47 protein-coding genes (1 of these 47 only partly in view) are annotated in these 57671 nt (G+C 64.3%); 24 read left to right on the plus strand and 23 right to left on the minus strand.

All coding sequences use genetic code 11. The features are described 5' to 3' along the window. Positions 1-153 carry the final stretch of an alpha/beta hydrolase gene (locus U5A58_RS06555; protein WP_321960795.1) on the plus strand. It extends 702 nt beyond the left edge of the window, so only the last 153 of its 855 coding nucleotides appear in the window; the start codon falls outside the window, past its left edge; the stop codon is at positions 151-153. A gap of 24 nt (positions 154-177) precedes the next feature. On the opposite strand, the gene U5A58_RS06560 is transcribed toward U5A58_RS06555, so the two are convergent. The 5 genes from U5A58_RS06560 to U5A58_RS06580 all read right to left on the minus strand — a co-directional run bounded on the left by U5A58_RS06560 (position 178) and on the right by U5A58_RS06580 (position 6399). Continuing rightward, positions 178-1494 carry a four-carbon acid sugar kinase family protein gene (locus tag U5A58_RS06560; RefSeq protein ID WP_321960796.1) on the minus strand — a complete coding sequence of 439 codons (1317 nt, stop codon included), beginning with the start codon at positions 1492-1494 and terminating at the stop codon, positions 178-180. Then, a complete protein-coding gene (locus U5A58_RS06565) occupies positions 1491-2783 on the minus strand; it encodes a ribulose-bisphosphate carboxylase large subunit family protein (protein WP_321960797.1) in 1293 nt (430 codons plus the stop codon). Before U5A58_RS06565 ends, U5A58_RS06560 begins: the two co-directional genes overlap by 4 nt. Continuing rightward, a complete protein-coding gene (locus U5A58_RS06570) occupies positions 2780-3319 on the minus strand; it encodes a VOC family protein (protein WP_321910106.1) in 540 nt (179 codons plus the stop codon). The genes U5A58_RS06565 and U5A58_RS06570 overlap by 4 nt, the downstream gene beginning before the upstream one ends. Positions 3320-3419: 100 nt before the next feature. After that, a complete protein-coding gene (locus tag U5A58_RS06575) occupies positions 3420-5321 on the minus strand; it encodes a TRAP transporter large permease subunit (RefSeq protein ID WP_321960798.1) in 1902 nt (633 codons plus the stop codon). Positions 5322-5373: 52 nt separating this feature from the next. Continuing rightward, positions 5374-6399: a TRAP transporter substrate-binding protein gene (locus U5A58_RS06580; RefSeq protein WP_321960799.1), complete on the minus strand. Its 1026-nt coding sequence runs from the start codon at positions 6397-6399 to the stop codon at positions 5374-5376. Between the two features lie 198 nt (positions 6400-6597). On the opposite strand from U5A58_RS06580, the gene U5A58_RS06585 reads away from it, so the two are divergent. Continuing rightward, a complete protein-coding gene (locus U5A58_RS06585; RefSeq protein ID WP_321960800.1) occupies positions 6598-7650 on the plus strand; it encodes a LacI family DNA-binding transcriptional regulator in 1053 nt (350 codons plus the stop codon). On the opposite strand, the gene U5A58_RS06590 is transcribed toward U5A58_RS06585, so the two are convergent. The 6 genes from U5A58_RS06590 to U5A58_RS06615 all read right to left on the minus strand — a co-directional run bounded on the left by U5A58_RS06590 (position 7619) and on the right by U5A58_RS06615 (position 16077). Beyond that, positions 7619-9100, minus strand: coding sequence for a cytochrome P450 (locus U5A58_RS06590; protein ID WP_321960801.1), 1482 nt, complete (start codon positions 9098-9100; stop codon positions 7619-7621). The genes U5A58_RS06585 and U5A58_RS06590 overlap by 32 nt on opposite strands. Before the next feature lie 29 nt (positions 9101-9129). After that, on the minus strand, positions 9130-9840 hold the full coding sequence (locus U5A58_RS06595; RefSeq protein ID WP_321960955.1) for a YceH family protein: 711 nt from the start codon (positions 9838-9840) through the stop codon (positions 9130-9132). 96 nt (positions 9841-9936) lie between these two features. Then, positions 9937-12735, minus strand: a complete 2799-nt coding sequence (locus U5A58_RS06600) for an Hsp70 family protein (protein ID WP_321960802.1) — start codon at positions 12733-12735, stop codon at positions 9937-9939. Between the two features lie 5 nt (positions 12736-12740). After that, the gene (locus U5A58_RS06605) at positions 12741-14585 is read right to left on the minus strand and encodes an Hsp70 family protein (protein ID WP_321960803.1); all 1845 of its coding nucleotides are present in this window, start codon (positions 14583-14585) and stop codon (positions 12741-12743) included. Then, positions 14582-15178, minus strand: coding sequence for a DUF2760 domain-containing protein (locus tag U5A58_RS06610; protein WP_321960804.1), 597 nt, complete (start codon positions 15176-15178; stop codon positions 14582-14584). Before U5A58_RS06610 ends, U5A58_RS06605 begins: the two co-directional genes overlap by 4 nt. Positions 15179-15567: 389 nt before the next feature. Continuing rightward, complete coding sequence (locus U5A58_RS06615) at positions 15568-16077, minus strand: DUF1269 domain-containing protein (protein WP_321936552.1); 510 nt, start codon at positions 16075-16077, stop codon at positions 15568-15570. A 426-nt stretch (positions 16078-16503) separates the two neighbouring features. Here U5A58_RS06615 and U5A58_RS06620 point away from each other — a divergent pair, with 426 nt between their 5' ends. The 3 genes from U5A58_RS06620 to U5A58_RS06630 are packed head-to-tail and all read left to right on the plus strand — an operon-like array spanning position 16504 to position 20364. Beyond that, positions 16504-17226: a gluconate 2-dehydrogenase subunit 3 family protein gene (locus U5A58_RS06620; protein ID WP_321960805.1), complete on the plus strand. Its 723-nt coding sequence runs from the start codon at positions 16504-16506 to the stop codon at positions 17224-17226. A 3-nt stretch (positions 17227-17229) separates the two neighbouring features. After that, positions 17230-19005 (plus strand): GMC family oxidoreductase, encoded by a 1776-nt coding sequence (locus U5A58_RS06625; protein WP_321960806.1) that lies wholly within the window; start codon positions 17230-17232, stop codon positions 19003-19005. A gap of 21 nt (positions 19006-19026) precedes the next feature. Continuing rightward, complete coding sequence (locus U5A58_RS06630) at positions 19027-20364, plus strand: cytochrome c (RefSeq protein WP_321960956.1); 1338 nt, start codon at positions 19027-19029, stop codon at positions 20362-20364. Positions 20365-20430: 66 nt separating this feature from the next. On the opposite strand, the gene U5A58_RS06635 is transcribed toward U5A58_RS06630, so the two are convergent. Continuing rightward, positions 20431-22356, minus strand: coding sequence for a potassium transporter Kup (locus U5A58_RS06635; RefSeq protein ID WP_321960807.1), 1926 nt, complete (start codon positions 22354-22356; stop codon positions 20431-20433). A 283-nt stretch (positions 22357-22639) separates the two neighbouring features. Between U5A58_RS06635 and U5A58_RS06640 the strand changes: the two genes are divergently transcribed. Both U5A58_RS06640 and U5A58_RS06645 read left to right on the plus strand, forming a co-directional pair. Then, positions 22640-23749: a purine nucleoside permease gene (locus U5A58_RS06640; RefSeq protein ID WP_321960808.1), complete on the plus strand. Its 1110-nt coding sequence runs from the start codon at positions 22640-22642 to the stop codon at positions 23747-23749. Positions 23750-24116: 367 nt separating this feature from the next. After that, positions 24117-25421 (plus strand): NAD(P)/FAD-dependent oxidoreductase, encoded by a 1305-nt coding sequence (locus U5A58_RS06645; protein WP_321960809.1) that lies wholly within the window; start codon positions 24117-24119, stop codon positions 25419-25421. Positions 25422-26059: 638 nt separating this feature from the next. Here the strand turns inward: U5A58_RS06645 and U5A58_RS06650 are convergent. Further along, positions 26060-26947, minus strand: a complete 888-nt coding sequence (locus U5A58_RS06650; protein WP_321960810.1) for a LysR family transcriptional regulator — start codon at positions 26945-26947, stop codon at positions 26060-26062. 123 nt (positions 26948-27070) lie between these two features. On the opposite strand from U5A58_RS06650, the gene U5A58_RS06655 reads away from it, so the two are divergent. From U5A58_RS06655 to U5A58_RS06675, 5 genes are all read left to right on the plus strand, one after another. After that, positions 27071-28588, plus strand: a complete 1518-nt coding sequence (locus U5A58_RS06655) for a UbiD family decarboxylase (protein WP_321936557.1) — start codon at positions 27071-27073, stop codon at positions 28586-28588. Continuing rightward, on the plus strand, positions 28581-29165 hold the full coding sequence (locus U5A58_RS06660) for a UbiX family flavin prenyltransferase (protein WP_321910138.1): 585 nt from the start codon (positions 28581-28583) through the stop codon (positions 29163-29165). The genes U5A58_RS06655 and U5A58_RS06660 overlap by 8 nt, the downstream gene beginning before the upstream one ends. A gap of 123 nt (positions 29166-29288) precedes the next feature. Then, positions 29289-30458: a GGDEF domain-containing protein gene (locus U5A58_RS06665; RefSeq protein WP_321960811.1), complete on the plus strand. Its 1170-nt coding sequence runs from the start codon at positions 29289-29291 to the stop codon at positions 30456-30458. Between the two features lie 140 nt (positions 30459-30598). Then, on the plus strand, positions 30599-31615 hold the full coding sequence (locus U5A58_RS06670; RefSeq protein WP_415774181.1) for an SGNH/GDSL hydrolase family protein: 1017 nt from the start codon (positions 30599-30601) through the stop codon (positions 31613-31615). A 277-nt stretch (positions 31616-31892) separates the two neighbouring features. Continuing rightward, on the plus strand, positions 31893-32231 hold the full coding sequence (locus U5A58_RS06675; protein ID WP_321960813.1) for a CBS domain-containing protein: 339 nt from the start codon (positions 31893-31895) through the stop codon (positions 32229-32231). Between the two features lie 65 nt (positions 32232-32296). Here U5A58_RS06675 and U5A58_RS06680 read toward each other — a convergent pair whose 3' ends face one another. Beyond that, positions 32297-33481: a citrate synthase family protein gene (locus U5A58_RS06680; RefSeq protein WP_321960814.1), complete on the minus strand. Its 1185-nt coding sequence runs from the start codon at positions 33479-33481 to the stop codon at positions 32297-32299. 162 nt (positions 33482-33643) lie between these two features. Between U5A58_RS06680 and U5A58_RS06685 the strand changes: the two genes are divergently transcribed. Beyond that, positions 33644-35008, plus strand: a complete 1365-nt coding sequence (locus U5A58_RS06685; protein WP_321960815.1) for an MFS transporter — start codon at positions 33644-33646, stop codon at positions 35006-35008. A 45-nt stretch (positions 35009-35053) separates the two neighbouring features. Next, complete coding sequence (locus U5A58_RS06690) at positions 35054-36031, plus strand: 2-hydroxyacid dehydrogenase (protein WP_321960816.1); 978 nt, start codon at positions 35054-35056, stop codon at positions 36029-36031. Between the two features lie 17 nt (positions 36032-36048). On the opposite strand, the gene U5A58_RS06695 is transcribed toward U5A58_RS06690, so the two are convergent. From U5A58_RS06695 to araD, 4 genes are all read right to left on the minus strand, one after another. After that, positions 36049-37119: a LacI family DNA-binding transcriptional regulator gene (locus U5A58_RS06695; RefSeq protein ID WP_321960817.1), complete on the minus strand. Its 1071-nt coding sequence runs from the start codon at positions 37117-37119 to the stop codon at positions 36049-36051. 55 nt (positions 37120-37174) lie between these two features. Further along, the gene (locus tag U5A58_RS06700) at positions 37175-38458 is read right to left on the minus strand and encodes an MFS transporter (RefSeq protein ID WP_321960957.1); all 1284 of its coding nucleotides are present in this window, start codon (positions 38456-38458) and stop codon (positions 37175-37177) included. A 117-nt stretch (positions 38459-38575) separates the two neighbouring features. Continuing rightward, complete coding sequence (locus tag U5A58_RS06705; protein ID WP_321960818.1) at positions 38576-39325, minus strand: ribonuclease activity regulator RraA; 750 nt, start codon at positions 39323-39325, stop codon at positions 38576-38578. A gap of 27 nt (positions 39326-39352) precedes the next feature. Next, the gene (gene araD, locus U5A58_RS06710) at positions 39353-41101 is read right to left on the minus strand and encodes an L-arabinonate dehydratase (RefSeq protein WP_415774182.1); all 1749 of its coding nucleotides are present in this window, start codon (positions 41099-41101) and stop codon (positions 39353-39355) included. Between the two features lie 478 nt (positions 41102-41579). Here araD and U5A58_RS06715 point away from each other — a divergent pair, with 478 nt between their 5' ends. Both U5A58_RS06715 and U5A58_RS06720 read left to right on the plus strand, forming a co-directional pair. Beyond that, positions 41580-42362 carry a hypothetical protein gene (locus U5A58_RS06715; RefSeq protein WP_321960820.1) on the plus strand — a complete coding sequence of 261 codons (783 nt, stop codon included), beginning with the start codon at positions 41580-41582 and terminating at the stop codon, positions 42360-42362. A gap of 143 nt (positions 42363-42505) precedes the next feature. Beyond that, positions 42506-43168, plus strand: a complete 663-nt coding sequence (locus U5A58_RS06720; RefSeq protein ID WP_321960821.1) for a gamma-glutamylcyclotransferase — start codon at positions 42506-42508, stop codon at positions 43166-43168. A gap of 5 nt (positions 43169-43173) precedes the next feature. Here the strand turns inward: U5A58_RS06720 and U5A58_RS06725 are convergent, their stop codons facing one another. Further along, a complete protein-coding gene (locus U5A58_RS06725; protein WP_321910162.1) occupies positions 43174-43815 on the minus strand; it encodes a LysE family translocator in 642 nt (213 codons plus the stop codon). A 114-nt stretch (positions 43816-43929) separates the two neighbouring features. On the opposite strand from U5A58_RS06725, the gene U5A58_RS06730 reads away from it, so the two are divergent. Continuing rightward, on the plus strand, positions 43930-44388 hold the full coding sequence (locus U5A58_RS06730) for an Lrp/AsnC family transcriptional regulator (RefSeq protein ID WP_321936565.1): 459 nt from the start codon (positions 43930-43932) through the stop codon (positions 44386-44388). An 18-nt stretch (positions 44389-44406) separates the two neighbouring features. Here the strand turns inward: U5A58_RS06730 and U5A58_RS06735 are convergent, their stop codons facing one another. Beyond that, on the minus strand, positions 44407-45708 hold the full coding sequence (locus U5A58_RS06735) for an aspartate aminotransferase family protein (protein WP_321960822.1): 1302 nt from the start codon (positions 45706-45708) through the stop codon (positions 44407-44409). A 77-nt stretch (positions 45709-45785) separates the two neighbouring features. On the opposite strand from U5A58_RS06735, the gene U5A58_RS06740 reads away from it, so the two are divergent. Both U5A58_RS06740 and U5A58_RS06745 read left to right on the plus strand, forming a co-directional pair. After that, positions 45786-46676 carry a LysR family transcriptional regulator gene (locus tag U5A58_RS06740; RefSeq protein WP_321960823.1) on the plus strand — a complete coding sequence of 297 codons (891 nt, stop codon included), beginning with the start codon at positions 45786-45788 and terminating at the stop codon, positions 46674-46676. A 159-nt stretch (positions 46677-46835) separates the two neighbouring features. After that, complete coding sequence (locus U5A58_RS06745) at positions 46836-47390, plus strand: phosphoglycerate mutase family protein (protein ID WP_321960824.1); 555 nt, start codon at positions 46836-46838, stop codon at positions 47388-47390. A gap of 36 nt (positions 47391-47426) precedes the next feature. Here the strand turns inward: U5A58_RS06745 and U5A58_RS06750 are convergent, their stop codons facing one another. From U5A58_RS06750 to U5A58_RS06760, 3 genes are all read right to left on the minus strand, one after another. After that, positions 47427-47786: a TraR/DksA family transcriptional regulator gene (locus tag U5A58_RS06750; protein ID WP_321960825.1), complete on the minus strand. Its 360-nt coding sequence runs from the start codon at positions 47784-47786 to the stop codon at positions 47427-47429. A 52-nt stretch (positions 47787-47838) separates the two neighbouring features. After that, a complete protein-coding gene (locus U5A58_RS06755) occupies positions 47839-48480 on the minus strand; it encodes a MarC family protein (RefSeq protein ID WP_321910173.1) in 642 nt (213 codons plus the stop codon). Positions 48481-48930: 450 nt separating this feature from the next. Continuing rightward, a complete protein-coding gene (locus U5A58_RS06760) occupies positions 48931-50355 on the minus strand; it encodes a PLP-dependent aminotransferase family protein (RefSeq protein WP_321960826.1) in 1425 nt (474 codons plus the stop codon). A 198-nt stretch (positions 50356-50553) separates the two neighbouring features. Between U5A58_RS06760 and U5A58_RS06765 the strand changes: the two genes are divergently transcribed. From U5A58_RS06765 to U5A58_RS06785, 5 genes are all read left to right on the plus strand, one after another. Then, on the plus strand, positions 50554-51360 hold the full coding sequence (locus tag U5A58_RS06765) for a hypothetical protein (RefSeq protein ID WP_321960827.1): 807 nt from the start codon (positions 50554-50556) through the stop codon (positions 51358-51360). Between the two features lie 312 nt (positions 51361-51672). After that, positions 51673-53949 carry an FdhF/YdeP family oxidoreductase gene (locus U5A58_RS06770; protein WP_321960828.1) on the plus strand — a complete coding sequence of 759 codons (2277 nt, stop codon included), beginning with the start codon at positions 51673-51675 and terminating at the stop codon, positions 53947-53949. Between the two features lie 98 nt (positions 53950-54047). Then, on the plus strand, positions 54048-55436 hold the full coding sequence (locus tag U5A58_RS06775; protein WP_321910179.1) for a cytochrome ubiquinol oxidase subunit I: 1389 nt from the start codon (positions 54048-54050) through the stop codon (positions 55434-55436). Positions 55437-55440: 4 nt separating this feature from the next. After that, a complete protein-coding gene (gene cydB, locus U5A58_RS06780; protein ID WP_321910180.1) occupies positions 55441-56448 on the plus strand; it encodes a cytochrome d ubiquinol oxidase subunit II in 1008 nt (335 codons plus the stop codon). 132 nt (positions 56449-56580) lie between these two features. Beyond that, a complete protein-coding gene (locus tag U5A58_RS06785) occupies positions 56581-57492 on the plus strand; it encodes a bestrophin family protein (RefSeq protein WP_321960829.1) in 912 nt (303 codons plus the stop codon). The last annotated feature ends 179 nt before the right edge of the window (positions 57493-57671 follow it).

Raw genomic sequence — 57671 nt, forward strand, 5'->3', positions numbered from 1 at the left:
AGCCCGCTCATGTTCCGCAACAACGTCGAAGCGCTCGACGAGTGGATCGCGTTCGCGCGGCGCGTGACGATCAAGGGCGCCACGCACGGCATGAACGGCACGCACCCCGACCTCTTCAACACTCACGTGCATACCTTCATCACGCAGGGTTGAGATCCGTCTCGCGCGCCGATCGACTCACCCGGCAATCAGTCGCTCGAACAGATCGGCGTCACCCATCTGTCCACCCTTGAGCATGAGTTCCAGGCCGTCAAGGCGGGCCTCATCGGCGTGAAGGCGGCATAGCGCAACGCCCGGCGCGAGCGACGCGCAATACGAAAGCGCCCGCGCCCCGAGCGCACGCACGGCGAAACTCGACGTATCGCCGCCCGCCACACCCACCCGGCGCACCGGCGCACGCCGCAGCACGCCGTCCAGCAATGCGCCGCATGCAAGCGCCAGCGCGTTTCGCCGGCCTTCGGCAGCTTCTTCGACGCGTGTGCGGTCGGTATAGGCCAGGACGTTGCGTCCCTGAGCAAGCGCAGCCCCAATCACATTGATCTGTTCGCGCAAATACGCCTCGCCTTCTCGTTCGCCGATCATGCGTAAGGGCTCGAGGGGCACGCGCAGGTACGAAATCGCCGCTTCGATCTGGGCTTGCGTGCGCGGTGAAAGGCTGCCCGCCAGCACGAAAACGGGTCCTTGCGCGGGCGCCACCCGCTCGCCGTTGCACGGCGCAGCGCCTGGGCGCGCGTCGTCCGCCAGCACCCACGCCTGCGCAACACTGCTGGCCCCGACGGCCAGCAAGGGCCGTTGCGCGGCGCAATCTCGCATCAGCCGCCCTATCGCGCGCAAATGCGCTTCATCTTGCACGTCGAACAGCAACGCATCGGGCCTGGGCCCCAACGCTTCTTCAACACGCGCCATCAGCACACGCTCGCCTGACGCATAGGCGCGCCAGTCGATCGATACGACATCTTCCAGGCCTTGAGCACGCAAATGCCGGCACAGATCCGCTTCGTGCATCGGCGTGACCGGGTGCCGGCTCATGGTGGGATGCCGGTCGATGCGATATACCGGCAGGCGGCCGTCCGCCCCCGTCGCCGCAAACAGCTGACCGAACACGCAGTAACGCTGTAAATCGGGCTGCCCGCCCACCACCATCCGCAACGGGTGCGCGAAATGCGCCCCCAGCGAGCGCACCGCGACGCCAATACTGCCCACTCCCGCCGCGCTGTCGAACGTGGAGCACACCTTGTAGTGCATCACGCGCACGCCTAGCGCGGCAAAGCGCGCGCCCACCGCATCGAGTTCCTGGCGCATGGCCGCCGGCGCCATCGAGCGCGCAGCCCCCGCCACGCCGATCGCATCAAGCGTTCCAGCACGGGCGACACTCGAATCATCAGGTATGCGAAGAAATAGCCTCGTGCGCAGGCCCGCCCGTGCGAGATGCGCGAGCGTGTCCGTCGCGCCGGTAAAATCGTCGCCATAAAACGCGTAGGCAGGCGCGCTCATCGTCTTGCACCGAAGAACTGCAGCGCGCGCTGCAATGCGGGCCGCTCACGTGCGTAACTGTCGACATCGACGCCCGCCTCGATCGCCGCCCAAGCCTCGCGCACGCTCGTCACGCCTGCCGCCGCGCCGTCCGGATGTGCGAGAATGCCGCCGCCGCACATGAACAGCAGGTCGGCGTTCGGCACCGCCTCGCCCGTCGCGCGCGCGGTGCCCGCCCATTGCCCCGACGAAAACGCGGGCATTACCGCGTCTTCGAACGCGCGCGTGAGCGGCGTCGCGCAGTCGCGGGCCGACTCGATCACCTCCGCATCGCACTGCGCGAATTTTCCGCCGAGTCCGTGCACATGCATGTGATCGACGCCCGCGAGCCGCCAAAGCGTTTGATAAGCCTGAAACGACATGCCGAGCGCGGGATCGCGCGACATCATGCCGTAGCCGTTGCGGTGCGCGTGCAGCACGAGCGGCGTGGCCCGGCGCAGCGCCTGGATGGCGGAGAAGCCGCACCAGTTGATGCTCGCCATCACACACGCGCCCCCTTCGTGCTCCACGAGGTCGGCGTGGCGGCGCATGGCGTCGAGTTCGTCGGTGATATTGAAGGCGATCATCACGTTGCGGCCGGTGCGCTCGCGGTAGCGCCTCACTTCATTCATCACGGCGCGTATGCGCGCTTCGATTGGGGCGTGTGCCGGGTTCGCACATACTTCGTCGTCCTTGATGAAATCGACGCCCGCCTCGCACAGGCCGCGCACGAGCGTGGCCGTCTCCATTGCATCCATGCCGACGTTGGGCTTGATGATGGTGCCGATTACCGGTCCGCGCGTCACGCCGGTCAACTCGCGCGTGCCGCGCACGCCGTGGCGCGGCAGTTCGAACCGCGCGCGATAGTTGGCCGGGAGCCTTAGCGAGAGCAGGCGCATGCCGGTCGTTTCGCCGAGATCGTACAAATTGCCCGCTACAGTCGCCGCCAGCGTTGGCAGGTTCGCGCCGATATTCGCAATGGGAAACGAGAGCGTCACGCGCGCGCGCCGGTACGGTCCGTCCACGCCCTCACGCGCGAGCCATGCGCTCGCGAGGCTCGGTTGCCGCACCGCTTCGATCTCGTCGACTCGGACCACCGTCGCGCGGCTGCGCTCGCGCAGCGCATCGGTTTCGTTGTGCACGCGCACGAACGTGCCGCTCGACTGCTCCCCGGCCATCACGTCGGCCACGCGCGCAAGATCGAGTGGTGTTTCGATCAGGTAGTCGGCTTCGAGACGATCTGAGCCGACGGCTTCGATACCGGCGCTCATAGCGCCGCCAGATCGGGGAACGCGCGCACCGGCTCGCTGCCGTCCCAGCCCGCGGACTGCGCGCGGATGAGATCGAAGAGCTTGCCCTTCGGCCCCGCCACCTCGGAAAGCTCGATCACGGTGCCCGGATGCGTTTGCGTGTCGAAGTAGACGAAGCGCCCGTTGCGCCCCACCTCGCCGCTCATCGCCACCTTGAAGCCCAGACCCTGCAGGCGCTCGAGATCGGCGTCGAAGTTCGTGGTCCAGTAGGCGTTGTGCTGCAGGCCCGTGTGGCCCGCCGCGAGAAAATCGCGGTACATGGAGGGCGCGTCATTGCGCGTCTGGATCAGTTCGACCTGCAATGGCCCTGAGTTCGCGAGCGCCACCGAGTTGTGCACCTCGTAGGCCTCGCCGCGATAGCGGTAATTCTCGATCGGCACGCGTTCGTTGTAGAACCAGGGGCCCACGCCGAGCACGCGGCTCCAGTAGTCCATGGCGGCTTCGATGTCGCGCACGACATAACCGGCCTGCCGAATCTCGCCGAAGAAGCGGCTCATAACACTCTCCACACTGCTGCAAGGATTGAAGAACGAGCGTCACCGAGGCGTTGCGCACTTGCATGCACGACACCTTCGACGACTGCCCGCAACGGTTGGGTTAGAGAAAGCCGGTGGAAATCCAGGGAATGGCGGCGATCAGCACGAGACCCACGAATAGCGCGCACATATAGCCCACAATCGGTTTGATGCCGGCATCGGGATTGACCTTGCTGATGGCGCACGCCGAGTAGTAGCCCACGCCGAACGGCGGCGAAAAGAGCCCGAGCCCCATCGAGAGAATCACGACGATGGCGTAGTGGATCTCGTTCACGCCCGCCGTGCGCGCAATCGGAAACAGCAGCGGCCCGAACAGCACGATGGCCGGAATGCCTTCAAGCACGCTGCCGAGCAGTGCGAACACAAGAATCGAAACCGCAAGGAATCCATACGATCCGCCCGGCATCGCCCCCATCAGTTGCGCGAGATCCTGTGAGAAGCCCGATTGCGTGAGCGCCCAGGCCATCGCTGTCGCACAGCCGATGATGAAGAGGATTGCGCCCGAAAGCGTGGCGGCGTCCACCAGCATGCGGCCGAGCCGCCGCCATTCGAAGCGCCGGTAGACCAAGAGGCCGATCACCATCGTGTACGCGATGCCGATGGTCGACACTTCGGTCGCGGTCGCCACGCCTTCGACCACGGCGGCGCGAATCACGAACGGCAGCGCGAGCGCGGGCGCGGCGATCACGAGCATGCGGCCAATCTCGCGGCGCGAGAAACGCTGCGCGCCGCTCAGGTCCTCCTTGCGATAGCGCCACCACACCACGGTGCACAGGATCACGGCGAGCAACGCCGCGGGCAGCATGCCCGCCGTGAAAAGCGCCGAGATCGACAACCCCGTGACCGAGCCGATCGTGATGAGCACGATGCTCGGCGGAATCGTCTCGCTCTGTGCGCCCGTGGTGGCGAGCAGTGCAACGAGATCGCCCTCGTTTGCGCCGCGCTTTTTCATCTCGGGAAAGAGCACCGGGGCGATGGCGGCCATGTCCGCGACCTTCGATCCGGAGATGCCCGACACCAGATACATCGCGCCGATCAGCACGTACGAGAGGCCGCCATGCAAATGCCCGACCAGCCCCGCGAGAAATTCAATCATCGCTCGCGCCATGCCCGTCATTTCGATCAACAGCCCCAGAAACACGAAGAGCGGCACGGCGAGCAGCACGAGATGCGACATGCCTTCGTCCATGCGGCCGACCATCACTTCCATCGGCGTGAACGTCGTGAGGCTCAGGTAGCCAAAGGTCGCGAGCGCGAACGAAAAGCCGATCGGCACGCCGGAAAAGATGCCGATCGCCACCACGCCCACGAAAAAGATGACGAGGTTGAGCTTGCCGAGCGACTGCAGCCAGGGACCGGCCTGCACCGCCAGCACGCCAATCGCGACGGCGAGCGCCAGCATCGCCAGCACGTCGCGCGCTCGGCCCACCTGCGCAAGCCGAAGCAACCCGACGATCAGCATGAGCGCAGTGCCGATGGGCAGCGCGGCAGCGCGCCAGGCGTCGCTGATCTGCAGTGCCGGGGTCAGGATGGGCACCTCACCCGAGGCAAAATCGTATGCCGGTTGCAGCAGCAGCGCGAGAAACGCGATCGAGGCGCAAATCGCGAAGGTATCGACGAACGCGCGAGCACGCGGCGATAAACGTCCGACGAACGCCGTCATGCGCATATGCTCGCCGCGTCGCAGCGCGAGCACCGCGCCCAGCATGGCGAGCCACATGAACAGAATGCCGGTGAGTTCGTCGGACCAGACAAAGGGCGCGTGAAAGGCGTAGCGCGAGATCACGCCGGCAAGCAGCACCACGATCTCCACCGCGAGAAGCGCCGCCGCGCACGCCTCCACGAGCGTGACGAGCGCGCGGTCGAACACGCGCAGCGCGCGACGCCATGCGCTCTTCGAAGCGCGCGCACTGGTGGCGTCCATCGCGTCGGCTTCGGCCGGGTGCAATGCCTGATCGGTCATGATGCTGGGTCCTCGCGCCGTTTCGCGGCTCAATCGTTTCACCACCGCACTCTCAGGCGAGCTTGCCCACGGTCTGCTCGAGCAGGTCCCACGCCTGATTGCCGAAGCGGCCCTGCCACTGCGCGTAGAAGCCCGCCTGGCGCAACGCCGTGCGGAACGTCTCGGGCGCAGGCTGGTTGATCGCGAGCCCCTTGCTCTTGAGGTCGGCCACTGCGGCGCCATTGAGCTTCGCCACATCCTGGCGCTGCCTGATCGCCGCCTGGTTGAAAGCGTCGCTCACCACGCCTTGCAGGTCCTTCGGCAAGCGCTGCCAGGCGCGCGGGTTGAGCACGAACCAGTAGCCGTCCCAGATGTGGTTGGTCAGCGAGCAATACTTCTGGACTTCGTATAGTTTGGCGACCTGCACGATGGGCAGCGGGTTTTCCTGTGCATCGACGATATGCGTCTGCAGCGACGAATACACTTCGCTGAACTGAAGACTCGTAGGCGCGGCGCCGAGTCCCTTGAACATGTCGATGGAAAGCGGGCTCACTGGCACGCGGATCTTGAGCCCCTTCATGCTCTGCGCGCTCGTGATCGGGCCGCTGCTCGTGGTGGTCTGACGAAAGCCGTTGTCCCACATTTTCTCGAACGATTCGAGGCCGGCGCGGCGCATCGCGTCGCGAGCGAACGCGCCAAGCGAGCCGTCCATCGCCTTCCATACCTGGTCGTAGTCGCTGAACGCGAAGCCGACGGCATTGATCGCCACCGCCGGCGCGAGCGTCGAAACCACCAGCGACGACGGCGTGAACATTTCGATGCCGCCGCTGCGCACCTGCGCGAGCATGTCGGTGTCGCCGCCAAGCTGGTTGTTCGGGAAGATGCGGATCTCCATGCGCCCCTTCGACGCGTCCTTCACCTGATTCGCCGCTTCCTGCGCGCGAATATTGAGCGGATGTGTGAGCGGCAGGTTATTGCCGTACTTGAAGACGAATTCGGGCGCCGAAGCGGCGCAGACGATGGCGGGAAAGCCGAGTGCGCCGGCCACCGGCGCCGCGGCGGCGGCACGCAGCAACGTGCGCCTCACCTGGTTGGTCATGACGTGTCTCCAAACACTATTGTCGTGTAGATGATGGCCTTGCAAAGTCCATCAAAAACCATCATTCCATCCGCGCTTCGCTTTGCCCTATCATCGTCGTGTGCAGCGGCGCGATAGCTGCAAGACTATGTGGCGCAGGAAACGCTGTCAAACCGCGCAACTGATGGTTTTTGATTGATTTCCGATCGGAACGACGTCATGTCAGAAACGATTTCGCCGCTCGCGGCACGTGCGCGCATACCCGACGTGGCGCGGGCGGCGGGCGTCTCGACCGCCACGGTCGACCGCGTGCTCAACGGCCGCGAGGGCGTGCGCGCCGCAACCGCGCAGCGCGTGCTGCAGGCCGCCGCGCAACTCGGCTACGTGCTCGCGCAGGACGCGCCCGAAGCGCCGTCCGCCCGGCCGCTGCGCATCGCCTTCCTGCTGCCCGCGGGCACGAACCGCTACCTGCGCATGCTCGGCGACTATATCGAATTCGCTCACGAGCAATGGAGCGCGCTCGGCATGAAGTGCCGCGTGCAGTATGTCGAGAGCTTCAACCCGAACGAGCTTGCGCTGCGATTGCTGCAAGCCGGGCAGCGCTCGGACGGCGTGGTATTCATGGCGCTGGAGCATCCCGTGGTGCGCGACGCCGTGAACACGCTTGCCGACCAGGGCGTGCCCGCCATCACCCTCATTTCCGATCTTTCCAACGCACGCCGCCTGGCCTACGTGGGGATCGACAATCGTTCGGCGGGACGCACGGCGGGTTTGCTGCTCGGCCGCTTCATGGGCCCGCGCCCGAGCGGCAAGATCGCGATGATCGCGGGCAGCCTCAACTATCGCGGCCATGAGGAACGGGAGATCGGTTTTCTGCATCTCGTCGAATCGATGTTTCCCCAGGTGAGCGTGATCGGCCTGCGCGAAGGCCAGGACGACAGCGAGCGCAACTACGAGCAAACGCGGCGGCTGCTCGAACAGCACCCCGATCTCGCGGGCATCTACAACAGCGGCGGCGGCTCGGACGGCGTGGGCCGCGCGATCGTCGAGGCGAAGTCCGAGCAAAAGATCCTGTTCATCGGGCACGGCCTCACGCCCGACACGCGCGCACTGCTGATCGACGGCACCATGGACGCGCTCATCACGCAAACGCCGCAGTCGATGGTGGGCAACTGTCTGAAGATCTTTCGCAATGTCGCCGCCAAACGCGACGCGCTCGACGCGGTGAAGCCGATTCAGTTCAGCATCGTGCTGCGCGAGAACCTGCCTTAGCGTCCGTACGCCATTCCAGCCGCACCGGCATGCGGTTCGGCACCATCGCGAACGCCGTGATTTCCTCGATCGTCGCGGGATCGACGGCGAGCCTCACCTTGAAGTGGTTGGTCAGCATGGAGAGCACGAGCCGCATTTCCATGGCGGCGAGATGCCGCCCCGGACACACACGCGGCCCCGCGCCGAACTGCACCCATGCGCGCGGATCGTGCACGCGGGCATCGGCACCCGCATGGCCGCGCAGCCATCGGTCGGGTTCGAAGCGCCCGGGCTGTGCGTAGTGGCGCGCGTCGAGCATGGGCGGCCGGGTGAGGAAGAACATCTTCGAACCGGCGGGCAGCGCGACGCCGCCCACCTCCACGTTCTCGACGGGCTCGAACGCCATGATCGCGGCCACGGGGCGAAAGCGCAGCGTTTCGCTGCACACGGCTTCGAACAGGTCGAGGTCCTTCACGAGGCCATAGTCCGGACACACATCGTGTGCGCCCAGCACCGCGCGCGCCTCGCCGGCGAGGCGCTGCTGCAGCGGTTCGTCGGCGCCTAGATAGTAGAGCGACCATGCCAGCGCGTTGGCCGTGGTGTCCTCGCCCGCCAGCAAGAGCGTGAGCACGTTGGCGGCAATGATGTCGTCGGTCACGTCGGAGCCTGGCTCCGAATCTGGCTGATCGCGCAGTGCAAGCATCGCTTCGAGCAGATGGCGCGGCGCACGGTCGATTGAGGACGGCTCGTCACGCATGCGCTCGCGCGAGCGCGCCATCATGCCGCGTATCGTGCGATGCACTTCGGCCAGCGCCCGGTCCGTGCGGCGGTCGCGCGGCAAGCGCACGTAGCGCCAGTACGGAAACGGCGCGTTCACGCGATGCATGAGCGTCGGGAAGATCTGCGCGAGATGCTCCTGGATCACGCCGCGCTCCTGTTCGAGCGTGCGCGGGTCCTCGCCGAACGCGAGCGCGCTCGTCACGTCCACCGTGTAGCGCTTGAGGTCGTCGGTCATCTCGACCACGTCGCCTCGTTCGGCCGCGCGCCGCCAACGGTCGTGCAACCGCGCCGTGATGGCTTGCAGCGTGGGATAGAAGGCGCGAATGTGCGGAACGGAAAGCGCCTGCATCACGAGCCGCCGCTGTGGCTGCCACGCCGCGCCCTCGGCCGAGAACACGCCGTTGCAGCCGATTTCGGCAAGCACGGGTTCGAGCGACGCGTAACGCCGGTAGCGGTGTGGACGCTCGCGCATCACGCTCTGGCTCAGCTCCGCGTCGCTCCATACCGTGACGGGCATGCCGCAGATCTGGAAGCGATACGGCGTGCCGAGTTCCTGCGCCCAGTGTTCGAGCACGCGATGGAGCCTCGGCGCATTCAGCTGATGGAGGTTGCCGATGAGCGGCAAGCCGCGCGGGCACGGCAGCTCGCGCACCTGGCGCAGGCGCTGGGCGGAGGATGCGGCGGCGTCCATGTAGCGGCGGTGAGGCGGTGAGACGGCGCTCAGTCGAGCGACATCCCCAGTTCGGCGGCCATGCGTGCCACGAGCGCTTGCAGGCGCGCGACTTCGTCGGCGAGACGCTGCTGCTCGGCGCGCACCGCCTCGAAGTCCGCGAGCGAGACGCTCTCGCCGCCTTCCTCGCGAGCCCCGGACGCGCTGGCCCCCGCAACGGCAAAACTTGCCGTATTCACTTCGCCGCACAGCAAATGCATCCAGCGGCTTTCGCGCTCGCCCGGCGCGCGCGGCAGCTTCACCACGAGCGGCGGCTCGCGCTCGGCCAGCTCTTCCAGGAAGCCTTCGACCGAGGACACATCGGCGAACCCGTGCAGGCGCGACGAGTTCAGGCGCAATTCCGCCGCCGTCTGCGCGCCGCGCAGCAGCAGGACCGTGAGGAGCGCCACGGCCTGACTCGGCACGCCGAGCACGCGGTTCAGGTTGTGCTCGAAGCGCGGCACGCGGCTGCTGCTGCCTTCGAACACGAGGCTCAGCAGCTTGAGGTCTTCGATGGCGGCCAGCACGTCGGCTTCGCTCACGTTCATGACCGGCGTGCGCGCGGTCTTCTGGTTGCAGCCGAGCGTGAGCGCGTTGAGCGAAAGCGGATAGGTGTCGGGCACCGTGTGCTGCTTTTCGACCAGCACGCCGACGATACGCGCCTCGATTGACGAGAGCGCGCGCAAGGTGCGCGGCGAGGAAGCATCGGCAGGAGAATTCATGGGCAGATCAACCACGCTGTGGTTCATGTTGGAATCAGGCGTTCGATCATACGCGCGCGGCGCTTCTTGCAGAAGCCAGGTGTCGCGCGTGTGGAATCAGCCCGCGATCAGCTTCAGCCCCGCCGGCAGCGCCTCGCCGAACACCCGGCCCGTGTCCGCCGTATCGAGCGCGACGACTTCGCGCACCATCGTCACCCACGTGGGCGGGGCATTCGCCGACTCCATGCGGCGCACCACCGTCTCGCGCAGTTCGGGCGGCAGATCGCGCGAGCGGTCGCCCGTCATGCGCGCGATCTGCGCAGCGGCAAACATCGCCGGTTCGATTTTTTTCCAGTCGAGCGCCAGGATCGCATCGAGCCAAAGCGCGGCGGTTTCCGGCGGCACCACGCCGTGCGCGCTGCCGTAGAACGGCTGGCGCGCGCCGATCCGGCCCACGGCCCACCACGTCTGGTGATTCTCCGAGGGCTTCTGCAGCCGCTGCAACAGCCGCTCGCCGATCTCGACCTTGCGCTCGGCCGCAATCTGCTCGAGCGATGCATAGAGCCGGATCATGTCCGCATGGGCCAGCTTCGCGGGGTCGAAGGGCAGCTTGTGGCGCTTCGAGCCGGCCGCCTCTTCGAGGTACGTCATCGCCTCCAGCACCTCGTGCTGCTGCGCCTCGTTCAGGCCGCCCGCCGCGCGCCGCCAGAGCGTCCACCACTCCGACCACACCTGGCCTTCGTTGACAAACTGGATGCCGTCGTCGAAGAGCGTCCAGAGCTGTTCGACGCGCCATTCGTCGAGCGGATAGCCGAAGCCCGGCCGCAGGCTGAAGCCGGCGAGGTTCAGCCACAGGCGTTCGTGATCGGCGGAGCGCCGGCGCTTGCCCGCACGTTCCCAGAGCGCGCCGAACAGCTCGCGCAGTAGCGGGCCGTCCCAGTTCTGGCGCGGGCCGAGCCGCTCTTCGAGATGCGCGCGCAGGCGCTTCACTTCCTTCGCGTCGACCTTGACGGAGCGCGCGCCGAACACGCGTTCGATTGCTTCGATGGCGTCGTCGAGGCCCGCGTGGCGTGACTCGCCGTTCGCCGTGCCCGCACCACTCTCGTGCTCCGCGCGGCGCAGCGCGAATTCGAGCAGCCAGCGCTGCGAGGCGTCGTCGGTGGCGATGCAGTGCATCTCCAGCGTGCCGACTTCGGTCAGCGAGGTCGTGAGCTTGACGGGACGCTCGCGCGCCGCCTTCGCATCGCCGCCTGCGGGCACCACCGTTGCGAGCGGCGGCAGGCGCACGAAGTCGCCCGCAGCCAGATCGGCCAACTCGCCGGGCTGCCACGCGGTGTCGGCCACGGTCGACGCGAGGTGGAACTGCACCGGCTGGCCGAGCTGCAATGCGAACGTGCGGTCGTCCAGATGCAGTTCGTGGCCTTCTTCCGTGCCGCGCGGGAGCACGCACACGCCGCGCGGTGCGGCATCGGCGCCCGCGCCTTGGTCGAGCACGAGGAAGTAACTGCGCGGCGAGCCGCCGCCAATGCGCGGCGCGTGACCCGCGCGCGCGAGCGCATAAGCGACCGCGCCGCGCGCGACGGCCACGTCGGGCTGGTTGTTCTGCAGTACGTTCAGCGGCTCGCCGCGCCAGGCGCCGAGCGTGTCGGCCAGACGTTGCGCGAGCGCGCGAGCGCGGAACACGCCGCCGTTGAGCAGCAGCGCGTCGGGCATGGGCAGCGCAGTGTTTTCTGCGCTGGCTGCGCCTGACGCGGCCCCCAGCGCCTCGCGCGACTGCGCGGCGAAGCGCTGCAAAAATGCCGCGATATGGCGCGTGATGGCCGGATCGGCGGCATAGGGCAAGCCGAACTCGACGATCGCCGCGCGCGAGCGGCGCGGCAGGTCGCCGGCAGCGCCCATCGGGAAAAAGCCGTCCACCACGATCTGCGCGACTTCCTCGCGGCCAAGCTGCGTGGTGCGCGCGCCGCCCACGAGACGCGCGCCCGCGCCGAGCAGCGTAATCGGCACCGATTCGGGCGCGCTCGCGTCGAGCAGCTGCTCTTTCGCGACACGGCAGCGCTCCACGAGCTGCGAGAGGCTCGCCGCGCTCAACCGCGTTTGCGCGTTGGCGAGGCGGCTCTCGGCCAGATGCGCGAGCGCGAGGTCCATGTTGTCGCCGCCCAGCATCAGATGATTGCCCACGCCAATGCGCGTGAGCTGCGGCTCGCCGTTCTCGAACTGCACCTTGATGAGCGTGAGGTCGGTCGTGCCGCCGCCCACGTCGCACACCAGCACGAGGCGCGACGCGCCCAACTGCGCGTCGAGCGTCGCGCGATGGTGATACAGCCAGTCGTAAAACGCGGCTTGCGGCTCTTCTAGCAGACGCAGCGCAGGCAGCCTGGCGAGCCGCGCCGCTTCGAGCGTGAGCGCGCGCGCGCCGTCGTCGAACGAGGCCGGCACGGTCAGCACGACGTCCTGATCTTCGAGCGGCGCATGCGGGAAACGATGGTTCCACGCGGCGCGCACGTGCGCGAGATAACTCGCGCTCGCGGCAACCGGCGAAACCTTGGTGACGTCGTCGGGTGCGCCCCAAGGCAGGATCGGTGCGAGACGGTCCACCGCCGCGTGCGAGAGCCAGCTCTTGGCGCTCGCCACGAGCCGCCCCGGCACCTGCGCGCCGAGCGTGCGCGCGAGGCGGCCGATGACCGCGTCATCGCTTTGCGAAGGCGCGCTCCACGGCAAACGCAAGTCGCCAGCCGCAAGTTCGCCCGCCGCCGGGTGATAACGCGCGGAAGGCAACATCTTTTCCGCGCCCACTTCTCCGAGGCCGGTGAGCTGCTCGACGTCGAACACGCGGATCGCGTCGCCGCCGGCCTCCACGTACGCCACGACGGTATTGCTCGTCCCCAGGTCGATGCCGACGACGTATGGCTTCATCGGGCTCAGCTGCCTGCTCCGCCACGCACGTCGAACTCGACCTTCCAGCGCTCGTTCGTGCCGCTCGGCATCGCTTCGAGCTCCAGCGTGCCCGCTTCCGTCACGCGCGCGTGCAGCTTCACGGGCACGACTTCGCCCGGCGTGCGGCCTTCGGTCGGCAGCGTGGCCTGGATTTCCTCCAGTTCCTGCAATTCTTCAGGCGACCAGTAGTCGAGCATCGTGCCGACCTGATCATGACGCCGCACCGAAGAGCCGAAGAAACGGAAGTGCACCGGCTCGCCCACCACGAGGCCGAACTCCTGCGGCGGCAGCGCCGCCTCGGTGCCCTCTTCCATGCCGAAGGGCGCGACGCAGAGCGCCGAAACCGGCGGCTCGAGCCCCGGCACGGCCGGCATGGCCGATTCGACCGCCACGTAGTACGCGCGCGCCGTGCCGCCGCGAATGCGCACGCCTTTGCCGCGCTTCACATAGCCGTAATAGGCTGCGCCGCGCGCCACCGCGAGGTCGAGATCCGCACCGCCCAGCAGACGTGCGGGCTCCGCGCCCTCGGCCGCGAGCCAGCCGCCCAGGATATCGAGCACGCGTTGCGAGAGCAGCGGCGACTTGAATACGCCGCCGTTGAAGAGCACCGCCGTGGGATGCAGGAAGGTGGCGCCTGCGGGCGGCGCACCGAAGCCTTCGAGTTCCGCGAGCGCTTGCACCTGGCGGCCGAGGAAGGCCGCGAGATGGCGCGTGACGCCCGCGTCCTGCGCATACGGCAGGCCAAGCTGCGTGAGACCCACGCGCGTACGCACTGCCGGGCGCGCGGCGGCGTCCACTTGCGGGAAAAAGCCTTCGAGGATGATCTGCGTGAGTTCGCCACGCGTGAGTTCCGTGCGGATCGACCCGCCGATCAACTTCGAGCCGCGGCTCGGCACGACGATCGGCACCGTATCGACGGAGGCGTCGGAGAGCAGCGTTTCCTTCGCCGAGCGGCACGCATAGGTCAGCGCGCGCAGCTGCCACGGGTCCGCTTGCGTGCCCTGGGTCGCGAGCTTGCGCGCGACCACATGCGCGAGCGCGAGGTCCATGTTGTCGCCGCCGAGCAGAATGTGCTCGCCCACGGCTACGCGGTGCAGTTCGAGATTGCCTTCGCGCTCGACCACGGCGATCAGCGAAAGGTCGGTCGTACCGCCGCCCACGTCCACCACGAGGATGATGTCGCCGACCTTCACTTCCTTGCGCCACGCGCCGCCGCTCTTCTGGATCCAGCTATAGAGCGCGGCTTGCGGCTCCTCCAGCAGCGTCATGTTCGCGTAGCCCGCCGCCTGCGCGGCTTCCGCCGTCAGTTCGCGCGCGGCGGGGTCGAACGAGGCCGGAATCGTGACGGTGATCTCCTGCTCGCCGAACGGCGCCTCGGGATGCGCGTGGTCCCATGCCTCGCGCAGGTGCGTGAGATAGCGCACCGAGCTTTCGAGCGGCGACACACGCGCGACTTCAGGCGGCGCGTCGTTGGGCAGAATGGCCGCGCGGCGATCCACGCCGGGGTGGCACAACCAGCTCTTCGCGCTCGAGACGAGGCGAATCGGCGTGCCCGCGCCACGGCTGCGCGCAAGCTCACCCACGGCGTACTCGCGTGTGGTGGTCCACGGCAGCGTGAGGTCGCCCGGCGTCAGCTCGCCCGCATGCGGCAAGTAGAGAAACGAAGGCAGCAGGTCGGGCGATTCCAGCGTGCCCGGCGCCGTGAGTTGCATCACGTTGAGCACGCCCTGCTGGGTCTTTTCGCCATCGCTGGCGGCGAGGTCGACGTAGGACAACGCGCAATGCGTCGTGCCCAGGTCGACGCCAATTGAATAGCGCGGATCGCTCACAGCTCCACCTCCGCCGGCGCGATGATGCGCGCGTCGTGCGTCTTGACGAGTTGCGGCAGCTTGACTTCCTCGACGCGCCAGCCGCGATGCGTGAGGCTGCCGCTGAACGGGGCCTCGCCGACCACGTTGCCGGTGAGGCGCACGGCGGCGGCGTCGAAGCCGGCCGGCAGCGTCACGCGCGAGCCTTCGGACTCGCTGCGCACCGGGCGGATCGCAAAGTGGTCGCGCAGCGTGGCGCGGCAGCCTTCGTGGACGATGCGGGCGGCGGCGCCGATATCCGCATCGGCATAACCGGCAATGTCTTCCTCGACGAAATCGACGAAGCGCGCGTTGCGCTGGAGCAGGCCGAGCAGTTGCAACGCGGCGTCGGGCGTCGCTTCCTTGATGACCGTGGGTGCTGGTGCGGGTGCGGGCGCGGACGCCGGCTTCGCGACCGGAGCCGCGGCAGGCACAGGGGCAGCCGCGGCGGGTGCGAGCCCGCCTTCACGCAGACGGCGCACATTGGCGGCAAGCTCGCCGTCGCCGAGGATCGCGAAGAACGATCCCAGCGCGACCGAAAGGCGGCCGAAGAAAGACAGATTCGATTCGGGCATGTAGACGACTCCAATATCGCTTGAGGGCTCGCGGGCAACGCGAGCCGACCTGCCGGGCTCGCAACGAGGCCCGATCGATGCCTGGAAGGAGGCGGCCGGCAGGGGAAACTCGAGCCCGGCGCGGGCTCAAAACCCGTATTTTGCCTTGTCGCGGGCGCAAGCCGGTCAAAATGCGGGATTTGGCGGGGGAATGGCGTGCCCGGCGCGGCGCGCCGGGCTTTGATGGCGGGCGACGCGCGCGGGCAGTGCCGCGCAATCCCGGCTGTCAAAGGTTGAGCGTTACGGCCCTCAAATGGGGCGTCGGCGCTGATAAGTGGGGCGCGATTAATGGCGCGCGCACGCGGTCAGGCCCGCGCCGCAGCCGCATCACGCCTTACGGTCCGGCGCATTCAGGGAAAGATCGGCGTCGTTGCTTCCGCGCCTTCCACGTCGGCGCGCGGCACATGCTGGGCGATGCTCGCCTCGATCTCCGCTTCGCGCGAGCCGGGCACGTCGGCCATGACCAGCAACTGACCGTCCTCGATCGGACGGTTAAAGCGCGTCAGCGTCGTGTTCGGCTCGTCCACGCCAATCATGCCGGCCGCCCACGCGCCGAATATCGCGCCGGCAATCGTCAACGCAACGACCACGCCGCCCGTGATATCGAAGTTCTCGAACGGAAACATCAGCGCCACGAGGCCAACGACGGCGCCGGTCGCAGCGCCGAACATCACGCCGCGCTCCAGTGCGTGCACGATGTCGCTGCGCTGCAGCAGCGAAGCCTCGGGCAAGCGCTCGAGGCCCACGCTGTGATTGGCGAGCACATGAATATGACGCCACGTGATGCGCGCGCGCAGCAGATCGTCGACGATCTGCTGCGCCGTGGTCGTGTCGGGAGCGAGGAAATAGAGGCGTCTCATGATGCCCTCCTTCGGTCATGCAGCGACACGCTAGCGACCCGCTCGCTGCCACATGACTACGATGCGATTCCGATCATCCTACGCCTGAGTTTCTGTCAGCGCGACAGTCTGACGCCGATTTGCATTCGGTTTGCCGCCGCTCTCTGCGTTTTGATTCTTTTGCATTTCGCTGAAGGTCTGCACGTGGAGATCCGCTTCCCGACAAGCGCGGAGCCACGGGAACTTGTCACGCATCAATCGAATCGCTTGCATCCACAGCGCAAGTCTGAACCGCCCGCGTTGGCAACCGACCTTGCGTACGCAAAAAGTCCCGCAAAAACAGCGCATTTTCTCAACGAAAGGGCCTTATCTCGATAACGCGATCCTGAAAACAAGACGTATCTGTTCCTCCTACCATCGCTCACCTCAAATCGAGGGGAACAGCCTATGTCCACCGAACAGGATCCGCGCCGCCAATTCCTGCGGCGCATGCTCGCCGTCGTGCCGACCGCATCCCTTGCAACGGGAGCCGCGCTCTCGCAGTCCGCCTGCAAGCCGGCGTCCGCGCCGTCGGCCGCCGCGCCGCCGCCCTACCAGCCCGACTATTTCACGGCAGACGAATGGCGCTTTCTGCAAGCCGCCGTCGAGCGCCTGATTCCTTCCGACCACCTGGGGCCAGGCGCGCTCGAAGCGGGCGTGCCGGAATTCATCGACCGCCAGATGGAAACGCCATGGGGCCACGGCAAGCTCTGGTACATGCAGGGACCATTTCACGTGAGCGAAGCGCCGGAACTCGGCTACCAGTTGAATCTCGCGCCGCGCGACGTGTACCGGCATGGCATCAAGGCGTGCGACGCGTGGTGCCGCCAGCATTACAGCGGCAAATCATTCGTATCCCTGAGCAACGCCGAACAGGAGGCCGTGCTCCAGACCATGGAGCACGGCAAAGCCCACTTCGACTCCGTTCCAGCCAGCACGTTCTTGGGCTTTCTCCTCGCGAACACGAAAGAGGGCTTTTTCGCCGACCCCATTTATGGCGGAAACAAAAAAATGGCGGGCTGGAAAACGATCGGCTTTCCCGGCGCCCGCGCCGATTTTGCCGACTGGATCGACCAACCGGGCGTGAAGTACCCGTATGGCCCGGTATCTATCGACGGAAGCAGAGGCTGATCGATGACCATCAAAATGAACAAGGTTGATTGCGTGATCGTCGGGTTCGGCTGGACCGGTGCGATTCTCGCCCAGGAACTCACGCAAGCCGGCCTGAAGGTCGTGGCGCTCGAACGCGGCGCGATGCGCGACACGCCCACCGACGCGAAATATCCGCAAGTCGCCGACGAACTCAAATACGCCGTGCGCGGCAAGCTGTTTCAGGACCTTTCGCGCGAAACGGTCACGATTCGCCACGGCGTGAACGATCTCGCGGTGCCCTACCGCCAGCATGGTTCCTTTCTGCTCGGCAACGGCGTGGGCGGCGCGGGCTTCCACTGGAACGGCATGCACTACCGCGTCCTGCCCGAAGAGCTGCAGCTGCGCTCGACCTACGAAGCGCGCTACGGCAAACGCTTCATCCCGGAAGGCATGCAGGTGCAGGACTTCGGCGTGACCTACGACGAACTCGAACCGCATTTCGATTTCGCGGAGAAAGTGTTCGGCACCTCGGGCAAAGCCGGCAATCTCCAGGGGCAGATCCGGTTCGGCGGCAATCCGCTCGAAGGCCCGCGCAGCAGCGAGTACCCAACGCCGCCGCTCAAGAACACGCTCGGCGCGCAACTGTTCGAACTGGCGGCGCGCGAGGCGGGCTTCAATCCGTACCCGGCGCCTGCCGCAAACGCTTCGCAGGCCTATACGAATCCCTACGGCGTGCGGCTCGGCCCGTGCAACTTCTGCGGCTACTGCGAGGACTTCGGCTGCTTCATGTACTCGAAGGCCTCGCCGCAGACCACCATTCTTCCGGCTTTGCTCAAGAAGCCGAACTTCGAGTTGCGCACGAATTCATATGTCACGAAGGTGCTGCTCGACAGCAGCCGCGAGCGCGCCGTGGGCGTGAGTTACGTCGACGCACAGGGCCGCGAGGTCGAACAACCGGCCGACCTCGTGATCGTCGCAGCGTTCCAGATGCACAACGTGCGCCTGCTGCTGCTCTCGGGCATAGGCAAGCCGTACGACCCGACGACGGGTCAAGGCGTGGTGGGCCGCAACTACGCGTACCAGATGAACGGCGCCGTCAACGTGCTGCTGCCCAAAGAAACCCTGCTCAATCCGTTCATCGGCTCGGGCGCGGGCGCGGTGGCGCTCGACGACCTCAACGGCGACCAGTTCGACCACGGTCATCTGGGCTTTCTCGGCGGCGCGAGCGTGCGCCACGCGCGCACGGGCGGCCGGCCGATTGGCCAGGCCTCCATCGTGCCCGGCACCCCCGCCTGGGGCGGCCAATGGAAGGCCGGCGTGGTCGATGCGTATCAGCGCTTCCTGAGCATCGGCATTTCCGGCTCGGTCATGCCGTACCGCGACGCGTACCTCGACCTCGACCCGACCTACCGCGACGCCCACGGACTGCCGCTCCTGCGCATGACGTTCGACTGGCACGACAACGAATACCGCATGCTCGACTACGTGGGCACGCGCGTGGAGGAAGTGGCGAAGGCCATGAAGCACGACGCGTATTACCGCGCGATCCGCAAGCCCGGCGACCACTACGACACGCGCCTCTATCAGTCGACACACACGACCGGCGGCGCCGTCATGGGCGAATCGCCGCAAACGAGCGTGGTCAACAAGTATCTGCAGAGCTGGGACGTGCACAACGTGTTCGTGATGGGCGCTTCGGCGTTTCCCCAGAACATGGGCTATAACCCGACCGGGCTCGTGGCGGCGCTCGCGTATCACGCGGCGAAAGCGATCCGCGAGCAGTACCTGAAGCAGCCCGCGCCGCTCGTTCAGGCGTAAGGAGGAATTCCCCTGATGAGGATGACGAAATACTCGCGTGCCGTGCTGGCATGGGCCGCACTGGCGCTGTCCGGCTGGTTCTCGCACGCGCTGGCGGACGATCGCACCGCCACGCAGCAAGCCAGCGCCAACGCGGCGCTCCCGGCGCTGATCGAAAAGGGCCGCTACCTCGCCACCGTGGCCGACTGCACGGCCTGCCACACGGCAAAGGGCGGCAAGCCGTTCGCGGGCGGCGTCGGCATTGCCTCGCCCATCGGCACGATCTACTCGACCAACATCACGCCCGACAAGCGCACCGGCATCGGCGAGTACACGCTGCGCGACTTCGATCGCGCGGTGCGCCGCGGCATTGCCAGGAACGGCACGACGCTCTACCCCGCCATGCCTTATGTGTCGTACGCCAAAACGACGCCCGAAGACATCGAGGCGCTTTACGCGTACTTCACGCATGCGGTCGCGCCCGTCGAGCAGGCCAATCGCGCAGAGGGCATTCCCTGGCCTCTCTCGATGCGCTGGCCGTTGCGCTTCTGGCGCATGATGTTCGCCCCCACGCCGGTGACCGCCAACGCGCCGGCCAGCGCAGACCCCGTGCCGCGCGGAAGCTATCTGGTCGAGGGACTCGCACACTGCGGTGCGTGCCACACACCGCGCGGTTTTGGCCTCCAGGAGCAGGCGCTGAGCGACAACAAGAACGTCTATCTCTCAGGCGGCGTGGTGGACGGCTATCTCGCGAAAAACCTGCGCGGTGACGCGAGGAACGGCCTCGGCACGTGGAGCGAAAGCGACATCGTGGCGTTTCTGAAGCAAGGGCGATCCGACGATGCGGCAGCGTTCGGCGGCATGGTCGATGTCGTCCAGCACAGCACGCAGTACATGAGCGACGCCGACCTCGGCGCGATCGCGGCCTACCTCAAGACGCTCTCTCCCGTCGATCCGAACGGCGACGCGCTCAGACCCGACCCGAGCGCCGCGGCCGCCTTGCGCGCCGGCACGGACCGCAGCAACGGCGCGCTCACGTTCGTCGACAACTGCGCGGCCTGCCATCGCACGACCGGCGCCGGCTACGACGCAACGTTCCCGAGGCTCGCCAGAAGCTCGGTGGTCAACAGCGACAATCCGGCCTCGCTGATCCGCATCGTGCTCAAGGGCGGCCAGATGCCGTGGACGAACGCCGCGCCCACGCACTACGCCATGCCCGGCTTCGCGCAGCGCCTCACCGACCGCGATATCGCCGACGTGCTGAGCTTCGTGCGTTCGAGCTGGGGCAATCACGCGCCGGCCGTGTCGGCCGCCGACGTGGCGAAGGCTCGCAAGGCCGCGCAGGCAGGACCGCAACCGTCGCGCGCCGAAAATCCGTAAGCGCCGCGCACGCGCCGGGACGCCGCCAGGGCCCGTTCACCTGCCTAACGAGCTTGCGAACGTGCCCTAGATCTCGACGCGCGCGCCGACCTCGATCACGCGATTGGCCGGCAGCTTGAAGAACGCCGCGATATTCCCGACGTTGTGCAGCATCACCGCGAAAAGACGCTCACGCCAGATCGACATGCCATGGCCGCGCTTGGGCACCACCACCGCGCGGCTCAGGAACCACGACGTTTCGTCGAGATCGAAGGTCAACTCCGCGGACTTGAACGCGGCAAGCGTGCATGGCAGGTCCACTTCGTCCTTGAACCCATAGTTGACGACGACGTGATAGCAGCCCGGGCAAAGCAGTTCGACCTTCACGCGTTCGCTTTCTGCCACCCATGGCACGTCTTTTGTCACGACGCTCAGGAATACTACGCGTTCGTGCAGTACCCGGTTGTGCCGCAAATTGTTGACGAGCGCATGCGGTACGGCATTGGCATTCGGCGTGAGAAAGATCGCCGTGCCGCCCACGCGCACGGGGTTGCTCTCCAGCAGCGTCGTAAGATAGGGCTTGAGGGGCTTCTTGCCGGCGCGTACGCGCGCCTCGGCCATCATCATTTCCCAGCCCTTTCCCCAGGTCGCCATGATCGTGAACATCAGGGCGCCGATGACGAGCGGGAACCAGCCGCCGTCCACGATCTTGAGCAGGTTGGCCGAGAAGAACATGGCGTCGATCACGAAGAAGAACGCCGTGGCGAACAGGCACAGCGCCCAGTTGTAATGCCACGCGTAACGCACGACGAAGAAAGTGAGGAACGTCGTGATGAGCATCGTGCCGGTCACGGCAATGCCGTAAGCGGAGCCGAGCGCCGTGGACGAACGGAACCCCACCACCGCCGCCACTACGGCCACGAGCAGAATCCAGTTGATACCGGGCACGTAGATCTGTCCGATCTCGCGCTCGGACGTGTGCACGATGTTCATGCGCGGCAGGAAGGAGAGTTGCATGGCCTGCATCGCCATGGAATAGGTACCCGAAATAACGGCCTGCGAGGCAATGACGGTGGCAACCGTGGCGAGCACGATCATCGGCACGATGGACCATTGCGGAAAGAGCCGGTAGAACGGGCTTTGCACCGCGCCGGGGTTCGCCAGCAGCAGCGCGCCCTGCCCGAGATAATTGAGCGCGAGCGCAGGAAACACGATGCCGAACCACGTGAGGCGAATAGGCTGCTTGCCGAAGTGGCCCATGTCGGCGTAGAGCGCCTCGGCGCCCGTGAGTGAGAGCACGACCGCGCCCAGCGCGACAAAGGCGAGCCAGCGGTGATGCAGACAGAACGCGAGGCCCTCGCGCGGATCGAGCGCGAACAGCACGGCCGGCGCTGAGGTGATGTTGGCCACGCCCGCCACGGCGATCACGGCGAACCAGAGCACCATGACCGGGCCGAACACGGCGCCGATGCCGCCCGTGCCGTGCTTTTGCGTGAGGAACAGCACGACGATCGCCACAAGCGTCACCGGAATCACATAGGTCTTGAGCGCGGGCTCGGCCACTTCGAGGCCTTCCACGGCGCTCAGCACCGAGATGGCCGGCGTGATCACGCTGTCGCCGAAGAAGAGCGCCGCGCCCATCACGCCGATCACGAGCAGCGTGTTACGCAGATGCGGCCGCGAGGCGACCGAGGAAGCCGCGAGCGCGAGCAGCGCCATGATGCCGCCCTCGCCGTGATTGTTCGCGCGCAGGATGAGCGCGACGTACTTGAGCGACACGACGATCATGAGCGACCAGAAGATCAGCGACACGATGCCTACGATATTGAAAGCATTGACCGCGAGGCCGTTGGCGGGATCGAACACGGTAGCGAGCGTGTAGAGCGGGCTCGTGCCGATGTCGCCATAGACCACGCCGAGCGCGGCGAGAGCGAGCGCGGGGAGCGCCGGGCGATGCGGGCCGGAGTCGCCAAGGCGCTCGTGCGCGTGCGCCGCGGATGCGGAATGTCCCATGTCTCCCTCCTCGTGGCGGCCGCATGCGGGCCGGGGGGCCGCGCGGCCTTGTCGCCTCGCTTATCGCTTGGTTTGTGGCTTAGTTTGTCGCTTCGTTTGTCGCTTCGTATTGGCGCGACTGCCCCTGCTGGGCGCGCTAGTCGAAGTATAGGAATTTCGGGCAAAAATGCGCCACGCGTGGCGCCGTGCGTTCGCAGAACTGTCATAGTCGAGCCTATTTTCCTGACCATTCGCCCGGTCGGGCGTGCCACCCGATACGCACACAACCCAAAGGACTTGCACAATGCGAACCCGCCTCACGTTGCTCTGCGCCGCGCCGTTGCTCGCGGCCTGCGCGTTGCAGCCTCCTTCCACGCAACAGGACGCACGAACGCTTTCTGTGCCAACCGCGGCTTTCGCGCAGGGCGGCGCCACCGCGCACGGCCGTGCCGTGAAAGTCATGATCGTGACGATGTTCGCGCCCGAAGCGAAGACATGGCTGGAGCGCCTCGGTCCCTGGGAGTCCGTGACGATCGCGGGCCTCTCGCCCGACTATCCCAAGGTGCAATGCAATACCGACGACGTATGCGTGATGACAACCGGCATGGGCCACGCGAACGCCGCCGCCTCGACCATGGCCCTCGCCTTTGCGCCTCAGTTCGACCTGCGCAAGACTTACTTTCTCATCGCGGGCATTGCGGGCGTGAACCCCGAGCACGGCACGATCGGCTCGGCGGCCTGGTCGGACTGGCTCGTCGATTTCGGCCTGCAGTGGGAAATAGACGGCGACGGCCGCCCGCGCAACTGGCGCACCGGGTATCTCGGCATCAATACGAAAAGTCCCGACGAAAAGCCCGCGCTCGATTACCGCACCGAGGTGTTCCGCCTGAACCCGCGGCTGACTGAGGCCGCCTGGGCCATCTCGCACGACGTGACGCTCGCCGATAGCGCGCAGGCTCAGGCCGCGCGCGCGAAATATGCTTATGCACCCGCGAACCGGCCGCCCACTGTGATCCGCTGCGATTCGGTCGCCGACGACACCTGGTGGTCGGGCAAGGCGCTCGGCGCGAGGGCAAGCGAGTTCACGCATCAATTGACCGGCGGACAAGGCGTGTATTGCATGACGCAGCAGGAGGACAACGCCACGTTCGAAGCACTCAGGCGCGCAGCGCGTGCGCAACGCGTGGACCTCGATCGCGTGGCCGTGCTGCGCGCAGGCTCGGATTTCGATCGCCCGTATGCGGGTGAATCGAATGCGGCAAATCTACTGAACTATGCAAGCCAGGGTGGCTTCGCACCCGCGTTGGAAAACCTCTATCGCGCGGGCCATCCGCTCGTGCAGACCATCGTCGCGCATTGGAGCGAATGGCGCAATGGCGTTCCTCCAAGCCCTTCTCAAGCCGCGCCTCGTTAACGGCGCCACGCCCTGTCCCCGCTTTGCCGCGTAGCATCCTTGTGAGGAATACAGATGATCGATGCATGGCGTTATCCGGCACGCATCGCCTATTCGCAAAGCAATTACAGCGCACGATCGTTCATACGCATGGCGCATGCGAATGCGGGATTTCCGCTACTGAAATCCTCCTTTGACCGGATAGCTTTATCGCGGCATCTATGCCAGATTAGGTCTCACTCATTTTGAGCGCAGCGCAGGGGTCGCGAAGCGATGCGCCATGATTCACGGGGGACAGCATGCACGGTTACTTCCCTCCCCTTCATGCCGCCACGCCCATCCTGTTCGCGAGTGTGTCCACGTGTGGCTATTCGCGAGCCAGTGCGTCATGAATGCCGCCAGCATCGTCGTGCTCGGCGCGGGGCCAGCAGGGTCAGCCGTTGCGCGCGCGCTTGTGGGGCTCGGCTATCGCGTGCAGGTGGTGAGCGACTGGCGTCGCTTCGAAGCTGCCGAAGCCCTATCGGCACGCGCGATCGAAGCGCTGCGCCGTGCTGGCCTGCATCGCGCAGCCAGTTGCGGCGAGGGACCCTGCGTGCGCACCACACTCTGGAACGGCGTGCTGCAAACGCTCGACGCGGAATTCCTCGTCGACCGGCGTGTGTTCGATGCGGCCTTGCGCGAGGACGTGCGCGGCGCGGGCGTGGACGTGATCGAGGCGAATGTGCGCTCGCTGCAGTCCACTTCCGCGGGGCACGACCTCATGATCGAAACCGCCGACGGACCGCTCACGTTGCGCGCGGACTTTCTTGTCGAAGCGCGTGGCCGCCTCGCACCGCTCTTGCGCGACGCCACGCGCGGCCCGCAAACCGTGAGCCTGCTGAACGTATGGAAGGGCAGCGCGGGCGCGGCGGCCACTGCGGTGGAAAGCTTGCCGGCCGGGTGGGCGTGGATGGCGCGCCTCGGCAACGGCCGCTGCTACTGGCAATTGACGCTGGATGTCACGAACCCCGAGTTGCCGCAGCGCGATGAACTGCTCGCGTTCTGCGAGCGCATGCGGCACTCGCCGCTTGCCAGCGACTTCTTCGCAGGCGACGCAGCGAACGACGTGCGCCTCTATGCGCGCAGCAGCACCGCCACGCTGTGCGGCCGTACCGGCGGCCACAACTGGCTGCGCGTGGGCGACGCCGCCATGGCCGTCGATCCGCTCGCGGGCAATGGCGTGTTCCAGTCGCTCACCTCAGCGTTGCAGGCGCCCGCCGTGATTCACACGCTGCTCGCGCGGCCCGAGCGCGCGCCGCTCGCGCTGCGCTTTCACCAGCAGCGCATCGAGCAGTTATTCATGCGCTTCGCGCGCACCGGGCGCGATGTGTATGCGCTCGAACAGCGCTGGACCACGCAGCCCTTCTGGCAAACGCGTGGCGCGTGGCCCGACGACCGGCCTGCTCGTGTGAGCGCCGATTTCAACGAGTTGAACGTGGGACGCGCGCCTGTGATCGATGGCGGCATGATTGCCGAAGCGGATGTGGTCGCGAGCCCGGACCAGCCGCTTGGCATCTGGCATCTGTGCGACGCTGCGCTTGCGCCTGTTGTTGAGGCGTTGCGGCGGGAGCCCGCCGAGCAGGTGCTCAAGTCGCTCGATGCGGATCAGGCGCGGATGATTCGGCATTGGCTTGCCATGCAGGATTATCCTTAGTTTTAGGTCGCCGTGTGGCCAGGCGGTTTGGTGTTTCTCTTTGGGCTTTACTTGTTTTCGTGTCGGTATGCCAGCGTTGCCCCTGTGCGGGGCGGCACCTACTTTCTTTGCAGCGGCAAAGAAAGTAGGCAAAGAAAGCCGCTCAAACCGCCAGCGCCTGCCACAGTTCACCTCGCGCCACCCCAGGTGAATGGCTCCGGAGCGTCTGTCGCCCCGCACCATTCCCGTTAGTGACAAAGCGCTCATCCGTTCCCGCTGCTCGCTACGCGCGCAGCGGCCGGGCCTGCAAGGGAAACCAAGGGCATTGTCATGCGGTAACGCAATGCAAGCGCACCACTGGTTTTAGGTTATGCCCTTCGGGGCGCGCAGCGCCGCCGGAAGGATGAGCGCCTTGTCACTCAGTTCGGTGGTGCGAGGTGACAGACGCTCCGGAGCCATTCAACTGAGGCGGCGCGATGTGAACTGTGGCTGGCGCTGGCGGTTTGAGCGGCTTTCTTTGCCTACTTTCTTTGCCGCTGCAAAGAAAAGTAGGTGCCGCCCCGCACAGGGGCAACGCTAGCATACCGACACGAACACAAGAAAAGGCCAAAGCCCCAGGAACACAAAAACCATCGCACTGCAAATCACCAGCCCCCACCTCACCGCTCCTGAGCGGCCATCTCCAGCAACGCCCGCGTCCCCGACGATCGGTCATACGCCCGCGTAGCGATCACCACTTCGCTATACCCATTCGCCATCGCAAGCGGCTTGAACACCGCCCCTTCCAGCCCAAAGCGAGCGAGCGTGCGCGGCACGATGCCAACCCCAAGCCCCGCTGCCGCGAAGCTCATCACGCCCACGGAATCGGTCGTGCGCAATACGCTGGCAGGCTCGACCCCGGCCTCGAGACACAGCTCCGTCACGCGATGCCCGAGCCCGACACCGGGCGGATCGTCCACGACGATCAAGCGCTCATCGGCCACGTCGCGCAGCGTAGTCCGACGACGGCCGGCGCAACGATGTTCGCCAGAGAGCACGACATCGAGCGGCGTGCGCGAAAACGGCGTGATGCGAATCGAGGCCGGCTGGGGCCCCGGCGGCGAGCGCAAAAACGCCACGTCGATGCGCTCATCGGCGAGCGCGTTCATCTGCGCCTGCACGGAGATCGCGCGCAGTTCCAGTTCGACCTCGGGCCGCGCCTGCGCAAAACGCTTGAGCAGCGCAGGCAGTTCCGGCTCGAGCGCTACGGAACTCGCATAGGCAATACACAGCTTGCCCAGTTCGCCACGGCTCGCACGGCGCCCGGCCAGCACCGCCGTTTCGGCCTGCGTAAGCGCGGCGCGCGCGTGCTCCAGAAACACCGCCCCCGCGCCAGTCAGCTCGATGCCCCGCCTCACGCGCTGGAACACCTTGAAGCCGAGCTGCGTTTCGAGCGCTTTCATCTGCTGCGTAACAGCCGGCTGGGCAATGCCCAAGCGCTCGGCGGTGCGGCCGAAATGCAGTTCCTCGGCCGCGATCACGAACGTTCGGAAGTAACGAAAGTCCATAGCTGCACATTTAACAAATAAGATTATCTTATCAAAATCGCCGGTTTCGATTTATTGATTCGATCGATACAAAGCGGTCCAATAGGGCTATCCAGCCTTTGGCTTCACCCACACCGCACGACCATGAATCAACGAATCGAACCCGCTCAACTCCAGACCGAACCTATCAACGACCTGCGCTCGGCCCTCAAACGGCTCGAGCAGTCGCCCGGGCAACTGCTCGAAACCGACCACGAGGTCGACCCGCATGCGCAACTTGCCGGCGTCTACCGGCACATCGGCGCGGGCGGCACGGTCGAGCGGCCCACCCGCCTCGGCCCCGCGATGATCTTCAATCACGTGAAGGGCTACCCGCAAAGCCGCGTGCTGGTCGGCCTCATGGCGAGCCGCAAGCGCGTAGGCCTGCTGCTCGACGCCGAACCGCGCCGCCTCACCCAGCACATGGCGCAAGCCGTGCGCAACGCCATCGACCCCGTGAGCGTGCCGCGCGAAGCCGCGCCGTGCCAGGAAACCGTGTATCTCGCGAGCGACCCCGGCTTCGATCTGCGCAAGCTCATCCCCGCGCCGACCAACACCGAGAGCGACGCCGGCCCGTTCCTGTGCCTCGGCCTCGTGCTGGGCAGCGACCCTGACACCGGCCACGCCGACGTCACCATCCACCGCCTGTGCGTGCAAGGCCGCGACGAGCTTTCCATCTTCTTCGCGCCGGGCCGCCATATCGACGCTTTCCGCCAGAAAGCCGAAGCGCGCGGCGAGGCGCTGCCCGTCTCGGTGAACATGGGGCTCGACCCGGCCATCCATATCGGCGCCTGCTTCGAAGCGCCCACCACGCCGTTCGGCTTCGACGAACTTTCCATTGCGGGCGGGCTGCGCGGCAAGCCGGTCGAACTCGTGGACTGCGTGAGCGTGAAGCAGAAGTCGATTGCGCGCGCCGAGATCGTGATCGAAGGCGAGATCCTGCCGAACGTGCGCGTGGCCGAAGACCAGCACACGCACACCGGCCACGCCATGCCTGAATTTCCGGGCTACAACGGCCCGGCCAATCCCGCGCTGCCCGTCATCAAGGTCAAGGCCATCACGATGCGCCACGGCGCGATCATGCAAACGCTCGTGGGCCCGGGCGAGGAGCACACGAATCTCGCGGGCATTCCCACCGAGGCGAGCATCTACAACGCCGTGGAAGCCGCCATGCCCGGCTTCGTGAGTCAGGTGTACGCACACACGGCCGGCGGCGGCAAGCTGCTCGCGGTGCTGCAGGTCAACAAGCAGTCGGCCTTCGACGACGGCCGCGCGCGGCAGGCGGCGATCATCGCGCTCGGCGTGTACTCGGAACTCAAGCACGTGATCCTCGTGGACGCCGACGTCGATCCCTTCGACACCGACGACGTCATGTGGGCCATGACCACGCGCTACCAGGGCGACGTCTCGACGGTATTCGTGCCCAAGGTGAACGGGCATGTGCTCGACCCCTCGCAAACGCCCGAATTCAATCCCGCGCTGCCCGCGCGCGGCGTGACCTGCAAGACCATCTTCGACTGCACGGCGCCGTACCATCTGCGCGACGAATTCGTGCGGGCGAAGTTCAAGGAGGTGGACCCGCGCCCGTTTGCCCCCACGCTTTTCGGGGGCGATCATGAGTAAGCGCGCGTTGAATGGCCGCAAGCGGCTGATCGTGGGCGTGACGGGCGCCACGGGCTTTATCTATGCGGAACGCACACTGCGCCTGCTGCGCGAAATGGAGGTCGAGACACATCTCGTGATCTCCCGCGCGGCCGAACTGACGCGCGAGTACGAGTCGAACCTCTCGCGCGAAGCCGTGCATGCGCTCGCCGACCATGTCCACCCGATCGCCGATGTGGGCGCTTCCATTGCGTCGGGGTCGTTCCGCACGCTCGGCATGCTCGTCGTGCCGTGCTCGATGCGCACCGTTGGCGAGATCGCATCGGGCGTCACGAGCACGCTGCTCACGCGCGCCGCCGACGTGGTGCTCAAGGAGCGCCTGCCACTCGTGCTGATGGTGCGGGAAACGCCGCTGAACCTCATTCACCTGCGCAACATGACGACGGTGACCGAGGCCGGCGCAGTGGTGTTCCCGCCGGTGCCCGCGTTCTACGCGAAGCCCGCGAGCCTGCAGGAGATGGTCGATCATTCGGTGAGCCGCGCGCTCGACCAGTTCGGGCTCGATACCGAACGCATAGAGGCGTGGCGCGACGCGTAAAGCCTCCGTGGACACCCCGCGGACGCACGCCGGACAATCAGGGAACGTGCATCGCAGTATTAAGTTTCGGCGTAAAATGCGCCGTTCGCCGCGATGTACCGGCGTAGAAGCCTCACGCCAGCGATGCACGTCGATCTACTTACCATCTACTTTCTCCTGATCGGGACCCTGCTAGCCAGTTCCTTGATCACGCTCTGGGAGCATCGAACGCATCCCGCGCGCAGCAAGGCCTTACGGATTCTTGCCGCCGGGTACGCCACCCTCGCAACCGGGTGCGCCGCGGTACTCGTGCGCGCCGACCTGCCGGGCGTATGGGGCGCGGCGCTGAGCAACCTCATCATCATGGCCGGCTATCTGCTGGTGTTGCACGGCGTCGCGACGATGAACGGGCGGCAATACCGGGCAGGCTCGATCGCCCTGCTCGCGCTGATCGCGCTGACGTGGGCCACATGGGGCGCACGGCATCCGGCCGAGATGTGGTATTACGCGAGCGCGTTTCCCATTGCGCTGGCGAGCGGCATGACTTCGCGCGAGTTGTTGCGCGGCGACGGCATGAAAGGGGTGCAATCACGCCACGTCGCGACCTTCGTGACCGGCTTTCATGCCCTTTTTTACGTGTTCAGGACGTTTGTGCTCCCCTTGTTGGGGAGCCGCTATGGGGACGGCTTCGTCGCGCTGGTCAGCAAGATCACGATGTATGAAGGCGTGCTGTATTCGATCGTTCTGCCCATGTCGCTGCTCAAGCTGATTCGCGAGGAAACGCACGGGCAGCTTTTGCGCGAATCCCAAACGGACTACCTGACCCGCCTTGGCAACCGCCGCTGGTTCTTCGAAGAAGGCGAGCGCGTGATGAGCGAGGCCGGGGCGCGCGAGGCCGGGGCCCGCCAGCCGGTCTCGCTCCTCGCCTTCGATCTCGACCACTTCAAGACCATCAACGACCGCTACGGCCACAAGACCGGCGACGAAGTCCTCAAGGCGTTCGCCGACATTGCCCGCAGCGCCATGGGGCCCGACGCGATCCTCGCGCGCATAGGCGGTGAAGAATTCGCCGCCCTGCTGCCAGGCCACGACCGCTTGCGCGCCAAAGCGGTGGGCGAAGCGATCGCCCGGCGCTTCGCCCAAACCGCGACGCACAAGATCGAAGGCGTGGACATACGCGCCACGGTGAGCATCGGCCTCGCGCAGCATGGTCACGAGGCGTCCACGCTCTCCGACCTGCTGGCCGCTGCCGACGCCGCGCTCTACAGCGCGAAGTCGCTGGGCGGCAACCGGCTCGAAATGCTGGTTCTCTAGCACCGCACGCCAAGTCAGCCATTTGTAGGCTGCGCGCATCCTTTTTGCTGAGCCACTTAAGCCCGCCTCATCCCGGTCGCGGGCGTAACCGCACTGAGCGGTAAGGGGGCGCAATGGCAACGATCGATTCCCGGATCCGGATGGCAATTTCTGCCGGACTCATTGTCCTGCTCGCGGCTTGCGGCGGCGGGGGCGGCGGCGGCGGTGGCAGCAGCGCAAGCGGAGGCTCGAGCACCGGCGCGAACACGCCGGCGGGCGGCGTCAAGCTGCAGGTCGTCTCGTTCGGCGACAGTCTTTCCGATGTCGGAACCTACGCGCCGATTGCGGGCGCCGTAGGCGGCGGGCGGTTCACAACCAACCCCGGCCAGGTCTGGTCCCAGGACGTCGCGCAATATTACGGGGACACCCTGAGCGCCGCCTACACCGTCAGCATTGATCACAAGCTGAGCGCGCAAGGTGGCTTCGGCTACGCGGAGGGCGGCTCGACGGTCGCCACGCCGGCCGACCAGTACGACTTCCTCTCGAGCGTGATCGGCAACATCGAAATGCCGGTCAATCAACAGGTTTCGAACTATCTGTCCGCGCACGGCAGCTTCAACTCCGGCCAGCTCGTGCTGGTCTGGGCGGGCGCGAACGACGTGCTGCGCGCGGGCAATCCGCCGTCCGCCAATACCGTCGTGCAAACCGCCGCCACGACGCTCGCGCAAATCGTCGGACAGATCGTGCAGGCCGGCGCCACGCATGTCGTGGTGATCAACGTGCCGAACATCGGGCTCTCGCCCAAGGGCCTTGCCGCTGCCGACGGCGGCGCGAATCTGACCCAGCTATCGCAGCTCTTCAACTCGACATTGAACGGCGCATTGCAGGCCGAGGGTTTGCAGGGCAAGGTCATCGAAGTCGATTCGTACACCTGGATCACGCAGCTCGTGGCGAACTTCCAGGCGAGCGGATTTAGCGCGTCCAACACGGCCCAGGCTTGCGACGCTTCGAAAACGCCGGACGACACCTCGTTGCTCTGCTCGCCGGCCACCTATGTCGCGGCCAATGCCGACCAGACCTATATGTTCGCCGACGACCTGCACCCGACCACGCACACGCATACGCTCTTCGCGCAGTACGTCGAGCAGCAGATCGCGGCGAGCGGGCTGGGTCATTGAGTGCTGGATTCACGCGGCCGCGGCGCGTAGCCAGCACACACTTACCAGCAATGTGACCTACACTCAGTGCGTGACGCATTTCGCAACCCGCTCGGACGTGACCGCGCTATGCAGCGAGGAGACCATCGCCTGCCATAGATGCGCATCGTAGGCAGTGCGAGCAGTCGTTCGTTGCGAACCCCGATTCTGGCGCCTTGGCACCGTGTGCCCCCGCCGGTGTGTCTGCCAGAATCGTGCGACGAATGAAGATTCGTCGCGTCACGCTGAAGGAGCGACCATGCGCGCACTCGACATCACGACCGAGTCCGTCGTCACCGCCATGCCGGAGATGACGATCCGCGACGTGGCGACCTTGTTCGTCGACAACGATATCGGCGGCCTGCCGGTCATCGACGCAACGGGAAAGGTTGTCCGCATCGTCAGCCACAGCGACATCCTGCATCGAATAGCGAACGGTACGGTCCGCGCGAAACGCGCACGGTGGCTCGAAATCCTCGTGTCGTCGCCGCGCGAACAGGCCGCTGCAGACGATCCCGCACCGCCCGCGGTCAACGGCAAAGCACACGACGACGCCATCGTGCATGAAACGTTTCCTCGCGTGACGCCCACGCTCTAGCGCAGCCTTCGAACATCGACTGCATACGTCTGTCACATCTGGAGAATGAGGGCGATTTCCTTCCGTCAATACTCCTGATGATTTCCAGCGCCAACGGGTCCGATATAGTTGGCCCGCGGCCGCAGCAGCGTGCCGCTCGTCATCTGCTCGATGGCGTGCGCCATCCAGCCCACGCTGCGACCAATGGCGAATATCGCGAACACGGCATCTTCCGGCAAGCGGCACCAGGCGGCCAACGCGGTGAGCGCGATGTCGATCGTGGGCGCGAGACCGCGCGACGCGTGAACGTAGTCGATCAGCGCGCGCACGTCGTCCGGTGCCTCGAACGCCGCGAGCAGATCCGCCGCGCGCGGGTCGCCTTGCGGATAAAGCGCGTGACCGAAACCCGGCAACGGGCCGTTCGACTCGAGCCACCACTCGGCCGCCGCCGCGACACCCATCTCGCGCACCTTGCCGAGCAGCGCCTGCACGCGCAATGCGGCGTCGCCATGCAAGGGCCCGGCGAACGCGGCGAGACCCGCCAGCATGCATGAGCCAAGCGACGCGCCCGTCGATGCGGCCACGCGTGCGGCAAACGCCGAGGTCGTCAGCTCCTGGTCCGCCAGCAACGCGAGCGCACGCCGCAGCAAGTCCGCCTGCGCTTCGCACTGCCACGCACGCGCGAGCCGCTCATGCAGCGCGCCGCTCTCACCGAAGGCGCCGATGTTGCGAGGCCCGACGAAGGCGCTCGCAAAGCGGCCCACGAGGCGCGCCGCTTCCTCGTTCAACCGTGCGGCAACGAGCGCGCCGCTCGAAGGCGGCTGCGCCGCGGCGAGGGCGACCGACGCATACACTCGCGCACGCGGCGGCGCGCCAACGGGCACGCTCACGTCGTCGTGGCAGGTGGGGAAAACCGGTGCAGCGCCGGTTTCCCATAGACATTGGGCCACCGCTTCAAGTGTCGCCCGGCTCGCGAGTTCGACCGCATCGTGCCCGCGGTAGTAGAGCCTGCCCCGCGCAATCGTGGAAATACGCGTGTTGATGATGGGTTCGCCCCACGCCATCGTGCTCGCCGCGATGTTCTTGTGCGCGCGGCCCAGATCGCGTTTCTTCCTGAGCGCCGCGACATCCGAGCCGCTGTACAGCTTGCGGCTTGCGTGCTCCGGGTCCCAACGCACCTCGATACGCCCGCGGCTCACATACGCGTACAACGTCTGCTTGCGCACGCCCAGCGCGTGACAGGCCTCCTCCTGCGTCATCCAGTTTTCCACTCGCTTTCCTTGGGTTGGGCTGGTTGATTCACTTAATCAAGATTGACGCGTTCTGGCGGGGTGAGTCAAATACAGTCAATCCGACCCGCGCACAGCAACGCAGCTTACGGGTACGGATCGACAATGATAACCGCGCCTTAGAGCCCGACACTGGAGACACCGATGTCCACGCAGAGGTCCGTCAGCTACGCCGCCACTGAAGTCACAAGCGCCGCGCGCGCCACCCGCACGCGATACACGATTCTGGCCGCCATCCTGCTGCTCGCGACGGTCGCCTACGCAGACCGCGCGATCCTCTCGATTGCCGGACCCGGCATTGCAAAGGAATTCGGGCTCAACCCCATCCAGCTCGGCTACGTGCTCTCGGCGTTCAGCTGGGCCTATGTGGTCGGGCAGATCCCGGGCGGCCTGCTGCTCGACCGCGTCGGCACGAAAGTCATGTACGGCGCCACGCTGATCCTGTGGTCGCTCGCAACGATACTCGTCGGCTTCGTCGGCAAGGTCACTTCCGATGTATCGATGGCGCTGGGCCTGCTGTTCGCGCTGCGCTTCGCGCTCGGGCTCATCGAGGCGCCGAGCTTCCCCGCCAACAGCCGCGTGACGGTCATGTGGTTCCCAAAGGAGGAGCGCGGCTTCGCCACGTCGTTGTTTGCGTCCGCATCGTATTTCGCGGTGGCGATCTTTTCGCCGTTCGCAGGCTGGCTCACCGGCAAGTTCGGCTGGCCCGCGCCGTTCTTCGCACTCGGCGTGATCGGCATTGCCTGCGCCGGCATCTGGGCGCGCGTGATGCACGAGCCGCGCAAGCACCCGCGCGTGTCTCCTGCCGAACTTGACCGTCTCGTCGCGGGCGGCGCGATGATCGACATCGACTCGAAGCTCGAGCGTCTGTCGCGCCCCGCGGTGTCCGGCAAGGCGCTGCGCATGCTGCTCGGCAACCGCATGCTTTGGTGCTCGTATATCGGCCAATATTGCGTGATCGCGCTGAGTTATTTCTTCATCACGTGGTTTCCCATCTACCTCGTGCAGGCGCGCGGCATGAACGTCATGCAGGCCGGCCTCGCGACGATGCTGCCGGCTATTGCGGGCTTTCTCGGCGGCATTGCGGGCGGCGTGATTTCGGACGCGCTGATCCGGCATGGCTGGAGCGTTTCGTGGGCGCGCAAGACGCCCTATATCGTCGGCATGGCGGTGGGCTGCTGCATCGTATTCTCGGCGTTCACCGAGAACAACACCGTGATCGTCCTGCTCATGACGCTCGCTTTCCTCGGCAAGGGCGCAGCGGCCGGCGCGGGCACCTGGGCCATCGTCTGCGATACCGCGCCGCGCGAAGCCGTGGGTCTCGCCGGCGCGATTTTCAACTGTATCGGCAATATTGGCGGTATCGTCACGCCTATCGTGTTCGGCTATATCGTGCAGGCAACGGGCGGCTACACGGCCGGTCTTTATTTTGTCGCGGCACACTGTGTGGTCGCGGCGCTGGTTTATCTCGTGTTCATGGGCCGCATCGAGCGCGTGAACGTCAACTGAGCGCGTGCCCACGCATCAACCGAAGCAAGGATTCATCGATTCTCTATGGCAAAACCCATCATTCTCAACGCAGCCGAATTGCCGGAACGCACCCAGGCGGAACTCGCCTCGCTCTTCACGATGCTCGATCTGCCGAAGGCGCCGGAAGAAGCGGCTGCGTTTCTCGCGCAGCACGGCGCGTCCATTCGCGGCATCGCGCTGCGCAAGACGAAGATCGACGCGGCATTTCTCGACGCCCTGCCCGCGCTGGAGATCATTGCGAGCTATAGCGCCGGCCTCGACAACCTCGACGTGAAAAGCGCGCAGGCGCGCGGCATCCGCATCGAAAACGCGTCGCACGTGCTGGCCGAAGATGTCGCGAATACCGCTATTGGCCTGGCGCTCGCGCTCACGCGCGACATCGTGCAGGCAGACGCCTACGTGCGCTCCGGACAATGGCCCGTGCATGGCGCACTGCCGCTCGGCCGCTCGATTTCGCGCATGAAGGTCGGCATTGTCGGGCTCGGCATGATCGGCGCGGCCATCGCGAAGCGGTTGAAGGCGTTCGGCTCGCAAGTCGCGTACTACGGGCCGAACCGCAAGAGTGTCGATCTGCCGTACTACGACGACGTAACGCGTCTTGCGGCCGATAGCGACATGCTGATCCTCACCTGTCCGCTCACGCCGCAAACGCATCATCTGGTGAATGCGGCCGTGATCGACGCGCTCGGCCCGCAAGGCTTCCTCATCAACATTGCGCGCGGTCCGGTGGTCGATGAAAGCGCGCTGATCGCGGCGCTCGATGAAAAACGTATCGCAGGCGCGGCGCTCGACGTGTTCGAGCACGAACCCCATGTGCCGCAAGCGCTGATCGACAATCCGCGCGTCGTGCTGACTCCGCATATTGGTTCGGCAACGGAAGAAACGCGCACGGGCATGGCCGATAACGTGGTCGATATGCTGGCGAGCCATTTTGGCATTGCCAGCCCGCGCAGCGCACCTGAGCAAACGCCGGAAGTCGTGAAGACCGCAGCAGCAGCCTGACCGCTCCTGGGCAAGACTCAGGCCGATTCGCGCGCCACGATCGTGAACCCCACGTCGAGCGCGCGAGGTTCGGTCACGCTGGTTTCGCCGCTCAGGCGGTCCAGCAGAAAGCGCGCGGCGTTCACGCCAATGCGCGTGCCCTCCACGCGCACCGTCGTGAGCTGGGGCGTGGTTTCGGTGGCGAATTCCAGATCGCCGAAGCCGCAAATCGCCAGTTGCGAGGGGACGTGCACGCCCATCTGGCGCGCGGCACCGAGCGCGCCGATGGCGAGCAAGTCCGAGCCGCAGAACACGGCGTCGATATCCTGGGCGCGCGCGAGCAGTTGCGGCAGCGCGCGCTTGCCGTGCGCGACGGAACTCGGTGGCGCGACCTGTTCCTCGGGCACGTCCTCGATGCCTGCCTGCGCGAGCCGTTCGCGAAAGCCCGCGCGCCGCGCGAGCGCGCGCGCGTCGTTGGCGGAGATGAGCGCAGGACGGCGCGCGCCACGCGCGATAAAGTGCCCGGCCACCGCCGCGCCGATCCGGTAGTGCGAAAAGCCCACCAGCATGTCGATGGGCGTATCGGTCATGTCCCACGTTTCGACCACGGGAATGCCAACGTTCTTGAGGCGTTCGCGCAACGATTCGGTATGCGCCACGCCCGTGAGCAGCACGCCTTCAGGGCGGCGGCTCAAAACCGTATCGAGCAGGCTCTCCTCGTTCGACGCGCTATAGCCGCTCAACGCGAGCAGCACTTCGTAGCCCGCGCGCGACATCGTCTCGCTGAACACCTGAATGGTTTCCGCAAACAGCGAGTGCGAAACGGTCGGCACGATGGCCGCAACGAGCCGCGAGCGCGCCGACGACAACCCGCCCGCGAGCCGGTTGGGCACATAGCCCAGTTTCTGCACGACCTGACGCACGCGCTCCAGCGTCTCCGGCGCGACCGACTCCGGGTTGTTGAACACGCGCGAAACCGTGATGGGCGAGACGCCCGCCTGCGCGGCGACGTCGGTGATGCGCAGGCCCTTCGGGCCGCCGCGCGTGCGCTTCGTGCGCACGGTGGCGTCCGCGTGTTCGATGCTCGGAGCGGGTTTGATGGTCGACATGAACGTGAACGGGTGTGGGCGGTGCGCGGCTATTGTAGCGAATGCGCCTCGCAGCCTAGCGTGCGTTGTTCGGCAGGGGCGCGCCGTCGGCGGCTTGCGGCGTACGATTGCCACGGCGCAGGATCATGGCGGTGACGATCGCGAAGATCACCATGCACGCGGCGGGCACGAGCATGGGCATGCGCGTGCTACCCGTTGCCTGCTTCACGAAGGGCACGAGATTCTGTGCAATGAAACCGCCAATATTGCCGAGCGAATTGATCGCCGCAATGCCTGCCGCAGCGCGCGCGCCGTAAAGGAACTTGGGCGGCAGCGTCCAGAAGCACGGAATCAGCAGATACATGCACGGCGCGCCAAGACACAGCGCGGCGAAGCGCAGCGCGTGGCCCGGCAGAAATACCGACGAAACGAAGAAAACCATGCCGAGCAGCGACGCCACGAGCATCGCGACCGTCGCATGATTGCTCGCGCGCAGCCGCGAAGGGAGCGTCGCGAGCACGATCGTCGCCAGCAGCCAGGGAATGATGTTGAGCAGCCCGTTCGTGGTGTTGCTCACGCCGAATCCCTTGACGAGCGTAGGCAGCCAGTAGCTCACGCCGTACACGGAAATCGACAGCATCATGTAGTAGAACGCCATGCCGAGCACGCGCGGCTCCGTCAGCACGCTGAGCACGGAGCCGTGGCGCTCCCGGCCCCGCGCAGCCGCGCTCTCGGTCGAGAGCGTGTGCACGAGCCAGCGCTTCTCCCCTTCGGAGAGGAACGCCGCTTGCTGCGGCGCCTTCGGCAACAGGTACAGCACGACGATCGTCAGCAGTACCGATGGAATGCCGGTGACCACGAACACGAGCTGCCAGCCCTGCAGTCCGAACAGTCCGCCTTTGTCGAGCAGCCAGCCGCAAATCGGCGCGCCGACCATGTTGCCGAGGCTGCTGCCCACCGTGAAGTAACCGAGCATGCGCACGCGGTGGCGCTGCGGGAACCACAGGGTGAGGTAATAGATCACGCCGGGATAGAGCCCGGCTTCGGAGGCGCCCAGCAAAAAGCGCAGGACGTAGAACATCGTGGCGTTGCGCGTGAAGGCGAGCAAAATCGTCACCACGCCCCACGTGAACATGATGCGCGCCATCCAGCGCGGCGCGCCGTACTTGTGGAGCAAAATATTGCTCGGCACCTCGAACAGCAGATAGCCGATGAAGAACAGCGACGCGCCAAGCCCGTATGCGACCTCGGAAAGCCCGAGACTGTCGAGCATCTGCAGCTTCGCGAAGGCGATGTTGGAGCGGTCGATATACGCGACCAGGTAGAGCACGCCGAGCAACGGCATCAGCCGCCAGCCCATGCGGTTGATCAGACGCGGCTCGTCAACCGCTGCGATGGCATCGTTCACGTTGTCTCCTGAGCCCGCTTTGCGCACGGGCCTCTGTCTATTGGTGTCGTTCTGCTTACCGCAGGCGGCCTATTTTGCCTGCTGCTCGCACCATGCGCGATATGCCGCCAGCGTTTCCTCGTTCGGCGGATAGGTGCCGCGCAGTGCGAGACCCGACTCGATGCGCTCCGTGATGAACGCTTCGAGCCGTTCCTGCTCGGTGGCGTCGCGGGCCACGTCCTCGGCCATTTCGTGCGGCACGATCACGACGCCATCGGCATCGGCCACGACGATATCGCCCGGATAAACCGCCACGCCGCCGCACGCGATCGGCACGTTCATGTCCACGGCATGATGTTTCGCGAGATTGAGCGGTGCGCTCGCCCCCGCGCACCACAGAGGCAAACCGAGCGCCGCGATCGTGCCGCTGTCGCGCACAGGGCCGTCCGAGACCATGCCCGCCACGCCGCGCTTCGCGAGGCGCAACGCGAGAATCGAGCCCACCGACGCCACGGTGCGGTCTCCACGGCAGTCCTGCACGAGCACACTACCCGCGGGCGCCGTTTCCACGGCCTTGCGCTGCGGATGATCCGGGTTCTGAAACACGCCCACGTGGTCGAGGTCCTCGCGCGCCGGAATATTGCGCAGCGTGAATGCAGGACCGACGAGATTCGGCGTGCCCGGTTCGGACTTCACGAGCGGCGCCACGCCCTGCAAAAACACATTGCGCAGGCCTCGCTTGAAGAGTTGGGTCGTGAGCGTGGCGGTGCTCACGTGACGCAGTTGTTCGAGCGCGGCTTCGCTGACTGGCGGGTTCGTTGCAGAGTTCGGTGCGGTCATGATCGGTGATGTCTTCGATGGTGGAGATTAGTGAATTTCAGGCTCGGTGCCGTGGGCTTCGCACGGCGTGGCGGCTGGCGTTTCGAGGAAATCGAAATCGCAGCCCTTGTTCGCCTGCGTCACGTGCAGCTGATGCATCACGCCGAAGCCGCGCTCGAACGGACGCTTCGGCGCCGTCCACGCCGCTTTGCGCGCGGCCAGTTCCGCGTCGCTCACATGCAGATGCAGGCGGCGCGCCTCGACGTCGAGCTCGATGATGTCGCCGTCTTTGACGAGCGCGAGCGGCCCACCCACGAACGATTCGGGCGCCACGTGCAGCACGCACGCGCCGTAGCTCGTGCCGCTCATGCGCGCGTCGGAAATGCGCAGCATGTCGCGCACGCCTTGTTTGAGCAGCTTTTGCGGAATCGGCAGTTGGCCCCATTCGGGCATGCCGGGCGCACCCACGGGGCCCGCGTGCTGCAGCACGATCACGGAGTCGGCGGTGACGTCGAGGTCGTCGCTGTCGATACGTGCCGCCATGTCGTTGTAGTCGCGAAACACGACGGCGGGGCCGCGATGCCTGAGCAGATGCGCCTCCATCGCCGCGGGCTTGATGACCGCGCCGTCCGGCGCGAGATTGCCCGTGAGCACGGCAAGGCCGTCGCGCGCGACGAGCGGGTTGCGGCGCGTGCGGATCACGTCGTCGTTGAAGATTTCCGCGCCCGCGATGTTTTCGCCGAGCGTTTTGCCGCTCACGGTCATCTGCGTGCCGTCGATCAGGTCGCCGAGTTCCACGAGCAGCGCACGCAGGCCGCCTGCGTAATAGAAGTCCTCCATCAGATACTGGCCGGCCGGGCGGATATTGCCGAGCACGGGCGTCACGCGCGCGAGTTCGTCGAAGCGCGCCGTGGTCAGATCGATGCCCGCGCGGCGGGCCACGGCCACGAGGTGCACGATCGCGTTGGTCGAGCCCGACATCGCGAGCACGGTGGTCACGGCATTGTCGAACGCCTTCGCGGTGAGGATGTCCGAGGGCTTCTGGTCGGCCCACACCATCTCGACAATGCGCTGCCCCGTGAGCGACGCGTACTGCGCGTGACGCGAGTCCGCCGCGGGAATCGACGAAAAACCAGGCAGCGTGAGGCCGAGCGCTTCGGTGGCGCTCGTCATCGTCGAGGCCGTGCCCATCGTCATGCAGTGGCCCGGCGAGCGAGCGATGCCGCTCTCGATGCCCTTCCACTCGTCTTCGGTGATCTTGCCCGCGCGCAACTCCGCCCAGTACTTCCATGTGTCCGAGCCGCTGCCGAGCGTGCGGCCATTCCAGTTGCCGCTCAGCATCGGCCCGGCGGGCAGATAGATCGCGGGCAGATCCATGCTGATCGCGCCCATCAGGAGACCCGGCGTGGTCTTGTCGCAGCCGCCCATCAGCACGCAGCCATCGAACGGGTACGACTTGAGCAGTTCCTCCGTCTCCATGGCGAGGAAGTTGCGGTAAAGCATGGTGGTGGGCTTCTGGAACGGCTCCGCCAACGTCATCACGGGCATCTCGACCGGAAAGCCGCCCGCCTGCCAGATGCCGCGCTTCACTTCCTCCACGCGTTGCTTGAAGTGGGTATGGCACGAGTTGATCTCGCTCCACGTGTTCACGACGGCGATCACGGGCTTGCCCATGTAATCGGACGAGTGATAGCCCATCTGCGCGGTGCGCGAGCGGTGGCCGAACGAGCGGAGGTCGTTGACGCCGTACCAGCGGTAGCTGCGCAGGTCTTCGGGCTTCTTGCGGACTGGGGACAAGGTGTTCTCCATGATAACGCTACCATTTCGGCCGATAAAAAAGCCGCCGAGGGCGGGCGGGTTCGATAGGGCCGCTGGTGAGGTGTTGCAGATGGTAGCGTTATCATTCGCGATCGGATCCTGGGGGAAATACGGAGCGTGATGCACACAGTGCGTCTGTCGTGCTGCGCTGCATGTCGGTTGCCGCCCCTTTTTCGGACATATCCGATACCACCGCCAGCCGGTCTACCTGACGATATCTCCAACACGATAATTTTATCCCGTCATTGCGCACCAGCCATATCGCCGCTCACTATCGTTGCCTTGCGATGCGGGCCATTTACCCCAAAGTCCGCGACGGATTCAAATGGACAGATCCGTCCCACAACCTATTCGACGTGCCGGAAAAACGCCGGTCTGTCATTGCGCATTGGCGAGTGCGAAACAGAAAGACTGGCCAGATCGTCGATGGCGCCGAGCGTGGCCGATACGACTCAGTATGGATTCCGACGGCAGCCCATGGAAGCACGATTTTCTGGATTCACAATCCCGACTACCTGCAGGCAACGGGTGGAAAATCGTATCGATGAAGCGCTTCACAATCCTCCTGGCCGTCTCCTCTTGCATATCGACATACGCATATGCAGAGAAAATTTACGACGACTATGACGCTTTTTATGCCGACCAACCAGGCGCCATTTTCAAAACCCCGCTCAAGCAAGACAGGAGGAATGTATATTCCAACTTCGGCGAAAATGGCATCTATGCGGAGATACGGGCAACCATCAACGGGAGACCCGCGAGAATTCAGGTTGCTTCGGGGCACATATCAATCAATAAGAAAACGTACAGGTTTGCCCAGGCCATAACATTTCCAAACGAACACACGGGCGACATCTACCCCGGCACCGCCGAAGTTTTCATTGCGAAAAGTCCGGACAATCGTTCGCCGCTTCTGTGTCTGGAGGGGCACGGTAGCGGGTCCGGCGAAGCCAATCGCCGTCAACAAATATTCGTTCTGATGAACCCGTTTGGCCGTCAGCCAGTGTTTCTGCATTTGCCTGGCCTTCTTTCGTCCTGCCGGGCCGTGCTGACAACGCACAACGGCCAGGTGGTCTTCCCGCAGAATAGTTATGTGTGGAATGCGACGCAGGATGCACGAACAGGTTTGCAAATCTCATACTTTGCATTCGAGCGCGGGCGATTCAAGCCGACAAGCAAGAAAATCAATCTGCGCTTCGTTACGCCGGAGAATCCGTTCAACTTCTATCGGCAGGAATAGCCGATCTCGCCGCGCCAGGACGCGCCCAATTGCCACAGCGATTGTCGCCTCCCGATGAACACAGCATCGCGTTCGAACCACTTTATCGAGACTAACGGCGCCCGCATACTGCGTCTCATAGATTTCACGATCATGCCGACGCCATGCTAAACAGAGACGCCATCCGCTCCGGTGCGTTTCTCGAGAGTTTCAGCCATCTTCCGCCTGAAATTCTCTGGACGCAGACCCAAATCGACCAGTCGCTCGCCGAAACGATGACGAAGCGCCCCGCTGGCAAAGAGATCTGGGTATTCGGCTACGGTTCGCTCATGTGGAATCCGCTCTCGCGCTTCGACCGGCGCGCGAGCGCAACGCTGCACGGCTGGCGCCGCAGCTTTTGTATTCGCCTTTTCGGCGGCCGCGGCACGCCGCAGCAACCGGGCCGCATGCTCGCGCTGGAGCCAGGGGGCGCCACGCAAGGCGTCGTGCTGCGGCTCGATGCCGCGACGCTCGACGAAGAGCTGCATATTCTCTGGACCCGCGAGATGCTCACGGGCGCCTACACGCCGGCCTGGACCACCGTGACACTCTCCACGGGCGAAACGCGCCATGCCCTCGCCTTTGTGGCAAGTCACTGCCCGCAGCAATACGAGGCCGATTCGAGCCCCGCGACGGTTTCGCGCCTGATAGCCCAGGCGCAGGGCCCGCTCGGCACCAACGCGGAATATGTGTTCCAGCTCAGGCAAGCGCTCGCCGATTGTGCGATGAGCGACGCCTACGTCGAGGAGGTGGCCCAGGCGCTCGAACGGATCGAATTGACGCCCTGACTACGCTAGGCGAGCCGCGCGAGTCCCGTGACCAACTGAACGACGCCGAACGCGGCGATCGCGACTGCGGAAAAAATGGAGATGCCCCGCGTGAATGCGAGCGGCAGCTTCGTTCGCAACGCGGAGGTCACGCCGCTCAGGAACAGCCACCACACGGCCGAGCCCGCGAACACACCCGTCACCATGGGCGCCACCGAAAGCCATCCCGGCACGCCATGTTCGCCCGGCATGGCCGGCAACGGTCCGAGCGCCGCAAAAGCGGCAATGAACGAAAAAATGGTCAGGGGATTCGAGAGCGTGAGCGCAAACGTCGTGAAGAAGTCACGCGTAACAGGCGTGCGCAAGCCCTCCTGGACGGCGGCCGGCGCACGAGGCGCCTCGCGCGCGATCGTCCACGCCATCCATACCAGAAACGCCCCGCCAGCCGCCTTCAAACCCACGGTCAGCATCGGCAGCGCCGCGACGATACCCGCCACGCCGAGCGCGCCGAGCAAGCCATAACAGGCGTCCGCGCACGCAGCACCCATGCCAGTGGCAAAGCCGGAGCGGAAACCCCGGCTCAGGCTGCGCTGGATGCACAGCATGCCGATGGCCCCGACCGGTGCGGCGATGCAAAACCCCAACGCCACCGCTTTAACGAACAACATGTCCCTCTCTCCGCAATTCATGTTCTATGGGGGACTATCGTAGACCGCGAAGATTATCCGCAGAAGCGGGGATTTAAGGGAAAATGGGCATTTCACCTTAAACATTTCGCCAAGATGGACGATCTGGACTGGAAAATACTGGCGCTGCTGCAGGAGAGCGGGCGCATGACCTATACGGAGCTGGCTCGCCGCGTGCATCTCTCGGTGCCGGCGGTCACGGAACGCGTGCGACGTCTCGAAGATGCCGGCGTGATCGAAGGCTATACGGCGCGCGTGAATCCGGCCGCCGCTGGCTATCCCCTCTGCGCCCTGATCGGCATTACGGTGCCGCAGTCCGCGAAAGCGAAGTTTCTCAAGCTGCTCGGCACGATTGCCGAGGTGCTCGAATGCCATCACGTCACGGGTGCGGACTCCTACGTCATTCGCCTCGTGGCAACGAGCGTGGCTGATCTGGAGCGCCTGATCCAGCGGATCAACCTTTACGGCGAGACGCGCACGTCCATCGTCATGTCCACGCCGCTCGCCGCGCGTGCGCTCACGCCGCCTCAAAACGGGTCGCGCGGCAAGGCCTAGCCGCGACGACCCCGGGGCTCAAAGCGAACGCGCGATTGCTTGGCCCAGCAGTTCCACGCCGAGATCGATCTCCTGCTCGCTCACGGTCAGCGGCGGCGCAATGCGGAACACGCCGCCCATGCCGGGCAACTGCACGATATTCATGCTGAGGCCAAGCTTCATGCATTCGCGCGTGATCTTCGCGCCAAGACCGTCGGCGGGCTCCTTCGTGCGGCGGTCCTTGACGATCTCGAGACCCAGCAGCAGGCCGCGCCCGCGAATGTCGCCAATGCATTCGAAGCGCTCCATCAGGTCCAGTAGTCCGCGTCTGAGCCGGTCGCCCATGATGTTTGCGCGCGCAACGAGTCCTTCTCGCTCCACCACGTCCAGCACCCGCAGGCCGACCGCGGCGGGAAGCGGATCGGACACATGGGTCGTGTAGAACAGAAAGCCGCGTTCGTGCGCCGCTTCTTCGATCTGCGCGGACGTCACCACCGCCGCCAGCGGCAAGCCCGCGCCCAGCGTCTTGGAGAGCGTGAGAATGTCGGGCGTCACACCGTCGTGCTCGCACGCGAACATCGTGCCGGTGCGGCCAACGCCTGTTTGCGCCTCGTCCAGGATCAGCAGCATGCCGCGCTCTTCGCACTTGCGCTTGAGCGCCGCCATATAGCCCGGCGGCAATTCGATGATGCCGCCCGAACTCAGGATCGGCTCCGCAATGAAGGCCGCGAGATTGCCACTCGACTGGCGGTCGATGAGATCGAACGCGTAGTCGAGTTCCGCGAGGTAGTCGTATTGCCCGTTGCGCTCGAAGCGCGGCCGGTACATGAACGGCGCGGGAATCGCGTACGAGCCCACCGCTGCGGGACCTACGCCCTTGCGGCCTGCGCTATAGGTGGCCGAAGCCGCGCCGCCGGTCATGCCGTGCCACGACTGCGCAAAGCCCACGATTTCGAACTTGCCCGTGACGAGTTTCGCCATGCGAATGGCGGCCTCGTTCGACTCCGCGCCGGTGCTCAGCAGCAGCGCCCGGTCGAGCCCGGCGGGCGTGACATCGGCTAAGCGCGTCGCCAGCTCGACCACGGGCCGCGAGAGCATGCCGCTGAACAGGTGGTCCAGCTTGCCCGCATATTCGTTGATGACCGAAACGATCTCGGGGTGGCTGTGGCCCAGCACGGCGCTCATCTGCCCCGAGGTGAAATCGAGAATCGGGCGGTCGTCCGCGTCGTAGACGAAGCTGCCCTGGGCGCGCTCGATGATCATCGGCTCGAACGTGCCGCCATAGCGGATCAGATGCTGCCGCGCGTTGCGCCAAAACTGTTCGTCGTCGTTCCTGGACACAGGCTTCTCCTTTTCGGGTGGCAGGTTTTTCTTGCAGTCTAGTCGGCGCTCTGGTTTTATAGAATCGAATAGTTCTTATGCAAGCTAGAAGAGAGGCTAATATCGTGAGCCGCCCGCTCGAAATCGATTTGCTGCGCTCGTTCGCGGTCATTGCCGAGGTGCGTTCGCTAAGCCGCGCGGCCGAACGCGTGGGCCGCACGCAGTCGGCGCTGAGCCAGCAGATCAAGCGGCTCGAGGAGATCGTCGATCAGCCGCTGTTTCAGCGCACCGGCCGCGGCGTCGCGCTGACGAGCCCCGGCGAGCGGCTGCTGGTCCACGCCCAGCGCATCCTGCGCCTGCACGACGAGGCGATGGCCGACCTGTGCGGCACGGGCCTGTCGGGGAGCATCCGCTTCGGTTGCCCGGACGACTATGCGGCCGTGTTCCTCCCCTCTTTGCTGCGACAGTTTTCGAGCCAGCATCCCCATGCGCTCGTGGAAGTCGTCTGCGTGCCCACGCCGCGCCTGCTCGAACAGCTCGACAAGCGAGCGGTCGACCTCGCGATGGTGTCGCTGCCTTTGGGCGCCAGCGGCACGGACGACGAGATCATTCGCCGCGAGCAACTGGTCTGGATCGGTTCGCCCGAACTCGACGCCGCCCACTTCGACCCGCTGCCGCTCGCGCTCTCCGATCCCGATACGCTCGACCACATCGCGGCCTGCGAGGCATTGGAGCGCGCGGGCAGAGCCTACCGCGTCGCGTATGCGAGCAGCAGCCTCGCCGGGCTTACCGCGCTCGTGCGTTCGGGCCAGGCCTTCGCCGTCATGACGCAAACCGCCGTTCCGCCAGATCTGGCCATTCTCAATGGCGACCCCGCGCTGCCGCCCTTGCCGGCCGTCGGGATCACGATAAAGTTCGCTCGCAAGCGGCCCTCGCTGCTCACGGCGGCGTTTGCGGAGCACATCCGGCTCACGCTGCCGATGTTGTGAGCACGCAGCCGCGAACAGGGCGCGCGCACTGCCGCGGTCTGCCAGGCAGGCGCAACCACGTCGCGTCGCTTGCTTTCGTGCTTTCGTGACGTGAGAGGGTCGATATTGAATCCGTAATAACATCGTATGCCGTGTTTCAACCGCCCCCCCGGAGGCAACATGCGACCCAATAGAATCATGTTTATCCGGCACGCCGAGAAGCCCGCATCCGATGAAGGCATCGGGATCGAGGCGGATGGCAAACCCGACGCGGAAAGTCTCTGCGTGCGCGGCTGGCAGCGAGCCGGCGCTTTGGCGCGATTCTTCTGCCCAATCGAGACAACGCATGCAACGCAACTCAAGCCAGCTACCGTATTCGCAGCGGGGGCCGGTCCTTCCAGCAAGAGCAAACGCTCGATGCAGACTGTGGCGCCCCTTGTCTCGCTGCTCCGAGAAACTTCGCAGGTGGATTACGTCAACACCTACCTGAAAGACGACGGCCGAGCGCTCATGACAGACGTACTCTCTCGACCGGGCGTCGTGTTGATAGCGTGGGAGCACAAAGTGCTGCCCTCGCTCATTGGACACATACCTCGCGTGCCCACGGTCCCGGCAACGTGGCCGGACGAGCGTTTCGACATGGTCTGGATATTCGATCGCGCAGGGGAAGGCTGGTCGTTTTCGCAGCTCCCGCAATCGCTACTCGCTGGCGATTCCAACGCGCCAATTCGCTAGGCCTTATGTTCTGGTCCCGATCAAAAACGAGCACAGTCACCGGCTAGCATCGCGCTCGCTTTGCTCCTGCACCGTAAAGATTGCCTCGGGCAATATCTTCAGACGTTCAATGGGAATAGGATCGCCGCTTTCGTCGGAATACCCATAGGTGCCTTCTGCGATCTTTTCAAGCGCACGCTGAATGTCGGCGATCCTGCGGTCGTTCACGTTGCGCAAGGCCTGATTGGCGACGTCCTGTTCGATTCGCTGGGCATCGTCCTCGGCTTCCCTTGCTTCCTCGCCAGACGCCTCTTCCTGATCGCGCTCCGCCGCAATCGTGCCTTCTTCGCCGCCTAGCACCTCGCGCTGCAGCGCCAGCAAACGCTGACGCTGACTTTCGATGAACGCTTCGCTCAATATCTGATCAGTCATGTTGATTCTCCCAAAGACCCATCGACGACACTGCGAGCTAGTGGAGCAGACCTTTGAATATCGCCGTCAAACTTACGGCCATCATTTCGACCGCGATGGCTGCAAGGATCATACCCATCAAACGCTTGGTGATCGCTGTCACCTTGGCGGACAGAAACCGCCCGAGGTATGGCGCGGAAAACAACGCGGCGGCCAGCAAGGCGAGAAACACGACCAGCCCCGTGGCGAGGCTCGCAATCTTCCCGTTGGCGTCAGCGGTGTGACCGAACACCACTAACGTGGCGATCGTGCCAGGGCCCACAAGAAGCGGCGTGGTCAGCGGGAACACCGCCACGTCCTGATCATAGCCGCTTTCGCCTAGCTCGCCTTGCCGCGGCGTGTGCTGCGCGCTCGACGACCCGTGTACCATGTCCAGCGCGATCAGCAATACGAGCAACCCTCCCGCGAGACGGAAATCGTCGATGCTGACCCCGAACACCTTGAGAATCGTCTCGCCGAGCGTGACGGAAATAACACAGCCAATCGTCACGCCGATAAAGGTTGTGGCTGCAACCGCCCGCTGCTTTCCATCGGACAGTCCCTCAGTCAGCGAAATGAACACCGGGATGTTCGCGATCGGATTCATGATCGCAAAGAGTGCCGAAAAGACCTTCATTGAAAACGCGAAGTCGATGGCCATGAGGTCACCTCGTGATCGTCATCCGCCCTACGATTCTCAACGCGTCCCAATTCACGAGTACAGCAGACGCTTGAATTCCTGGCCGCCATGTCCGCGACGTTCACGGCACGCACAGTTTATGCCACGTCAGAGATAAAATCGCCCGCTGCATTTTCCGATACTTTGCATCGCTCGTTTGGCGTTGACAATCCAATGCATGCTGGGTTCAATGCGGATTGATCGCCTGCGTGCCGGTGCCATAATGAATCTTCGGACGACCAACGGGAGTCAATCGTGACGCGCAAGTCCAGCGACCGACGACATCGATTTCTGCACGACCTCAAGTGGATTGCCATTCTTTGGTGCGTCGGCTTCGGTGCGACCGTTCTACTCACGCTGCCGTTTCACTTTCTCGTTATGGCCATGATGAGGAAGTAGCGGCACGCGAACATCCGGCTAGCCCCCTTTCGCCTACCGCGCGCACGACGCCGCGAGTCTGCCGACTGTGATGACCGCCTGTTCGATTTCGGGCGACCACGGCGTGCTGTAATTGAGCCGGATGAAGTTGCGATAGCTGTCCGACACGGAAAACATATAACCGGGTCCAATCGTGATGCCGCGCGCCAGTGCAAGCTGGTAGAGCGTCATCGAATCCACCTTCGCCGGCAACTCGATCCACAGCACATACCCACCCATCGGCGTCGACGTGCGCGTGCCTGCTGGAAAGAAGCGCGTGACCGTTGACTTCATCAAATTGCACTGCTGCGCGTAATTCTTGCGGATGCGTCTCAGATGATGCTCGTAGCCATCGCGCTCCAGGTATTCGGCAATCGCCAGTTGTGGAATGACCGAAGTCGTCAGCGTATTCAGAAACTTCAGCTTTTCGACCTCGTCGCGATAACGTCCCGGCAACGCCCAGCCGATGCGATACGCCGCGGTCAGACTCTTCGAGAATGAACCGCAGTGCAGCACCATGCCCTTCTTGTCGTACGATTTGAGTGTGGTGGGATGCGAGTCGCCGAAATACAGTTCGTTATAAACGCCGTTTTCAATTACCGGAATCTCAGCCTTCTCGAGCAGGTCGACAAGTTCGCGCTTGCGCCCATCGGGCATCTGGAACCCGAGTGGATTCTGAAAATTCGGCATCACCATGCAAGCGGCAATCGGCCCTGATTCGACGATCTTCGCAAGCGCTTCGACTTCGATGCCGTACTCGGGGTGCGTCGCGACTTCGATCGCCTTCATACCCGAGCGCTCGATAGCGTGCAGCATGGCGTAGAACGTGGGCGACTCCACGGCGATCACGTCCCCCGGTTTGGCGACTGCCTGCAAACACAGATTGATCGCCTCCGTCGCGCCCACCGTCACGATGATCTCGTTGGGGTCTACGGCCATGCCATTCTCGAGGTAGCGCCGGGCGATCTGGCGGACCAGTTCCGGCGTGCCCGGCGGCAGCGCGTTGGTCACGCCCCACAGCGACTTCCTGCGTCCCGCGGCCGCCGCGTAGCGGTTGAGCTTTTCGTAAGGAAACAGCTGGGGGTCGGGATACGGCGAACCGAGCGGCACGGCGTCGTCGGTGCCAATGGAGCGCAAGGTAGACAGCACGAGGCGGCTCACGTCCACCGTTGCCGACACGGCAATCGGCCGGCTCGTGCGCAATTCATCCGAGCGCACGCTGCCAGCGCCCGCGCGCACGCTCACGAAATAGCCGGACTGCGGGCGGCTCTCCAGCACACCGCGGCTTTCCAGCAGTAAATACGCGCGAATGACGGTAGTAATGCTGATGCGGTGCTGCTGGCTGGCCTGGCGCACCGACGGCACGCGGTCCCCCGGCCGGTAGACGCCCTTGCGAATCAGTGTCTCGATGTCGTCCGCGAGCTTTTCATAGAGCTTCACTGTCTCTCCCCGGTAGCCGCTCACAGCACAGCTGATGCAGTGTACTGCGGCGCGCGAAACTGTACTCTAAGTTGCATGCAGATTCTGTACGTTATGGAGGCGTTCCTTAGCTCTTAACCTCGAGCACGACGAGCTACAGCACACACCCCTTGTGGGCACGCCCTGGGGAAACGCGTGATACCCATGGAGCGAAGCGCAATGGACAAGGCGAGGCCAAACGGAAATATCGAGGCGTATCACGCCCCCTCCGCCGGCTGGGACGCGCTCACTGGCCGCAATAAGCCGATTGCCCGGGACGATGCATTCGCGCCGGTCGACTTCGAGGTCGCCGACACCCTCATCATCTTTGTGCACAATCCCGCAGCCACTCATCCGCGCATGCTCGGCGCGTTGCGCGAGGCGTCGCGACGCGGCGCGGTCATCGTTTCGGTGAATGCGCTGCATGAGCGCGACCTCGAACACTCCGCAAGCCCGCAGCATAGTGTCAAAACAATGGCCTTCGGCAGCACCCGAATCGCGTCGATGTTGATCCAGACGAAACCCGGCGGCGATTTCGCGCTCGTCAAAGCAGTCGCCAAACGGCTCATTGAACTCGACGACGACGCGCTCGCGAACGGCACCGAGCGCGTGATCGATATCGACTTCATCAAACAGCATACGCTCGGCTTCAGCGACTTCGCAGAGGACCTCCGCGAGGAAAACTGGCTGCTTCTTGAAGCGGAGTCGGGCATGGCGCGCGAGGACATCGAAGGCTTCGCGCGTATCTACGCACACGGCAAACGCGTTGTTGCGACCTGGTGCATGGACATCACACAGCACACGCATGCGGTGCAGACCGTACAACTGCTTCACAACCTGCTGATGATGCGCGGCAACACCGGCAGGAAAGACATGAGCAGCAGCAAGGTGTATTTCATCTGTTCGCCGCTGCCCCGAACAGCCCCTACCTTACGTTCATGCTGCCCGGCTTACTCAAACATTAAGGGTTGCATATCCGATAGCTAATATCGGCTCGCCGACAGTTCACGGCAACACGCTGCGTCCCTAGAATGAAGTAGAGAATTTGCACGCCAATTCGCTCTTCGCTTCAACAGCCCTCACGCGAATGTGCGTGCTGAAGATCGAAGATCGAGATATTCAAATATACATAACGGGAAAATAAAAATTCGAACTTGAAGATTTAATTCTTGTTCCGAATTCGGGATTGCCTAAAATCAACCGTGACACACCAGACAACAATCCTCAGACCCGTGCGGTCCTGGTGCGGCGTTGCTCCGGCCTTGCGCTGCATGCGTAGAAAACCCAATGGAGTTTCCCATGACGAAACTACGTGATGTGCCCGGCGTTCATCCCTACACTGGCCCGGCTGGTGGATGGGGCGCACTCAAAGCAACCGCGCAGGCGATTCACGATCAAATGGAAAGCATCGAGGCGCCCATCACGCTGATGCGGACCAATCAACCCGATGGCTTCGACTGCCCCGGCTGCGCATGGCCCGACAAGGAGCACCGTTCCACCTTCCAGTTCTGCGAGAACGGTGCGAAGGCTGTGACCTGGGAAGCCACGACGAAACGGGTGACACCGGAATTCTTCGCTGCGAACACCGTCACCTCGCTGCTGCAGAAAACGGACTATGAGCTCGAAGACATGGGACGGCTCACCCATCCGCTCGTCTATGACCGCGCAAGCGACACGTTTCGCGCCGTCGATTGGGAAGACGCCTTCGCGCGCATCGGCGAAATCCTGCGCTCGCTCTCACCGGATCAGGTTGAGTTCTATACGTCCGGGCGCGCGTCCAACGAGGCTGCGTTTTTGTATCAGCTTTTCGCGCGCGAGTACGGAACGAACAATTTCCCCGATTGCTCGAACATGTGTCACGAGCCGACCAGCGTTGGCCTGCCGCAATCGATCGGAATCGGAAAAGGAACGGTCTCGCTCGAAGATTTCGATTCGACCGAGCTGATCATTTCCATCGGCCACAACCCGGGCACGAACCATCCGCGCATGATGGGCACCTTGCACGAAGCCTCGCGACGCAACGTGCCGATCATCGTCTTCAATCCATTACGCGAGCGAGCACTCGAGCGTTTTGCCGATCCGCAAAGCATGATTGAAATGGCGACGTTCGGTTCGACCCGCATCGCGTCCACCTACTTCCAGCTGGACGCCGGCGGCGATGCGGCCGCGCTCAAGGGCGTCATGAAAGTCTTGCTGCAAATGGAGGCGGAGCAAGGCGGCGTACTCGACAAGGCGTTCATCGCGCAGCATACCGAAGGCTTCGACGCTTTCGCCGCGGATCTCGAAGCAACCTCATGGGAAGACATCGAGAAGGCCAGCGGTCTCATACGCCCCGACCTCGAGCATGTGGCGATCGCCTATGCGAAATCGAACGCGACGATCGTCACGTACGGCATGGGCGTCACCCAGCACAATAAAGGCACGGCCAACGTGCGCCTGATTGCGGATCTGCTATTGTTGCGCGGCAATTTCGGCAAACCCGGCGCCGGCATTTGTCCGCTGCGCGGGCATTCGAATGTGCAAGGCAATCGCACCGTTGGGATCACCGAGAAGCCGTCGAAAGCGTTCCTCAAGCTCATCGAAAATGCCTGCGGATTCACACCGCCCGACGGACACGGTCACGACGCGGTGCAAGCCATGCAAGCGATGATCGATGGCAAGGCCAAGGCGCTCCTGTGCCTGGGAGGCAATTTCGCGGTTGCGCTGCCCGACTCCGAGCAGTCGTTCCCCGCAATGGCCGCGCTCGACCTGGGCGTCCACATCGGCACAAAGCTCAATCGTACGCACCTGCTCGTTTCGAAAGAGACGTATGTGTTTCCGTGCCTCGGTCGCACGGAACTCGATATGCAGAGCAGCGGACGCCAGTCCATCACGGTGGAAGATTCGATGTCCATGGTGCACGCTTCGGCCGGCAAGCTCACCCCTGCTTCCGACCAGCTTCGCTCCGAACCCGCTATCGTTGCAGGCATGGCGCGCGCCACGATGCCCAATTCGAAAGTGGCGTGGATGGAGCTTATCGCCGACTACGACAAGATCCGCGATCTGATCGAGCAGACCGTGCCCGGCTTCGAGGACTTCAACCGACGCATTCGCGTTCCGGGCGGATTCCGCTTGCCGCTTCCGCCAACCGAACGCCGGTGGCACACGCCATCGGGCAAGGCCGAATTCTCCGTCTATGGAGGCGTGAAGGAAGATGCCGACGTGCTGGGGGCCCAGAACGTGCTGCGGCTGATCACGATCCGCAGCCATGATCAGTACAACACGACAATTTACGCAATGGATGACCGCTACCGCGGCGTGTTCGGGCGGCGCGACGTGCTCTTCATGAACGGCGACGACATGGCCGCGTACGGCATCGAGCACGGCGATCTTGTCGATATCGAAACGGTCACGTCGGGCCGCACACTACGGCTGAAGAACATCACCGCCATCGTGTATAGCATCGCGCGCGGTTCCGTAGCGGCTTATTACCCGGAAGCCAACGTGCTTGTTCCGCTTGACTATATCGACAAGGAGAGTGGAACACCCTCCTATAAGTCTGTGCCCGTGCGTGTGGTGCGCGCGGCGGGAACCTAGTCTTGTTCAGTTCCGGTAGTCCGGGCGGGCGCCTCGCCTTCCCGGCCGGAATGTCTCTGGCATGCAGATGCAATCGTCACCAGGAGCGCAAAAGAATCATGGACATCTTCGACGCATTTCATCTCGCCAGGCTGCAGTTCGCATTTACCGTTTCGTTTCATATTGTGTTCCCGGCGATCAGCATAGGCATGGCGAGCTTTCTCGCCGTGCTCGAATGGCGCCTATTGCTCACGGGCGATGCAGCCTATAAGGACATGTACCGCTTCTGGTCAAAAATATTCGCAGTGGGATTCGGCATGGGTGTGGTCTCCGGCGTCGTGATGGCTTACGAGTTCGGCACGAACTGGAGCGGATTCTCGACGATTGCGGGCAATATCACGGGTCCGCTGCTGACCTATGAAGTCTTGACTGCGTTCTTCCTGGAGGCGGGTTTTCTCGGTGTGATGCTGTTCGGCTGGAGTCGTGTGAGCCCGAAGGCGCATTTCTTCGCCACGCTCATGGTCGCGATCGGCACGCTCATTTCGACATTCTGGATTCTCTCGTCGAACAGCTTCATGCAAACGCCCCAAGGCTACGCGATCCTGAATGGCCGCATCGTGCCTGTGGACTGGTGGAAAGTGATTTTCAATCCTTCGTTCCCGTTCCGTCTCGCGCATATGACCATTGCGGCCTTTATCGTCGCCGCTTTCATCGTGGCCGCCTGCGGCGCATGGCATTTGCTCCAGGGGCGGCGCGACGTGCCGGTAAAGCGCAGTTTCTCTATGGCGCTGTGGATATTGCTGTTTCTCGCACCCATTCAGATTGTGGTCGGCGACGCGCACGGTCTCAATACACGCGAGTATCAACCAGCGAAGATCGCCGCGATTGAAGGACTCTGGGAAACGGAGCACGGCGGCACCGCGCTCAATCTGGTCGGCTTTCCGGACATGAATGCGGAAGTGACACGTTTCGCGATCAGAGTGCCGCATCTCGGCAGCCTGATTCTCACACATAGCTGGAACGGCGAAATTCGCGGCCTCAAGGAGTTTCCACCCGAGGATCGTCCGTTCTCGCCAATCATTTTCTGGACGTTCCGCATCATGGCGGGGCTCGGCATGCTCATGCTGCTGACCGCCGTGGTGGGACTCTTTCTGCGTCGCGGCGGGCGACTTTATGAAGCGCGTTGGTTTCAGTGGTTCGTATTCTGCATGGGACCGTCCGGAATCCTCGCGCTACTGGCCGGCTGGATCACGACCGAAGTGGGCAGGCAGCCATGGACCGTATACGGCATCGTGCGCACAATCGATTCGGTGTCGCCCATCGGCGCGCAGCAAGCCGGCGTTTCGCTGCTGATCTTCGTGATCGTCTATTTCCTCGTCTTCGGAACCGGCGTCTATTACATGCTCAAGATGATGAAAAAGGGACCCGCTACCGGGGTCGAAAGTGTCGAATCGCTCAAGTATCCGGGATTGCACAATCGTGCACTCGACGCTGTAGTGGGGGACTGAGGCCATGCAAATCGATCTTCCTGTGATCTGGGCCGCCATCATCGGTCTCGGCGTTTTCATCTACGTGATGCTCGACGGCTTCGATCTGGGCATCGGCCTGCTGTTTCCGTTCTTCGAAGGCAAGGTTGAACGCGAGGTGATGCTCAATACCGTCGCGCCGGTGTGGGACGGAAACGAAACCTTCCTCGTGCTGGGCGGCGCCGGTCTTTATGGCGCCTTTCCCGTGGTCTACTCGACGTTGCTGCCCGCCAACTACATGCCGCTCATTCTCATGGTGGTCGGCCTGATTTTTCGCGGCGCGGCCTTCGAGTTGCGCGCGAAAGCCACGCGTACGCAACATGCGTGGGATCTCGCGTTTATCGGTGGTTCCGCGCTCGCCGCAATGTGCCAGGGCGTCACGCTTGGATCGCTCTTGCAGGGCATCAAGATAGTCGATGACAAGTTCGCGGGCGATCCGTTCGACTGGTTCTCACCGTTTAGCGTGTTCTGCGGTTTCGGCGTATTGCTCACGTATGCGACGCTTGGTTGCGGCTGGCTGATCCTGAAGACCGACGGCGAGCTGCAACGCAAGATGCGCCAGGTGATGCGTCCGCTCCTTGCCGTGCTGCTCCTGGCGATTGCCATCGTCAGCCTCTGGACCGTGCTCGGACTGCCCGCCGTGCGACAGCGCTGGTTCTTCAGCGGCAATCTCGGCTGGTTCCTGCCGGTGCCGATTCTCGTGGTGCTGTGCACGTTGGGCATCTACCGCTCGCTGAACCGGAGCCACGAAGCGATGCCCTTCCTGCTTTCGCTGGCGATCTGCTTTCTCGGCTATACCGGACTGATCATCAGCATCTGGCCGTACATCGTGCCCCCCTCGCTCACGATCTGGGACGCGTCGTCCAGCCATTCGAGCCAGCTGTTCGCCCTCGTAGGCACGGTCATCGTGCTGCCGATCATTATTGTCTACAACGCCATGCAATATCGCGTGTTCCGGGGCAAGGTTCGCGAAGGAGACCACGGCTATCACTGAAGGGCATGGAAATCGCTGACGCAGGCAAGACCGGAAGGACTTACGCATGCGCCAGCGAAGAGCGCTAAGTGATCGCGCGTGCCCTATGAGCAGGCAACCGTGCTTCAATACTCCAGATAATAAAAGACCATCATGATCGTCCGGCCACGGGAAAACTGGTTCCGGCTGCTGTTCGTCTGGAACGGATCGGTTCTGTCATCAATCATTCCCCAACTGTGCTTCATGGCAGTCGTGAGTACGCTTGCGGTCTTCACGCACGGGCGAGTGTTTGGAGAAAAGATTCCGCTCAACACTGCGCCCTTCACACTGTTCGGCGTCGCACTGGCTATCTTCCTGGCGTTTCGAAATAACGCCAGCTACGAGCGCTTCAACGAAGCGCGGCATCTTTGGGGCAACTTGCTGATCGCTTCGCGCACGCTGACTTCGCAAATGCTTTGCTACATTCCGGAACGCGCTGACACCTTGCGCATCGCGCAGCAGATAGTCGCATTCGTTTACGCGATCAAGCATGAATTGCGGGGCACCGATCCCACGACGGACCTTCAGCGTCTTCTTGGCCGCGAGCACGCTGAGACGGTGTGCAGCCAGATCTATAGACCGGTGGCCATTCTCAACGAAATGCGGCGCGAGCTCTCGATCCCTCAGCATCGCGTTCATACGCCCGATACGAAGTTATGGATGCTCGATGCACAACTCGACGAATTGGGCAAGGCATTGGGTGGCTGCGAGCGTATCGCCTCGACGCCAATTCCGTTCGCATATAGCGTGCTGCTGCATCGTACCGTCTACGCCTATTGCGTTTTGCTGCCTTTTGGGCTGGTGGATTCCACGGAGTTTTTTACGCCGCTACTGTGCGTTTTCATTGCGTATACGCTGATTGCGCTCGAAGCCATTGCGAGTGAAGTCGCCGATCCGTTTAGCGTGGCGCCCAACGCGCTCGCACTCGACGCCATGTCGCGCAATATTGAACGCTCCGTTCTCGAGCTGTGTGGATGCCCTGTTCCCGATCCGGTTGCACCTGTTCGCCCTTATCAGCTTACTTGAATAAGCAGTAGCGAGAAGCCAGATTTCTCGCAGGAAATCGTAGCATTACCTTTCTCTCCGATTTCTACTTGCGGTTAGCGGGGATAAATTCATCGTCATTCCGATACGATGTATTGGAATTTAATCTCACTAGATTTTCGTTCGACTACCGCCTACTCTGAATAGAAACCGAACCCGAG

Origin of the sequence: Paraburkholderia sp. J7 (assembly GCF_905220155.1) — a bacterium.
Taxonomy (GTDB): Bacteria; Pseudomonadota; Gammaproteobacteria; order Burkholderiales; family Burkholderiaceae; genus Paraburkholderia.

What these genes read in the sequence shown, in the direction of transcription:
- U5A58_RS06610 (WP_321960804.1), bottom strand. Translation starts at nt 15,178, where the DNA reads ATGCCCGAATCGAATCTGTCTTTCTTCGGCCGCCTTTCGGTCGCGCTG.
- U5A58_RS06590 (WP_321960801.1), bottom strand. Translation starts at nt 9,100, where the DNA reads ATGGACGCCGCCGCATCCTCCGCCCAGCGCCTGCGCCAGGTGCGCGAG.
- U5A58_RS06655 (WP_321936557.1), top strand. Translation starts at nt 27,071, where the DNA reads ATGAATCAACGAATCGAACCCGCTCAACTCCAGACCGAACCTATCAAC.
- U5A58_RS06775 (WP_321910179.1), top strand. Translation starts at nt 54,048, where the DNA reads ATGGACATCTTCGACGCATTTCATCTCGCCAGGCTGCAGTTCGCATTT.
- U5A58_RS06640 (WP_321960808.1), top strand. Translation starts at nt 22,640, where the DNA reads ATGCGAACCCGCCTCACGTTGCTCTGCGCCGCGCCGTTGCTCGCGGCC.
- U5A58_RS06665 (WP_321960811.1), top strand. Translation starts at nt 29,289, where the DNA reads ATGCACGTCGATCTACTTACCATCTACTTTCTCCTGATCGGGACCCTG.
- U5A58_RS06580 (WP_321960799.1), bottom strand. Translation starts at nt 6,399, where the DNA reads ATGACCAACCAGGTGAGGCGCACGTTGCTGCGTGCCGCCGCCGCGGCG.
- U5A58_RS06740 (WP_321960823.1), top strand. Translation starts at nt 45,786, where the DNA reads ATGCAAGCTAGAAGAGAGGCTAATATCGTGAGCCGCCCGCTCGAAATC.
- U5A58_RS06635 (WP_321960807.1), bottom strand. Translation starts at nt 22,356, where the DNA reads ATGGGACATTCCGCATCCGCGGCGCACGCGCACGAGCGCCTTGGCGAC.
- U5A58_RS06600 (WP_321960802.1), bottom strand. Translation starts at nt 12,735, where the DNA reads ATGAAGCCATACGTCGTCGGCATCGACCTGGGGACGAGCAATACCGTC.
- U5A58_RS06725 (WP_321910162.1), bottom strand. Translation starts at nt 43,815, where the DNA reads ATGTTGTTCGTTAAAGCGGTGGCGTTGGGGTTTTGCATCGCCGCACCG.
- U5A58_RS06660 (WP_321910138.1), top strand. Translation starts at nt 28,581, where the DNA reads ATGAGTAAGCGCGCGTTGAATGGCCGCAAGCGGCTGATCGTGGGCGTG.
- U5A58_RS06720 (WP_321960821.1), top strand. Translation starts at nt 42,506, where the DNA reads ATGCTAAACAGAGACGCCATCCGCTCCGGTGCGTTTCTCGAGAGTTTC.
- U5A58_RS06595 (WP_321960955.1), bottom strand. Translation starts at nt 9,840, where the DNA reads ATGAATTCTCCTGCCGATGCTTCCTCGCCGCGCACCTTGCGCGCGCTC.
- cydB (WP_321910180.1), top strand. Translation starts at nt 55,441, where the DNA reads ATGCAAATCGATCTTCCTGTGATCTGGGCCGCCATCATCGGTCTCGGC.
- U5A58_RS06745 (WP_321960824.1), top strand. Translation starts at nt 46,836, where the DNA reads ATGCGACCCAATAGAATCATGTTTATCCGGCACGCCGAGAAGCCCGCA.
- U5A58_RS06570 (WP_321910106.1), bottom strand. Translation starts at nt 3,319, where the DNA reads ATGAGCCGCTTCTTCGGCGAGATTCGGCAGGCCGGTTATGTCGTGCGC.
- U5A58_RS06560 (WP_321960796.1), bottom strand. Translation starts at nt 1,494, where the DNA reads ATGAGCGCGCCTGCCTACGCGTTTTATGGCGACGATTTTACCGGCGCG.
- U5A58_RS06675 (WP_321960813.1), top strand. Translation starts at nt 31,893, where the DNA reads ATGCGCGCACTCGACATCACGACCGAGTCCGTCGTCACCGCCATGCCG.
- U5A58_RS06730 (WP_321936565.1), top strand. Translation starts at nt 43,930, where the DNA reads ATGGACGATCTGGACTGGAAAATACTGGCGCTGCTGCAGGAGAGCGGG.
- U5A58_RS06645 (WP_321960809.1), top strand. Translation starts at nt 24,117, where the DNA reads ATGAATGCCGCCAGCATCGTCGTGCTCGGCGCGGGGCCAGCAGGGTCA.
- U5A58_RS06695 (WP_321960817.1), bottom strand. Translation starts at nt 37,119, where the DNA reads ATGTCGACCATCAAACCCGCTCCGAGCATCGAACACGCGGACGCCACC.
- U5A58_RS06690 (WP_321960816.1), top strand. Translation starts at nt 35,054, where the DNA reads ATGGCAAAACCCATCATTCTCAACGCAGCCGAATTGCCGGAACGCACC.
- U5A58_RS06630 (WP_321960956.1), top strand. Translation starts at nt 19,027, where the DNA reads ATGACGAAATACTCGCGTGCCGTGCTGGCATGGGCCGCACTGGCGCTG.
- U5A58_RS06565 (WP_321960797.1), bottom strand. Translation starts at nt 2,783, where the DNA reads ATGAGCGCCGGTATCGAAGCCGTCGGCTCAGATCGTCTCGAAGCCGAC.
- U5A58_RS06685 (WP_321960815.1), top strand. Translation starts at nt 33,644, where the DNA reads ATGTCCACGCAGAGGTCCGTCAGCTACGCCGCCACTGAAGTCACAAGC.
- U5A58_RS06700 (WP_321960957.1), bottom strand. Translation starts at nt 38,458, where the DNA reads ATGGGCTGGCGGCTGATGCCGTTGCTCGGCGTGCTCTACCTGGTCGCG.
- U5A58_RS06625 (WP_321960806.1), top strand. Translation starts at nt 17,230, where the DNA reads ATGACCATCAAAATGAACAAGGTTGATTGCGTGATCGTCGGGTTCGGC.
- U5A58_RS06755 (WP_321910173.1), bottom strand. Translation starts at nt 48,480, where the DNA reads ATGGCCATCGACTTCGCGTTTTCAATGAAGGTCTTTTCGGCACTCTTT.
- U5A58_RS06715 (WP_321960820.1), top strand. Translation starts at nt 41,580, where the DNA reads ATGGATTCCGACGGCAGCCCATGGAAGCACGATTTTCTGGATTCACAA.
- U5A58_RS06785 (WP_321960829.1), top strand. Translation starts at nt 56,581, where the DNA reads ATGATCGTCCGGCCACGGGAAAACTGGTTCCGGCTGCTGTTCGTCTGG.
- U5A58_RS06770 (WP_321960828.1), top strand. Translation starts at nt 51,673, where the DNA reads ATGACGAAACTACGTGATGTGCCCGGCGTTCATCCCTACACTGGCCCG.
- U5A58_RS06615 (WP_321936552.1), bottom strand. Translation starts at nt 16,077, where the DNA reads ATGAGACGCCTCTATTTCCTCGCTCCCGACACGACCACGGCGCAGCAG.
- U5A58_RS06620 (WP_321960805.1), top strand. Translation starts at nt 16,504, where the DNA reads ATGTCCACCGAACAGGATCCGCGCCGCCAATTCCTGCGGCGCATGCTC.
- U5A58_RS06650 (WP_321960810.1), bottom strand. Translation starts at nt 26,947, where the DNA reads ATGGACTTTCGTTACTTCCGAACGTTCGTGATCGCGGCCGAGGAACTG.
- U5A58_RS06765 (WP_321960827.1), top strand. Translation starts at nt 50,554, where the DNA reads ATGGACAAGGCGAGGCCAAACGGAAATATCGAGGCGTATCACGCCCCC.
- U5A58_RS06575 (WP_321960798.1), bottom strand. Translation starts at nt 5,321, where the DNA reads ATGACCGATCAGGCATTGCACCCGGCCGAAGCCGACGCGATGGACGCC.
- U5A58_RS06585 (WP_321960800.1), top strand. Translation starts at nt 6,598, where the DNA reads ATGTCAGAAACGATTTCGCCGCTCGCGGCACGTGCGCGCATACCCGAC.
- U5A58_RS06705 (WP_321960818.1), bottom strand. Translation starts at nt 39,325, where the DNA reads ATGACCGCACCGAACTCTGCAACGAACCCGCCAGTCAGCGAAGCCGCG.
- U5A58_RS06670 (WP_415774181.1), top strand. Translation starts at nt 30,599, where the DNA reads ATGGCAATTTCTGCCGGACTCATTGTCCTGCTCGCGGCTTGCGGCGGC.